The 41,734-nt window shown below is 58.8% G+C and carries 30 protein-coding genes and 1 pseudogene; 12 read left to right on the top strand and 19 right to left on the bottom strand.

What is annotated here, in order from left to right; genetic code table 11:
• Positions 1-65 precede the first annotated feature (65 nt).
• A complete protein-coding gene (locus ACE03M_RS07815) occupies positions 66-491 on the bottom strand; it encodes a hypothetical protein (protein ID WP_235349679.1) in 426 nt (141 codons plus the stop codon).
• Between the two features lie 169 nt (positions 492-660).
• On the opposite strand from ACE03M_RS07815, the gene ACE03M_RS07810 reads away from it, so the two are divergent.
• Positions 661-2,031, top strand: coding sequence for a cation:dicarboxylate symporter family transporter (locus ACE03M_RS07810; RefSeq protein ID WP_485933415.1), 1,371 nt, complete (start codon positions 661-663; stop codon positions 2,029-2,031).
• 114 nt (positions 2,032-2,145) lie between these two features.
• Here the strand turns inward: ACE03M_RS07810 and ACE03M_RS07805 are convergent, their stop codons facing one another.
• The 7 genes from ACE03M_RS07805 to ACE03M_RS07775 all read right to left on the bottom strand — a co-directional run bounded on the left by ACE03M_RS07805 (position 2,146) and on the right by ACE03M_RS07775 (position 9,666).
• Positions 2,146-2,847, bottom strand: a complete 702-nt coding sequence (locus ACE03M_RS07805; RefSeq protein ID WP_096162396.1) for an IclR family transcriptional regulator — start codon at positions 2,845-2,847, stop codon at positions 2,146-2,148.
• A gap of 73 nt (positions 2,848-2,920) precedes the next feature.
• Positions 2,921-3,775: a substrate-binding periplasmic protein gene (locus ACE03M_RS07800; RefSeq protein WP_143923661.1), complete on the bottom strand. Its 855-nt coding sequence runs from the start codon at positions 3,773-3,775 to the stop codon at positions 2,921-2,923.
• Positions 3,776-3,824: 49 nt separating this feature from the next.
• Entirely contained in the window at positions 3,825-4,553 is a 729-nt protein-coding gene (locus ACE03M_RS07795) for an amino acid ABC transporter permease (RefSeq protein ID WP_143923662.1), read from the bottom strand.
• Positions 4,550-5,194: an amino acid ABC transporter permease gene (locus ACE03M_RS07790; RefSeq protein WP_143923663.1), complete on the bottom strand. Its 645-nt coding sequence runs from the start codon at positions 5,192-5,194 to the stop codon at positions 4,550-4,552. The genes ACE03M_RS07795 and ACE03M_RS07790 overlap by 4 nt, the downstream gene beginning before the upstream one ends.
• A 1-nt stretch (position 5,195) precedes the next feature.
• On the bottom strand, positions 5,196-6,008 hold the full coding sequence (locus tag ACE03M_RS07785; RefSeq protein ID WP_260848215.1) for an amino acid ABC transporter ATP-binding protein: 813 nt from the start codon (positions 6,006-6,008) through the stop codon (positions 5,196-5,198).
• Between the two features lie 12 nt (positions 6,009-6,020).
• Complete coding sequence (locus ACE03M_RS07780; protein ID WP_186293166.1) at positions 6,021-7,007, bottom strand: dipeptidase; 987 nt, start codon at positions 7,005-7,007, stop codon at positions 6,021-6,023.
• 55 nt (positions 7,008-7,062) lie between these two features.
• Entirely contained in the window at positions 7,063-9,666 is a 2,604-nt protein-coding gene (locus tag ACE03M_RS07775) for a hypothetical protein (protein WP_186293167.1), read from the bottom strand.
• Between the two features lie 439 nt (positions 9,667-10,105).
• Here ACE03M_RS07775 and ACE03M_RS07770 point away from each other — a divergent pair, with 439 nt between their 5' ends.
• Both ACE03M_RS07770 and ACE03M_RS07765 read left to right on the top strand, forming a co-directional pair.
• Positions 10,106-11,281: a YbfB/YjiJ family MFS transporter gene (locus ACE03M_RS07770; RefSeq protein WP_260848217.1), complete on the top strand. Its 1,176-nt coding sequence runs from the start codon at positions 10,106-10,108 to the stop codon at positions 11,279-11,281.
• Between the two features lie 112 nt (positions 11,282-11,393).
• Positions 11,394-12,305 (top strand): LCP family protein, encoded by a 912-nt coding sequence (locus ACE03M_RS07765; protein ID WP_485933413.1) that lies wholly within the window; start codon positions 11,394-11,396, stop codon positions 12,303-12,305.
• Positions 12,306-12,307: 2 nt separating this feature from the next.
• Here the strand turns inward: ACE03M_RS07765 and ACE03M_RS07760 are convergent, their stop codons facing one another.
• Together ACE03M_RS07760 and ACE03M_RS07755 are read right to left on the bottom strand one after the other, a co-directional pair.
• A complete protein-coding gene (locus ACE03M_RS07760; RefSeq protein ID WP_485933411.1) occupies positions 12,308-13,789 on the bottom strand; it encodes a hypothetical protein in 1,482 nt (493 codons plus the stop codon).
• A 203-nt stretch (positions 13,790-13,992) separates the two neighbouring features.
• Complete coding sequence (locus tag ACE03M_RS07755) at positions 13,993-14,769, bottom strand: acyltransferase (protein ID WP_485933409.1); 777 nt, start codon at positions 14,767-14,769, stop codon at positions 13,993-13,995.
• Between the two features lie 347 nt (positions 14,770-15,116).
• Between ACE03M_RS07755 and ACE03M_RS07750 the strand changes: the two genes are divergently transcribed.
• Both ACE03M_RS07750 and ACE03M_RS07745 read left to right on the top strand, forming a co-directional pair.
• Positions 15,117-17,093, top strand: coding sequence for a CDP-glycerol glycerophosphotransferase family protein (locus ACE03M_RS07750; RefSeq protein WP_485933408.1), 1,977 nt, complete (start codon positions 15,117-15,119; stop codon positions 17,091-17,093).
• A 71-nt stretch (positions 17,094-17,164) separates the two neighbouring features.
• Positions 17,165-18,958, top strand: a complete 1,794-nt coding sequence (locus ACE03M_RS07745) for a hypothetical protein (RefSeq protein WP_485933407.1) — start codon at positions 17,165-17,167, stop codon at positions 18,956-18,958.
• A 588-nt stretch (positions 18,959-19,546) separates the two neighbouring features.
• Here ACE03M_RS07745 and ACE03M_RS07740 read toward each other — a convergent pair.
• The 7 genes from ACE03M_RS07740 to ACE03M_RS07710 all read right to left on the bottom strand — a co-directional run bounded on the left by ACE03M_RS07740 (position 19,547) and on the right by ACE03M_RS07710 (position 28,656).
• Positions 19,547-20,416 carry a DUF6270 domain-containing protein gene (locus ACE03M_RS07740; protein ID WP_485933405.1) on the bottom strand — a complete coding sequence of 290 codons (870 nt, stop codon included), beginning with the start codon at positions 20,414-20,416 and terminating at the stop codon, positions 19,547-19,549.
• Complete coding sequence (locus ACE03M_RS07735; RefSeq protein ID WP_485933404.1) at positions 20,413-21,723, bottom strand: ABC transporter ATP-binding protein; 1,311 nt, start codon at positions 21,721-21,723, stop codon at positions 20,413-20,415. The genes ACE03M_RS07740 and ACE03M_RS07735 overlap by 4 nt, the downstream gene beginning before the upstream one ends.
• A complete protein-coding gene (locus ACE03M_RS07730) occupies positions 21,710-22,504 on the bottom strand; it encodes an ABC transporter permease (protein ID WP_485933403.1) in 795 nt (264 codons plus the stop codon). The genes ACE03M_RS07735 and ACE03M_RS07730 overlap by 14 nt, the downstream gene beginning before the upstream one ends.
• Positions 22,505-22,587: 83 nt before the next feature.
• Positions 22,588-24,327: a glycosyltransferase family 4 protein gene (locus ACE03M_RS07725; protein WP_485933401.1), complete on the bottom strand. Its 1,740-nt coding sequence runs from the start codon at positions 24,325-24,327 to the stop codon at positions 22,588-22,590.
• Positions 24,324-25,685, bottom strand: coding sequence for a glycosyltransferase family 4 protein (locus ACE03M_RS07720; RefSeq protein ID WP_485933399.1), 1,362 nt, complete (start codon positions 25,683-25,685; stop codon positions 24,324-24,326). Before ACE03M_RS07720 ends, ACE03M_RS07725 begins: the two co-directional genes overlap by 4 nt.
• A complete protein-coding gene (locus ACE03M_RS07715) occupies positions 25,682-26,719 on the bottom strand; it encodes an MraY family glycosyltransferase (protein WP_485933397.1) in 1,038 nt (345 codons plus the stop codon). Before ACE03M_RS07715 ends, ACE03M_RS07720 begins: the two co-directional genes overlap by 4 nt.
• A complete protein-coding gene (locus ACE03M_RS07710) occupies positions 26,719-28,656 on the bottom strand; it encodes a polysaccharide biosynthesis protein (RefSeq protein ID WP_485933395.1) in 1,938 nt (645 codons plus the stop codon). Before ACE03M_RS07710 ends, ACE03M_RS07715 begins: the two co-directional genes overlap by 1 nt.
• A gap of 231 nt (positions 28,657-28,887) precedes the next feature.
• On the opposite strand from ACE03M_RS07710, the gene ACE03M_RS07705 reads away from it, so the two are divergent.
• From ACE03M_RS07705 to ACE03M_RS07685, 5 genes are all read left to right on the top strand, one after another.
• A complete protein-coding gene (locus ACE03M_RS07705) occupies positions 28,888-30,780 on the top strand; it encodes a glycosyltransferase family protein (protein WP_485933393.1) in 1,893 nt (630 codons plus the stop codon).
• Between the two features lie 149 nt (positions 30,781-30,929).
• Positions 30,930-31,265 carry a hypothetical protein gene (locus ACE03M_RS07700; RefSeq protein WP_143923680.1) on the top strand — a complete coding sequence of 112 codons (336 nt, stop codon included), beginning with the start codon at positions 30,930-30,932 and terminating at the stop codon, positions 31,263-31,265.
• Positions 31,262-33,916, top strand: coding sequence for a glycosyltransferase (locus ACE03M_RS07695; protein ID WP_485933391.1), 2,655 nt, complete (start codon positions 31,262-31,264; stop codon positions 33,914-33,916). The genes ACE03M_RS07700 and ACE03M_RS07695 overlap by 4 nt, the downstream gene beginning before the upstream one ends.
• 127 nt (positions 33,917-34,043) lie before the next feature.
• A complete protein-coding gene (locus ACE03M_RS07690) occupies positions 34,044-34,778 on the top strand; it encodes a hypothetical protein (protein WP_143923682.1) in 735 nt (244 codons plus the stop codon).
• Positions 34,771-36,705 (top strand): hypothetical protein, encoded by a 1,935-nt coding sequence (locus tag ACE03M_RS07685; protein WP_485933390.1) that lies wholly within the window; start codon positions 34,771-34,773, stop codon positions 36,703-36,705. The genes ACE03M_RS07690 and ACE03M_RS07685 overlap by 8 nt, the downstream gene beginning before the upstream one ends.
• Here ACE03M_RS07685 and ACE03M_RS07680 read toward each other — a convergent pair.
• Together ACE03M_RS07680 and wecB are read right to left on the bottom strand one after the other, a co-directional pair.
• Positions 36,702-37,805, bottom strand: a pseudogene (locus ACE03M_RS07680) (glycosyltransferase); the annotation flags it as partial. The gene ACE03M_RS07685 and the pseudogene ACE03M_RS07680 sit on opposite strands and share 4 nt — an antisense overlap.
• Positions 37,806-37,887: 82 nt before the next feature.
• On the bottom strand, positions 37,888-39,051 hold the full coding sequence (gene wecB, locus ACE03M_RS07675) for a non-hydrolyzing UDP-N-acetylglucosamine 2-epimerase (protein ID WP_485933388.1): 1,164 nt from the start codon (positions 39,049-39,051) through the stop codon (positions 37,888-37,890).
• Positions 39,052-39,290: 239 nt separating this feature from the next.
• Between wecB and wecC the strand changes: the two genes are divergently transcribed.
• Complete coding sequence (wecC, locus tag ACE03M_RS07670; protein ID WP_485933387.1) at positions 39,291-40,550, top strand: UDP-N-acetyl-D-mannosamine dehydrogenase; 1,260 nt, start codon at positions 39,291-39,293, stop codon at positions 40,548-40,550.
• 51 nt (positions 40,551-40,601) lie between these two features.
• A partial coding sequence (locus tag ACE03M_RS07665; protein WP_485933385.1) for a PucR family transcriptional regulator occupies positions 40,602-41,734 on the top strand: 1,133 nt, incomplete at its 3' end.

Genomic DNA, 41,734 nt, shown 5'->3' with positions numbered 1-41,734 from the left:
GGGTGCAACTGCGTTGCCTGCGCCCTGGCCCGGCGGCTCTCGGTGACTCATGGCCTCGATGAGAATTACTTCTTGAGCTTCTTCTTTTTCTTGTCTCCGGTCGTGAACATCAGAGCCAGCCCGATCGCGGCCAGCCAGGTGTCCTTGGCCACGGCGGTGCCGGACTCGGAGGGGCGGATGCCGTCATCCTGGGTCATGGAGTCGATCGCGAAGTAGTTCGCAACGAGCCCGGCGGAGAACGTCGTCAGAGCGGCACCGGCGATACGGGTGGGCACGAAGGGCAGCAGCAGTGCGGCACCGACGGCGATCTCACCGTAGGACAGAAACTTCCCGAATTGGGCCGGCGTCATCTCTTCAACAAACGGGACACCATTGGCAGCCATCTGCTGCAGGCCGGCGGCGGATTCCTCATCGAGGCCGAGCTTGCCGATGCCGGAGTTGAGGATGAACGCACCGGGAACGGCGCGCAGAAGTGCTGTATCGAGTCTCATGAGCATTCCCTTCGTTTCGTCATGTCGTACAGCCCCACAATAGTCGACGATGTGATCGCGGCCATGAACACTATGAACGCAACCGAGACAGCCGTCACAGTCTCTGGAATGCTCATGGAGAAATTCTTCGCGGCCCGATGTCGCGAGCACCACCACTCAAGGAGGAGACATGGCAACGTTGCCATCAGACAACACCGTCGCCGAGGCGGATCCCACCCCGCCGCAGCGCAAGAAGGACCGTACGCACTGGCTCTACATCATGGTCATCATCGCCGTGTTCGCCGGTGCCGCCATCGGACTCATCGCCCCCGAAGCCGGTAAGGCGCTCGAACCGCTGGGCAAGGCCTTCATCGCACTCATCAAGATGATCATCGCCCCGATCATCTTCTGCACCATCGTCCTCGGCGTCGGCTCCGTGGCCAAGGCGGCCACCGTGGGCAAGGTCGGCGGCATCGCTTTGATCTACTTCCTCATCATGGCCACCTTCGCCCTGGTCATCGGCCTCGTCGTCGGCAACCTCATCCACCCGGGTGAGGGCCTCAAGCTCGAACCCTACGAGGCGGCCGCCGGCGGTGAATCCAACGGGACCGTTGACTTCCTCATGAGCCTCATCCCCGGTGACATCGCGGTCCTGCCGACCCTGGTGCTCGCACTCCTCGTCGGATTCGCCCTGCAGTCCATGGGCAAGGCCGGCGAACCCGTCCTCAAGGGCATCGGCCACATCCAGGCCGTCGTCTTCAAGCTCATGATGATGATCATGTGGGCCGCTCCCGTCGGTGCCTTCGGTGCCATCGCCGCAGTCGTCGGCAAGACCGGTTGGGCCGCGATCGGTGCGATGGCGACCCTCATGGGTGCCTTCTACCTCACCTGTGCCCTGTTCATCGTCATCGTCCTGGGCTCCATCCTCAAGGTCGTCACCGGCCTCAACATCTTCCTGCTGCTGAAGTACCTGGCTAGAGAGTTCCTGCTCATCTTCTCCACTTCCTCGTCCGAGTCGGCTCTGCCGCGTCTGATTGCGAAGATGGAACACGCTGGAGTCTCGAAGCCTGTCGTCGGAATCACCGTGCCCACCGGGTATTCGTTCAACCTCGACGGCACCGCCATCTACCTGACCATGGCATCTCTGTTCGTCTCCAGCGCCATGGGCATGCCGATGAGCCTGGGCGAGCAGATCTCGCTGCTGGTGTTCATGATCATCGCCTCGAAGGGTGCCGCCGGCGTCTCCGGTGCGGGACTGGCAACTCTGGCCGCGGGCCTGCAGTCACACCGCCCCGAACTCCTCGACGGCATGGGCGTCATCGTCGGTATTGATAAGTTCATGTCCGAGTGCCGTGCCCTGACGAACTTCACCGGCAACGCCGTGGCCACCCTGCTCATCGGCAAGTGGACCCACGAGATCGACATCGACCAGGCTCGTGCGGCTCTCAATGGCTCCAGCCCGTTCGACGAGCAGTCGCTTGAGCCTGACGTTCACGGTTGGGCTGCAGCCACAACTGGTGACGAAGCGGGCGAGAAGGAGCGCGCCACCGTCAACGCCTGAGCCCTGTTTCTCTAATGCCGTCCCGACGCGGGTGCCAATACTCCACCAGCTTTTGGAGTAACAGCACCCGCGTCGTTTCATTTCCGTCCGCGCCGAGACAGCCGACCGAAGATGTCAAACGGGTGAAGTTTGCGTTGTGTCAATCGCATCTTCGACACTCGCCCGGGCGTCCAGGAGCTCTTTTCGTGCCACAGGGATGTCTAATCTTCCGTCGGGCGCGATCACGCTCAAGGCACCTAGGCACTCGCCCCTCGACATGATTGGTACGGCAACAACGTCGACGATGTCACCAAGCCATTCCGAATGGGATTGCGCGTACCCCTGTGCTCGAACCGCATCTAATCTGTCAGCCATCTCAGCAAAGCGGCTCGTATCCAAGTGGGCGTCAAAAGCTAAGAGCACCATCCCCGAAGCTGAGGTTCTGAGTTCCAGATGGGGCTCTGCCGTCATCGAGAATGGCCGTTTGGGCTCATTTCGTTCGATGATGATCGCTTCGTTGCCATTGAGCACCGCGTAGGAAATCGGCTCGTTGAGCGTCTCAACCAGATGTTCCATCGCTTGGCTTACTTGAGGAGGTACTCCCGAATATTCGATGGCAAAACGACCGAATACAGCGGCGCGTGGAGACAGCTGATAGTCTCGCTTCTCGTTCTGAACCAGCCAACCGACTTCGGCCAGCGTGGAGACGTACTGGTGGGTCGCGGCCCTTGACCACTCGAGCTTCCTTGCCAGCTGCGACACACTTGCCAAGCCGTCGGGGAACGTCAGAAACGTTTCCAATACCAATATCGTTTTGCTCACGGACTGCAGGCTCATGCCACCCCATTATTCCTATTATCTGAGCGGTATGCCCGGTAGCGAATGATCGCCAGGCATACCGCACTATGGCTCAAAGCAGATTCGGTTTGCCCGGGTGCATCACCTGTGGATCAAGATCATACTTCTCCGCAATCTCGTCGAGTTCACCTGACTCGCGCATGTCCTTGATCACGCTGTCAAGAGCTTCACCTAGCGCCTCATTGTCCTTTTTAACTGGGAAGTTGGTCTGTCCCGCGGCGCCAGTAGCTGGAACACGCTCATCGGGCTTCAACGGCGTGACGGTGAAGCCTTCGATCTCATGCTTCTTGAGATACTGCATGCCCGCTATGTAGCCCTGGACCGACCCTTCGATTCGTCCCGATGCGATGTCATCGAACACGGCGTCGTCATTCTGATAGATCTTGAGCTTACTCCCGAAGACCCCCTTCATGTCGTCTACTCCGATCAGGCCCTGTCCCACTCCGATCTCCAAACCTCTGAGACCGTCAACAGTGTCGATACCTTCCTTAGTGACGGAAGAGAATGGTGAGGTGACTACAGGGGCGGACAAACGTACTTTCTCCGCGCGTTCTGCCGTCCGATACCAGGATCCGAGCGTTGTATCCGCCCGTCCCGTAGCAACCGAGGTGATCATCGCCGGGGAGTCACCCTTGTTGATTGTCAAGGTCAGGCATTCAAGCTCGGCAAATTTGGTGAGCACGTCCCCCTCCAACCCGCTGAGCTCTCCCGCAGAATCCGACATTGAGAACGGAACGTATTCGTATTGGGCCACAGTCAGGACGCCCTCCGTAATAGTCTTGAGTCCCTCGTCGCGCGGGGTGCAGTCTTCACCCACAGATTCGGGGGCACCGGGAGGTGTTCCGCCACATCCGCTTAGGACAAGCATCGCGGCCGCTGCCATAGTAGCCATCAGGTTCTTTTTCATTGCGACTCCTTTGTCGTTCGGGTTTGTTGATATTGAGGATGCAGAGTTGTCAGGTGGCGGCAACAGGTAGCGAGGGCGATCCTGTGAGCAGGGACCTCACTGCCTTTCGTTTCGAACGCTTCTTCTGTCTCATCGACTTCTCTAGGTAGCCGCTGAGCACAGCGCCAGGAATCGTGATGCACAGATACAGCACCGCCGCGGCTGTGTACACAGACATGTACTCGAATGTCGCAGCTCCGATCACCCCAGCATGCTGCATGATTTCAGGCACCGTGATGACGGTTGCCAAAGATGTCGCTTGGAAGATGATGATCGTCAAGTTGACAAGCGGCGGAATCGAGATTCGAGCTGCTTGCGGAATTACGATGAAACGATAGGTGTCTGCAGCCGACATCGACAGAGAATTCGCCGCCTCAGCTTGTCCAGCTGGCACAGAGTTGAGTCCTGCACGAATCATTTCCGACGAGTACCCAGCAGCTGAGAACATCAGGGCTGCCAAGGCCGCTGGATGCGGGTCGAGCATCAGTCCAAGTTGGGGAAGCCCCTGATATACGAGGAAAAGTAGTACAAGGATTGGAACTCCTCGACCAAGTTCGACTATGACAAGAGCGGCGTAGTGGACGACTCTCGAAGGTGATTCAACACCCAGGGCGAGGAAGAACCCGAGTATATAGCCGCCCAGGCAGGAGAACAGAGTGAGAGATATGGCGACGCCAAGCCCCGGCAAAAGATCCGGAATGTACTGCGGCCAATCGTAGAGCCAAGAGAAATCACTCATGCGAGTGCATACCTCCTCGTAATGCGGGCATGGATATTGCGTGAGAATGCGGCGATCGGCAGACTCAGAGCGAGATAGATCAACCCGGCGGTGCCAAACATATATAGTCCATGCGCGTGATACTGAGTCATGATCCCCGCTCTGAATACGAGGTCAGCGACCCCGATCGTCGACACAAGCGCGGAATCCTTGAGCAGCCCGATAACCTGAGTCGCAACGGAAGGGCTGACTGCTCTGAACAGCTGCGGACCAATGATGAATCGGAGGGTTGAAAACTGGTCGAGGTTGAGTGCCCCTGCTGCTTCCCATTGCCCAGCCGGTACGGCTTGGATCCCTCCGCGATAGATTTCGGCCATATATGCCGTGGCGATGATCGAAAGTACCAACAGAGAAGCGGTCACCGGCGAAAGAGTTATGCCAAGTTGCCCTACGCCAAAAAAGGCTATGAAGAGCCACACGATCGTGGGTATACCTCGGACGACATGCACAATGGCGTGGTAGATTCCCCGGGCTGCACTGAATCGGCTCTGGGCCAGAGCAAGCATCGGCAGTCCCAGGACGATTCCGATCGCCGCCGAACCGAAGGTCATGACCACCGTCCAGCCAGTGCCCATCGCGATATATGCGATGATCTCCCCCATGTCAGCGCCCCAATACCGCTGATAGGAATTTGCTCGTGCGCTCCTGGTCAGGATCAGACATGATCTTTTCAGGGCTACTCTGCTCTATGACCGCACCATCGACCATGACCGCGATCTGGTTGGAGACCTGACGCGCGAATTCCATTTCATGAGTGACGACCAGCATCGTCATCTCGTCAGCGGCGAGCTTGCGCATCACCTGAAGAATCTCTGCACCAATCTCCGGGTCGAGACCGGATGTCGGTTCGTCGAAGAGCATCAGTTCTGGATCCATAGCTAACGCTCGCGCAATCGCGATCCTCTGCTGCTGTCCTCCGGAGCACTGAGCTGGATACGAGTCAGCTTTGGATGTGAGTCCGACTCTGCCGAGCTCTTCCATTGCCCTTTCCTCGGCTTCTGCTCGAGACCGTCGGTGAACCCGCATCTGAGGAAGTGCGACGTTCTTCAGCGCAGTGAAGTGAGGAAAGAGGTTGAAGGACTGAAATACCATCCCGGTAAATCGCCGCAATCCGGCGACCTGCGCTTTACTCGGCCGACCATTGTCGAAATCAATGCTCGTATCACCTATCCTCAGACTCCCGGCATCAGGAACCTCAAGGAGATTGAGACAGCGAATCAAACTCGATTTTCCCGCACCCGATGGCCCGATGATAGAGATCACCTCGCCTTTGGACACTTCCAAAGTAACGTTGTCAACGGCTCGGTGGTCCCCAAACTGCTTGCTTAGCGACCGAGCTGAGACAAATGGTCCACTCATGGCAGACAGCCCTTCTTGAATGTTCGTCGTGTGAGCTGACGGTTGTGTAACAGTCATGCTTCAGTCCCTTCACAGCTTCTTGAACGTGCGGCGGTAGAATTCCAACCAATTGCCGCCCATGATCTTCGCGACCTCTGCATCGACGAACCCGCGATCACGTAGGCATGTCTCCGCGTTCGGGAACTGAGAGGGATCATCGAACCAGCCCAGCCGAGGCTGCGGCCCCGCGTTGCCTTTCGAACCTGCCCCGTATTGAACCTCCCGCGCCCACCGGCCCTGGCGCATCCATTCAAGGTAGGCTTTGCCTCCAGTTTGATCGAAGTCGGTACCGATGCCGACATGGTCGATACCGATCCTGTCGACCGTCCAGGCCACAAGCTCCGACCACCTCTCTGCGGTCGTATATTCGCCGACTATGTTCCGATACACGGAGAGCCCGATGACTCCACCATTGTCTTTGAGCGCATCAAGCACTTCGCTCGGTTTGTTTCGCGGATGCGGAGCCAGCTCAGCAGGATTTGAATGAGTGATGGCCACAGGTTCCGCAGAATGACGGATTGCATCTATGGTCGTGGTGTTCCCAACGTGAGAAAGATCGACGACCATCCCACATCGGTTCATTTCACGGACTACGTACTTCCCGTATCGAGAAAGCCCCGAGTCGTGGGGTTCATAGCAGGATCCACCAATGTCGGATTGGATATTATAAGTGAGCTGCCCTACGCGGGTGCCCATTCTGGCGAAGAGTTCCACATACCCGAGCCGTCCTTGGAGGAAGGCCACATTCTGGAATCCGAGAAGAATCGCGCATCGCCCTGACTGTGCGATCCGTTCGATGTCATCGGCTGTGTAGGCGATTTCGACGAGATCTGAATTGTCCTCTGCCATATGCTGCCAGCGAACGATCTGATCCATCGATTCGGTTGCGTCCTCCCAAAAGCCCACCGTGACAGTGACACAGCCGACTCCTCCGGCTGCAATCTCTTCCAGGGCCGGGCGGTGTTCCAGTCTCTCCTTCTCCAGCGGAGTGCAGAGCAGGCTGTCTACATACAACATTGTGTGTCCTTCGTTTCGATTCTCGGTGGGCTGTAGTGCGGCGCTGCAAATACGGTCAATTGAAAGCGGTGAATTCGGCGATATTCCGGTTGTCGAGCTCGTCGGGATCTGTGAGTAAGTGAAGTTCTTCACTGGTGAATTGCTTAGTAATACGCTCTCCCGGTCGGATGACATCCAGGACGGTGCCTCCGGTATGCTGCCGCGAGATCGGGGTATCGACGTCGAGCCCTGCATTGCCTCGGTAGTAGATCTTCCAGAATGTCTCTGCGCCAATCGTCTGCCCATTGACAAAGAAGTCGTTCATTGCGGAACGGTACTCGCGCTCGAGCTGCTGCGGCTCGCGGCTGAGTCGAACTGTGCCGACAATGCCGGCAGCTGTCTGTTCGATCTGGAGATCGACCCCATATCGCTTCAACTCAAGTCGAAGCCCCGGGAGCACCTCGTCGGCTTCGGCATTGTCGATGACGAAGGATCGGCCCAATGTGTTTGCGTTAGCCCCCAGCAGATTGACGAGTACATGTCCGGTGACCAGCAGACTCTGTCGGTGATTGTCGATAGCGAGGATGTCATCTCTCATTCCGAAGCTTGGAGCCTGCCACATGATTGCGCTGCCGTTCTCCGAGGCGATATCGCGGATGAGGAGTTCCCCGAAAGTCGACGCCGCACGCAAGTCGGCGACAAGAGCCGTGATGAAGAACTCTCGGGCCCCGTGCCACGATCCGTTAGGCAGGTTGAGCGCCTGATAAGCACGCCCTGCCATGAGTCTCATTTCACGATATTTGCAGTTGATCGTGGTGGTCGCATGATCGGATGGTGGCGAGATAGGTGACTCGGTCGGGGTGAGGACGGCCGTCCCTAGTTGGGGCGATTGCCCGGCACCCGCAGCGGAGTGGTCACCGGATGCCGCATATGGCGCGGCCGGAGTTTGTGCGACTGGCGCCTGCGCCAGCCTGATCTCAGGCTTCGAATAGGACCACCACCAGGTCGAAGCGTCGGCGTCGCCGATCTCATCTCGGTACGGCGCGCCCTCGAAGATGATCCCTCGCACGTCCCGCCCCATGTGGTCCTCGGTGCGGTCTAGACCGTGGATGAACGAATTGACGAATCGGATCACCCATACAGGCACGAAGTCCGTGTCGTGAGGATCTACATGGGCCGTAGCGTATGGCATGTCGGCAAGAGCCACGACCAGGCGGGCTATGTATTCGAGGTCGGGACGCTTCGCGATGAGAGCGCCCACGGTCGCCGTCGACGTACAATCGACCTCGTCGATAGCTGCAATGAGTTCGCGCACCTCGTCGGGATAGCTCTGGATGAGTTCATGTGCATCCGGGACTTCTTCGCGTGGACCGGAACGCGGCTCCTCAGCAGCTCGGGACTGATACCAGACTCGGTCGCGATTTTCCTCGTCGTTGAGCGGAAGATCGCGCGCCCAACTAAAGGCTCCTGCAGCCATCTCCCGAACCTCCTGCAGAGTAGTCTGCGGAGGCATGTCGAGCTGTTCGTCGAAAGCTAGACGCGATTGCACAACATCGTCGCAGTAGTCCGGATCGAGCTCGATGACCAGTGCCCCGAACGAGTGCAAAGCTTCCTTGCTTACCTGATTCTCGATCTCGCGATGAATCTCCCCGAGAACTGTACGCCCACATGTGGTGGTGATGTCCCCGCGCATTCCCGCCCGGACTTTCGCGCGGATACGACGCAGATCAGCCACGATCTCCATGTTGCTCGTGAAGAACCTGTAGGAGGTGTTGAGAAAGGACCGGTACCGGATCGTTCTGCTGAGGTGGGATTCGAGTACAGCGAGCCTCTCTGCCGTACTCGAACTCGGGTCGTTCAGGATGTGATCGAGTACATCGAGGTAGGCAGAGATATAGGAATTGACGAGCACCGGACGGTTATAGAAGAGCATTGCCAGCCCCAGAGCAGAACCGTTGCCCACGCCCAAGAGTCGCTTGACATCCCTGTTGAACTTCACAGCTGTATCCGGTGAGTCGAGTCTGGCGAGTTCCTCGACGACATCGACGGAAAGCTCGCGCATGAGGTAGGCCGACAACATCTGCGCGTGATACGAAACTGCTAATGGATGACCGTCGGGAATCGCTCTGAACGGCATCGTCCCAAAGGTCCCGTTTCCGTCCAACCCGGTATTGCGCATGAGATATCCGACTCTGTGGAGCTCTTTGGCGTCGGGTTGCCTGCCCTCGGCCAGGGCTGCTCGCGCGTCTCGAAAAATCCGTAGGCTCTGATTCGATCGGAACCATACGAGCGTATTCGGAGTCGCGCGACCCTCGTAGAGCCGAGGGATCTCTTCGCGGGTAGCACGCACCTGCTCCGCCGTAGCCACACCGTCAAGTAGGGCGCCAACCATGTCCCAACTCGTGCCGATAATGCGCCCCGTTCTGTTCTTGTTGTGCGGCTCCTGCAGAAACGCCACAAACGTCAAGGATCCTTCGGGGGTAGTGATCGCATACCGTAGTTGCCCGTTTCCCCTGGCATCGAGTTCGAAAACCTCTTTTTCGATCTTCCACTTCTCGCGGATCATCTTGGCCATGAAGCTGCGCGATGCGGAGAGACGCGTCGGCTGCATGGCACCGAGATTGCGGGGGTCCATCATTGTGTGCGGATCGACGAATTGCGTCGAGGGAACTTGTGCCACGGTGCACTATCCTTTGTTCTGTAAAATATTGCTTGACGCCTATATATCTTGTATTGACGTAATTTGACAGTAGCAAAGGACTCCACAGCTTGACTAGAGGCGATCACAATCTTTTTTCAGTTGGCGAGTTGAAAGAAGGCAAGTAGTCGCTGTCCGCCAGACTGCAGCCGCATCGCTTCGAACCTCTCGTTGGCACGGGCGCCAAAGTTCGCATCGACAAATTGAAGTTCGAGTTCTCGGCTCAACAGCTTCAACCCGTTCGACGGGCTCTCACTTAATTCCGGTGTACACGAATCCGAGGCCATTCCGACTCCGGTGCCGATAGTCCCCCAGCTTTTGGAGTATCAGCACCCGCATCGTCTCGTCCTCACCCTCGCCGAGGCGACCGCCCCGTTTTCGTGACATCATTCCCGGGGACGAGCGAACAGGAGGCATTGCCGTGGGACCTAGTGCAGGCAACACCGTCAACCACACTGCCATCCGCGGCACCCTCGGCCTGGCTCTGGCGATGGGAATGGGTAGGTTCTTCTACACACCCGTCCTGCCCCTCATGGTCGCTGCCCTGCACTGGAGCTCGGCTCCAGGTGCCTGGATCGCGACCGCGAACTATGTGGGATACTTCTTCGGCTGCCTGGTCATCGCCCGTGGATGGGTGGACCCAGACCGCGTCACCTACAGGGTCGCTCTCGTCGCCTCCACTCTTTGCCTGTTCGCCGTGCCGGTGAGCGAAAGTCTTGCGTGGCAAGGTGTGGTACGCACTCTCGCTGGAGTTGCCTCAGGTCTCATCTTCGTCTCCATCACCGGGCGCATCCCATTCGTGGCCCGCCGACCCCTGGATTCTGGTGTCATCTATGCCGGTGTGGGTACCGGCATTCTCATCTCCGGCGCCATCGTCCTCGCCGCCAGCAGTTTCCTCGACTGGCACGAACTCTGGCTAGTCTGCGCAGTCATCAGCGCCGCGTTCACCCTCATCGCCTGGAACTGGCCGCTGCCAGCCCGCAATGAGGACGCCAGCCAACCAGCCGAGGCCACTCCCCCACACGCGCAAACAGCAGACCCCACAGCAATCCCAAGCCGGCGCCGAGCCTTGGCCTCCCTGACCGCAGGCCACTTCTTCCAAGGTGCTGGTTACATCATCATCGGCACCTACCTCGTCGTCCTGGCCGAACCCGTCTTCGGCGAAAGCGCGGCCGCATCGACCTGGATCGTCGCTGGAGCGGCAACCGCGGCCTCACCTCTGATCTGGTCGAACGTCGCAGCTCGCATCGGCACCCGCCGAGGGCTTGCCCTGTGCTATTCGCTGCAGGTCGGCGGGGCCGTCCTCGCCGTCTTCGCCTCCAACCCGATCCTGCTCTTCGTCTCCGCAATCCTCTTCGGCGGAACCTTCATCGGGGTGGTCATGATGGTCATCGGAGTGGGCACGCAGATGGGCATCTCGGCCGCGGCCGCGAAGCTGATGACCTGGTACAGCCTCGGCCAGATCGCCGGCCCCGCATTTGTGGCCATCGCGCTGAGCAAGACCATCATCGGCAGCTTCATCGCGGCCGCGATCGCTCTGGCACTGGGCATGGGACTGACCTTGTTCGGTGCGCTCAGCAGCACCACCGATAAATGACGCCGAGGTGGCAGAACAGTCCCGTACCCACCCAACGACACCTGTCGCGTCGTCCCCGCTATGATTGAAACTGCAGACTAAGTACTGATCACACCGAGGGAGACGCACCGCGATGGCGAAGCTGAAGAAGATGGTCTCGGCAGTAGGTTCCATCAAGGACCTGAACAGCGCCCGAGCCGAGTTCGACGAAGCCTCCCGAGTCCTGCTCGACGAGGCGATCTTCCCACCCGATGACATTCGTCCGGCGACAACTGATGCCCGTACTCTTCTGCTTCGGATCACGCATGCTGCCGAGTCACAGAAGACCAGTAGCCAGGGTGACACTTTCGCGGCCATCCACATCCCTGCGGCGAATGACTTCGCGGTCGTGATGACGCTCAACCCTTCAGCGCAGATCGAATCGGGTCAGACCTTCGCCACGATTGCCGATGAAGGTGGCTGGCCAGTCATCGTCGCCATGGTCGAAGACGTCTTGGGTGTGCGCATCGATCACGTGGCCGAACTCGAAGCCTCTGCGCTGGGCGCTGTAATCAATGAGCTAGGCGGCCTGCCCGTCTACAGCCGAACCGCGTTCTCAGCCGGCGATGTGGAGTTCATCGAGGGCACCAACAACCTCAACGCCAGCTCAGTCGGTGCATTCGCCACCGCCGACCCGGTCGACGATGCCGGCCAAACACGCACCCGCAATCAGCGCGCCGCACTGCGCGCTCTCATCCAGGCGCTCAAGACAGGCGGCCTGGCTAAGGACCCCAATAAGGGGGCCACTGTGCTCGGTCATTTCGCCAGCGGCATCCATCACGATAAGACCCTGACGACGCTGGAGCTCGGCAAGATTGCCAACAGCCTTCGCCAGCTCGAATCAGATGACATCGCCGTCATCACCATCCCCACGACTTCCCGCCGCGCAGACGATGGCACCGTCATCATCGATTTCGATGCCGAGGCCGTGCCTGCACTCAAGGACGCACTGGCCGGCAACGACCTGCCGGACTTCTTCCGGTACCTGGTGTCACTGGGGTACTGAACCTACTTCTTACGCATGATGAACACCGTCACTGAGCTGCCCGCAATGTCGATGTTGAGCTCGTTATCGTCAGCAGCAGGACTCGCTGATGCACTCGCACTGCCGGAGTTCTTCGGCCCGCTGTAGGGGATCGTGTCCGGCAGCGGATTTGATGGAATCACCTTCGTCGCGCGCTTCGCATCGTTCGAGGGTCCGTATACCTGAGACGCCTTGTCCACTGAGAATCCCTTCGGCATCTTCAGCGACACTGGGTTGCCTCCGACCTCGGCAGCATCGTTGGCGTTGATAATCGTCGTTACGAGTGTCTTGCCATTATCCTTCGACACGGTATAGGCGCTCATGTTCCCACCACCCTTCACCGAGGTCTTGGTGAATGTTCCCCCGATGCTCGGAACGACGAGCCTGAGACCCAGCATGTTAGGCCGGGGAACGAAGGTATCGGATCGCTGCCCATGATCGGCCGGGTCGCAGACGAGCGACATCGGCGCTCCCCCATTGCAAGCACCGAGCATTGAGTGCATCGCCATCCGTTCCACCCCGAGTTGTGCAGCGTAGAGCGTGTAGTCAGCAGCCCACAGTGCCGAAGCATTGGTCAGCGAGGTGTCGTTCGTACCTGGACAGCTCGTGGGCCCGGTCTCCTCCAGCCAGAGAGGCAGACCCGCGTCTTCAGCTTTCTCTCTGCCGATGCCTAAGTTCTTTGTAGCCGACTTCTTCGCCAACGGATCTACGAGATTCTCTGCTTGAGGCCCCCGTCCAGGCACTTTTCTGGAGTCGCATTCGGGGAGCTGATACCAATGCTGGGACATAGCGCTCTTGTGCTTAACGTCGGAATCAACGAATGCCTCCATCCACACACCGTCGTAGACATCCGGACCGATAATGGGAGCATCCGGTCGTTTAGTGTGAATCGCCTTCGCATAGGCCTCGAGCTGCTCAACGTACTTCTCCTTGCTCCAGCTTTTGCCACGCACAGCGCCATTCGGCACATCTTTCACCGTGTACCCATTGGGCTCGTTCCCAATCGCGAGACCAACCAGGGAGTCACCGAGGATGTCGACCGCATGCGCCGCCATATCGGCTCCACGTTTCGGGTCGTATGATCCCAGCGGGATGCCGAGTGTCACGGTGGACCCAGTGGCAGCAACGAGCTTCTTCAGTCGTTTGAGGTCGTCGGGGGTGACAGCAACCTGCTCACCTTTCTCAGGCTCCTCCCCCGCCGAAGTCCAAAACATCCTGCGATCAAGGGCGTTTCCACCGAAGCGGAGCCCCGGCGAACCGAGGGACCTCAGGACCTCTTCCAGGTTCGAAGCTCCGGGGTCCAGTCGGGAGTCGGCAAGCGTCGTGGATTCGAACGAGATCCCAATGTTGCCGGCACGCAATTCCTTACCTGCAGGCTGAGTCGAGGGCGTGATGACCTGTCGCTGACCGGCGACGTCCGTGGGCATCTGCTGTTCGAACTCTGTCGCTGTGGGGCTAGGTTCCACGGAAGTTGCACCACCGCCTGTTGAGCTTCCAGAGTCAGAGGGACCTGAAGTGCATGCCGAAAGGACGAGGAGCGACGTCACGGAGACGGCCGCAACCGTCCTTCTAGTCAACATCGCTCTATGGGCCCCTTCTGGACGACGTGCAATTCCGGAGTCAGAAACTCAATGATCACCACGACACACGAACTGCAGTCGGCAACCGATCACTCTAACTTCACATACCCGAATTTGCGCATGATCCGAGCGATAACGCCGGGGCGATCCTGCACGACAACAGGTGCAGGATCGTTAACCTCCTGAGTAGGATTCCAGTATTCTTCGCTTCGCGTAACGTAGGATGCATCCGGCTTGTAGGGCGGTGCCACGAACGACAGATGTGGACGCTCCCACGCGATATTCCGCCGAACAACACGCGCCGGCGCACCCACTGCGACGCAGTTGTTCGGTATTGATCGTGTGACCACACCACGATGTCCGATCACTGACCCATCGCCCACTTCGGCACCCGCCAACACTACCGCTTGCCGGCCCAGCCACACATGACTGCCTATGGTGATGTCTTTTGCCGGGTTGACGCGCTTTCCCGTGGAAATATCGAAGATCGGATGCCCATCGTCCGCTCGGATTTCGTTGTCACTGGCAAGCATTACATCATTGCCCAATCGCACCGTGGCACCTTCAACCGCGCTGATGACGCAGGCAGTCGTCGAGGTTACGTCGGCTCCGATGACCACATTGGAGTCTTGACCTACTCTGATATTCAATGCGAACCCATGCTTCGAGTTTGGGCCTATGACCAAGGTGCCGTTGTCACAGTCGAAAATCACCAAGAGCTTCTTAAACTTGGCATCGGGGTGGACCGTGACACGATTGTTCCTCCCACGAATAGTCACGGCCACGTTCTTGTCAAAAACCGTGGGCGAATCGATTGTGTTACCCAGATCGTCACTGTAATCAGACAGCGCAGTCAGCTTCTTCACGCGAGCCAGTCTACCGAACACCTGCGCCACCAGCCCCTACACTGATGACAGGCAATAATTCTCGCGCCGCCGACACGCATGGCCAATTTCCGTAAACGCCATATTAGATAACTACCTCTGAAGTTAACACATTATCGATTGATTTCGTCGCTTAACTGAATTGGTCTTTAGTTACTTACCTAAACTTCTGCCTCCTGCGCGGTCGTTCATGTGGATATCAGTGACAGTTCAGCGATTGTTCATGTAACATACCTGATGGGTTCGACTGTCGACCCCAGTCCAATTTGGCCGTACTTGAGGGTTGCATGTCCGAGAACGAATCACTCCTGACCGTCGTTGTCGAGGCAGTGGACAAACTCGACAGGGAGTCAACGACGTATCGGCGGCTGATGTCTGCCCGACTGCACTGGGAGAACTTCTTCGAGATCAGAGTCGTCGACACCACGCTGTCAGCTGAGCGGATCGCCGAGCTTTGCAATGAGCGGCCGAGTAAGTACATCGTCTTCATCAGACAGAATCATCAGTTGTCTGCAACTTATCTCAACACGATCCTCAAGCACCTCAGCACTCGCACTGTGTATATGGCCGACCCTCACATCTACAGCAGCACAGTCCCAAAGGAGATCGGGAAACCAGCGAACGAACTTGTCTACGCCTATGACCGGGACACAGATGTCTATGGTGCGGTCTTCAATACCGGTCGATTGGCCGATGCGCTCAATGCGATCAACGATATCGACCGCACGTCCGTCTACTTGGCGTATCGCCTCTATTGGTCGATCAATGACATCACGCCGCTAGCGACCGGCTACTCAGTCGCATCAGTCACTAAGTCGGCCATAGGTCTGCCTCTGGGCCACGGGCCACGGAGGCTTTTGCCGCTCATCCCTTCTGGTTCGACGAAGATTCGACTTCAGATCCTTCGACTTCTCGTCTTATTCCTCAGGGGGTTGCGGGAGTCGGAATCCACCGAGGTGCCGCTCGATCATCTCCGCGATATTGTCAGCACTTATCAACTTGCCAAGTACCTGCGTTACTCAGAAGCCATGCACCCCTTCGAGTGCGCGTGGATCAAATGGTTGGATGAACCTGCGGCCACTCAGCACCTGTTCAAACAACTCTCCGACAGAGACGCCTACCTCGAGTTCAGCGAAGGTCCCAGTTCGGCAGAGGCCGACATCGATCTCCACCGCATTGCATTCAACGATCAGACGGTGACGGTCAGCAAGACCTATCGCCCACATTGCCCGGAGCAAGATTCGCCCGCAGTCTACAATTATTATTCCCGGCCGATCACCGAAAGATCAACGATCATCTTCTTCGATCGGCCGATGCAAGCGGATGACAATGCAGAGTATCTTTATGCGCATTTCACCGAGCGGCGCCCTGAATTCAGCAAAACCTACTTCGCGCTGAGCCCCAAATCGCCAGACTGGGACCGACTGAGTCAGCGCGGATTCAAACTCCTACCGATCTTCACCCCCGACTTCTACGAGCATTTCCTTCGTTCCGACCTCGTAGTGTCCTCGCAGATCTACAACCTCCGATACAAGAGCAAGACACTGGCCAACTCGCGGTTCGTCTATCTTCAGCACGGAGTGCAGCTCAATGACATGACGAACTGGGTGAACTCAAAGTATTTCGATATCTTCGTTGCTACTGGAGTGGTTGAAGCGGACTATCTGAGCAAAGTTGCACCAGTTGAGGTGATTAATTCCGGGCTCCCTCGACTCGAGACCCTGGAGCGGCAGACGTCAGATCGACGCAATCTCCTTTTCATGCCTACCTGGCGTTTTAATCTACTCCACGCCAGCCCGGACCAATTCAGAGACTCCCAGTACTACCGCGCGATCAACGATCTGCTCACTGACAAGACTTTGCTGGAGTTTCTCGAACATACCGACCGAGAGCTACACGTGAAGCTTCACCCGAACGTCGAAAACCGGGCAGATTTCTTCCGGTTCTCGGATCGGGTGGTCAAGTCCGACCTCAGTTACAGGAGCGCGATCTCGGCTGCCGAGTTTGTGTTCACGGACTACAGCTCGGCGGTGCTGGACGCGTCATTTGTCGGTACCCCTATCGCGTATTACCAATGGGACGAGGAGGACTTCTTCCTCGAGCAGCCCTACGAAAGCCGACTTGACTACAGAGAGGACGGTCTCGGCCCTGTGTTCACCGACCACGCTGAGGTCATCGCTCATCTGACTGAAGAGCACTTCTGCACTCCGGACGCAGAATTGGAGTCAAGGCGAGACCAGTTCTTCGCCGGAGTCGATACCAACCGAATCAATGACACAATCATCGACCGAATGCTGAGCCTGTGACAAACTCCCCGATCAATGCTGCCCGGCGTCGACTCATCGGCACTGCCAAACAGTTGGCATACTCCCCAACGATGCGCAATACCGCACGCAAGGCCATTACTTCTCAGGCCGCAGCGCCAGTACGGAAGGTGCTTGAGGAGAAGGGTCTCGAAGGGCACCTGCGACGGTTCACCTCTGAGAGCCTGCCTGAAGGGCAATACTTCGCGAAACTAACCATTGACGACTGGCAATCTTTCAACGGGCAGAGTTTCCGCCTCTATCAGGAGTCAAGAATCATCTACGGGAACGAAATAGAGCCGCCGGCTAAGGGGTTCCCGCTGGAGTACCGGAATATCATCGTCACCTCGCCGAAGGCATCTGATTTCACGCTTGATATTGACTCTCCCTACACTCTGCAGATCGGCAAGGGAGCGTTCACCACTCTGCAGCAGGTGTCCTACGACAAACAGTATGGCGTCGAGCAGCATGGCGATATCTTCTATTCAGTGCGCGGGAACACAACTGCACCCAAAAAGCTGTTCATCACGTTCCCGGGCTTCGGCCCTTCCACCTCTCGAGTCTCTTATGCGGTGAGCTACCTCAAGGGGATTACCGAATTGGACCTTTCCGACTCGTTGATGATCTGTTTCCAAGACCGGTACCTGACTGCGGGCTCCTACATGCTCATCGACAATGCGGGCCGTTCGCTGGTCGACCGAGTCAACGAGGTGATCAGAGGCTTCGTCGATAAACACGATATCGCCGAGAGCCAAATGCTCTTCTTCGGGGCGTCCAAGGGCGGCAGTATCGCAGTCCAGTATGCAGAGCCATACCCTGGGTCCCGATTGTTGATCGCAGTTCCCCAAATGCATTTGAAGTACTACCTCGACAAGCCATTCTTCAAGGACAACATCTACAATGAAACTGGCATGCATTCGGTACCGCAGCCAGAATCTTTGATCCGCCGGTACTTTGACCAGGGTCGGAACATCGACTATTTCTATACCAACTCTGACGAACAGAGCAATTTCTCTCTCATCGAGGCTGTAGCTGATGTTCCGGGGCTCACGAAATATCGGGTCGATGGAAAGCACGGAGAGGTCGCAAAAAAGGCTCTGCCAACCATGCTGGGGTTGATGCGCCAGTTCCTTGCTGGCGCGGCCACGGAACAGGAACTGACAGTCGAAGATGTTCGCGCTTTCGACTATAACGACTCCACAGGTGTTCAGGTCAGAATAGACGACGAGAGTTCTCCGTCTAGTGCCACCAATTGGTACTTGCAGAGCACGCTTGGGCGAACACAATTCCTGCTGTTGCTCTCAGATCATGAACTCCCTTTTGTCAAGTACACCAATCCGAACCAGCACATTCTCTCGGCCCTCGACAATGTAACCAGCGAATGGATGCTAGTCGCTCGCGAAGACGACGGCACAAACTGGGAAGGCCAGCTTCCAGAAAAATCTCTCATACAAACGACTCTTTCGCCGTCCCAGCCACGTTCGGTCGGCAAACTCCGGTTGGACAACTCCACTCCTATGGAACACTTCATCGTGTCTGACAACCACATCTCCAACTTTGTCTATTCATCCCGGCGGGGACATGGAAACACCGACGCGATCGACATCCACGTTGTGGATGACATTCGCACAATCGATCTCGCCGAGATCAGCATGGGCACTGATTCCAAGTTCGTCGCTGCGGTGGAGACTGACGAAATCGACGAACGCGTGGATCTCATGATCAATCGCCTATCGGTGATTTCCGGCTGCGCTGCCAGAAACGTTTCTGATGATCGCATTAGCCACGACGAAGAATCCCGGCAGCACAACTCTGTTTTAGGCAATCAAGGCACAGCTGAAACCCACCTGCTGCTCACCGGCGGCTGAGATATACGGCCGCAAGACTTGTCATGGCGGCCCCGCGCTTCGGGTCGTATGTGCCCAGCGGGATCTCAAGCGTCACTGTCGAACCGGTGAGGTCAACGAGCCCCTTCAGACACTTCAAATCGTTCGGGGTCACTGCGTCCTGCTCGGCCTACTCCCCCGTCGACGTCCAATGCGCTCTGCAGTCAAGGGTGTTTCCACCGATGCAGAGCGCCAGCGAATCGAGGGACCTCAGTACCTCGTCCAAGTTCGAAGCATCGGGATCTACCCGGGAGTCGGCGAGCGTCGTGGATTCGAATGAGGTCCCTATGTGCCGGCAAGGACCTTCTTACTTGCCTGCTGCTTCGGGCGCGCGATGGCCTACCTGCTGCACTGCGACGGGGTAGCAGGTAGCCGCTGCTTGAAGTGCAGACATCGGCCTGCGGCGCCGTTCCACGACGTGTGGAAGTCGGTCGAATTGAGGGTGGCTACAGCAACCCGGGCCAATGCCATTTGCTAACCAATCTGAATACACAGAGCCTCAAGTCGAATGCTCGATATTTGCGCAAGCACTAATGCAGTATAGACAAGAGGCCTCGACTCCGATCTTCGTCAATCTTTTGGGACCAGATGTTTAAGAACTGACAGCACAATTAGACGATAGTCTTCGTCCCGATAGTGGAAAGGCTGAGGCCCCCACTTGTGGCTTCGGTCGATACGTAGCTGCCTACTCGTCTTTGTTACGGTCATTGCGACCATGGCGTGCACAAGTTCACGATACCGAACATACTTAGCATTTGCGGCGGCAGCACGGTCGGCATACTCCTCAGCTTCAGTCGGCTTGACAGTGTGCAATCGATTCCAAGCGTCGCCGAAGCCGCGACCTCGGGCCAGGACTCTACCAGCGTCACGACTACCACGCTGAAGCTTGCGCCAATGACGACCAAGCTTCGCGATGCTGTCGTTTTGCGGGTGCTGAGCACCATCGACGGCGCCAGCCCATTCAATGTCAAGAAATACGATCTTTTCCCGCAGTCCCGCCTCTTCGAGTCCAGCAATGAGCTTGTCGAACCCGGTCTTCCAGGTCTCAAAATGCTCGTCAGTGCCGAATTCGACTAAACGCGCGCCGGCGCGACGCACGTTGCGGGCCGCGCCGCAGGATTCGATTTCGAGGGAATTCGTCATGGTGCTTCCGTCGGTAAACAGCCAAAAACCGCGCCGCTCGTCAACGAGGTCAATCAGTACGAGATCAATGTATTCGGCGTTCTCAACTATTCTTTCGACCCCATTGCCTTTCAGGTCGCTGAGGACCATCCGCCTTTGAAACGCGGAGTCGAGCCCGGTGACGTCAATACCCGCGGTGCCATGCGGTGATTCGATGCTTGTCACTGACTGGCGAGCGACGTAGGTAACGACCTCAGCATCTGGAATGAACTCGGCAGTATCGCGACTCACGCAAGAGCCGAAGATCGCAATTTTCATGTGTGTGAATCCTGAGCGATCGAGTCTGTTGTCTCTCGTAGTTTCTGTCGTTCTTGGTAACGCTCATCAGCAATCTTCCGAGCCCTCGTCTCTAGACGGCGGCCAGTTAAGTCATCTGAAGTCGCCACCGATGATGCCCTGTCCTTCGGATCCGCAGCGCGCAGGACGACTCGCTTTTTGCTGGGACGCAACCGCAGTGGTGGTGGCTCGTCGTGGATTCTCGGGGCGCTGACTGCCTCAGACGCCGGTTTAGGCAAGACCGGGAATTTGGCGGCAGGCAGCTGTTCGACGTCAATCTTTTCCGTCCATACCTGTGACTCGGCTGCAGCCAGCTGTGATGCTTCCGTCTCTTCAATTTCGTTGACATGAGTCTCTCGCTTGAAGTGGCGAGCATCTTTTGACGCCTGAACCTTTGAGCGACGGGCAGCATGACGTGGGATCGGGTCCTCGAGCAGTTCCGGCTCGAGAATATTGATCTCGTCAATGACCGCGTTTCTGACGACATCGTGAAGAAGCTTATCGGCGATGTCTTCCTTACCCTGGGCCACGTTCCATGCCCACCAGCGATATTTTTCCGCCACTGCCTCGGCAGGACCATCCATGAGGATCTCACCCTTGTGCATCCACACTGCACGCGTGCACAGTTCTTGGATCACTTTTGCCGCGTGGTTGACCAACAGCATTGTGCCGGCTTCGGCTAATAGTTCGTCCATGGCGCGTTCGCTTCGCTCGGCAAAGGTTGCATCGCCAGTAGACAGAGCTTCATCGACGAGCAGGATCTTGGGGCGGGCAGCTAAAGCGATCGCGAATCTCAGGCGTGCTCCCATGCCCGATGAGTATGTTCCCATTGGCCGATGAATGGCTGGTCCCAAGGCAGAGAGCTCAACGACGTAGTCGTAGGCCTCGGCAGCTTCGTCCGGAGAGAGTCCCATGGCAAGGCAACCCAGGCGAACATTCTCACTGCCGGACAGACCGGGTTGTAGCGCAGCGCTGACACCCAAAAGTAGCGGCTGGTAGCGCACCAGAATCCGCCCACGGTCAGGCTGCTCCACTCCCGCGATGTTGCGCAGAAAAGTTGACTTCCCGGAGCCGTTGGCACCGACGATTCCGACCATCTCGCCTTCGCGGGCAACGAGGTTGACACCGCGCAGAGCACGCACTGTTGTCTGATGCTGTCGGCCCAGGGCAGCTTGGCCCAATCGCCGCAGCCCTTTGGACTTGTGGCTTGGGTCGTTAGTGTTGACGGTGTATCGAACTTGCACGTTTTCCGCGATGATGTTCGGAGCGTTGAGGTCAGAGTCGGCCATAGCTCTCCTCCCCCCTCCAGAAGAATACGAACCCGACAATGAGTAAACCGAAGGCCCATACGATCCCCATCGCCCACATCCAAGCCGGCGAATCGACGCCATAAAGCAGGGAGTTCCTGGCCAGGGTCAGGTATGAATGCATTGGGTTGAACTGCATCGCCGCCAAAATTGCAGGGTGATTGTCCAACCGATCCTCAATGGAGAAGAACACCCCGGAACCGTAAAGCCAGAACCTGCTGATGATTGACATGAAATTGCTTAAGTCGGGGATCTTGTGACCTATTCTTGCGAGAAAACAGGCCAGGCCGACGTTGAAGATCGTCTGCAGAGCGATGATTGGAACAATGAGGAGCACTCGCCAGGTGATCACCTCGGCCGGTTCAATGACTGCGATGAGGAGGATCATGACGACGACGCTGGGGATGAAATCCAGGAAGTTGCGAACCACCGTTGAAATCGGCAAGGCTGCTCGCGGAAATTGGAATCCTTTGATCATCGAAGCACCGGAGCGAATCGAATTGGTTCCGCCAGTCATGCACTTGCCCGTGTACTGGAAGAAGAAGACACCGATTACTAAGTAGCCGATGAAGTTATCAATTCCTCGTGAGGATTCGAGGATGAATCCGAAAATGAACCAGAATGCCAATACCGACAGCAAGGGGTTGAGGAACAGCCAGCCGTAGCCGAGGAGGTTCTTCCTGGTCGAACTGCTCATCTTGGCCCGGGACTCAGCGATGATGAAGTGGCGCCGGTTCCACAGAGCTGTCAGGTAGCTGCGCAAGCTGGTTCGTTTACCGACGGGGACAAGTCCCTCGCTCGAAACAGAGGGGATCGTAGTCAATCCGAGCGGGTTGCTAGTCTCACTCACTTGGCACCCACTTCCATGAGACGAGAATAGACCTGACCGTATCGTTGGCCGATGTCCTTCCACCTCCGTGTTGCAAGGACGTGGTCACGTCCGTTCTGTCCAAGTCTGATTCTCGCACTTTCGTCACAGGCCAATTCTGACAGCACTCCAGCTAAGTCATTTGGGTCGCCTGTGGCGACTCGGAGTCCCGCTGACTCCGGTACGAGTTCGTTCAAGGCTGGCAGGTCACACGTCACGACGGGACGGCCCAGCCCCATTGCTTCGATAGGCTTGATCGGCGTCACGAGTTGGCACACCGGCTCGTTCTTCCGAGGAACCACAATAGCGTCGAGGCCAAGTTGGTACTCGATCGCTTCAGTCTGGGACACTCTTCCGGTGAATACGGCGTTGTCGCCAAGGACAGTGGCACGCTCGCGCAACTCGGGCAATGCAACTCCGTCACCAGCGATGAGAAGTCGAAGATCGGTGCCCTGACGGCGTGCCAGGATGACGGCATCGACCAGGTCGTCGAGACCTTCGTATCCAACGATGGAGGCTGCGGTTCCGACCCATATGCCGTCAGGCGGCAACCCGACCCTGGCTCGCACCTCGGCGGGGGCTCGTGATGTTTCTGCTTCTACGACCGCTTCGGAGACCGAGTTAGGTATGAGGGTGATCTTCTCAGCTGGGACCCCACCGTCGATGAGGTGGCCGCGCATAGTCTCTCCCAGAGTGATGACAGCATCAGCGGCCGTCGCGACCTCGATTTCCTTGGCCCGCATCAATATGAACCGCTGGCTATTGCGTCGCGCTGCGCGTTCCTCAATGCTGGCTCCGGCCGCGGCCCAAGTCTCTTCCAGAACTCCACGAACCTCATAGACCCACGGTGAGCCGATGCTCCGTGCAGCCGCTCCGGTGGCGAGCCCGTTGACGTAGTGCGTAGTTGTATGAAGGATCTGTGCGTTGCGCCTCTGCGCTTGGGCTGCGATCCAGCTGGCCTGATCGCTCAGACGAGCTGTGGGGGTGGGCAGCGGACTCAATGAGACTTGTCGCAGGTAGTCGATTCCGTCAACAGTCTCGACTGGTCCCGAGCTGAACCGCCCGATCGTCACCGGATAAGACGGGCGCGTCACAGCCGCCACATTGTGTCCTGCGTTCTGCAGGGTGGTAAGAACGGCATGCGAGCGGTAAGCATATCCAGAGCGCGTGTGGGGCAGAGAGTTCGTCAGCACGTGCAGAGACGACGGATGCGATTTCTCATCCGCAACGCAAGCAGGTCGGGCGATGATGTGCTCAGCCGCCGTTGGCCACCATTCAGGCTGAAGACATCGACGCTCATCGACGAGTCGGGCCCGTCGTCGAGCGCTGACGGGTAAGGCGTCGATTGCCTCGTCGATTCGCCCCTGGGACCACAGGATCCGCGAAGTCAGTGCTGCGGCATCCGGCAGTGAGACGGCGATGTTCTCCGCTTCACCCAGCAGACCGAGGTTGAGTGCGATCTCACCGAGCAGTCGCGAAGGCTCCTGCGATGTTGAGACGAGATCCTTGGCTTTTGATTCCTGGCCCAGTAGCCATGCGCAAGCGGCTTGGCCGGCGTCACTCGGCACTTTGCCGAATGCCCGGCCGACGAAACGCGAGGCGGGTCCGGGCAGTCGCCGGGCCAGCTGCATACCGAAGAACACACGATCACCGTTGATATGGGACGTCGTCGTCGAGGCCACATTGGCAAGCTGGCGGACAAGGAAGATCAGATTCATGCGACCGCCTGTGTGAGGATGCGCTCGTAGCTGTGGCCCATAGCCGCAGCCGAAGCATGCCGGATCACCCATTCGCGCGGCTCCCGCCCTGAAGGGGGATCGGTGCCGAATTCAGCACCGGCTTCAATGCGCTGTCGCATCCGAGTCATGGCCGCGGACACTGAAGTGACATCCCCGGGAATCGCCACTTCACCGGCGGCGGTGCTGGTGATGATGTCTGCGGCCTCGCCGGCGACGACGCCGAGGATCGGGATCTCTCGAGCCATCAGCGAATAGAGCTTCGAGGGCACCGTGCATTCGTAGGACTCGAGCGGGCCGAGACTGACGAGGCCGGCATCGGCCCAGTCCCAGTGGGCGGCGAGTTCCGCTCCTGCATGCTGAGAATGGAACTCGACTGGGACCCGGCATTCAGCTGCCACGGACTTGAGTTCGGCTGTATCAACACCGTCACCGACGATGCGCAGGCGCACTCCTTCGGTACGGGCCAGAGCACGGATCGAGGTGCCCAGGTCCTGGGAGCGTCCGACGGTGCCCACGTAGAGCAGATTAAGTCCGGTGAGTGAGGCAGAAGGGGTGCGGTTTGCGAAGTCGGCAACGTTCACAGTCTCCTCAGCCGGTGGGATCAGGGGAATCGCTCCAGTGGCGGTCAGGCCGGAGGCACCTTCGAGTTCTGCGGGTGAGACCCCACTGCGCACCACCTCGGCGGTTACGCCGCGCTGCTCCAGGCGGTGTTTGAAACCGTCCGTCGTGACGACGACGACCGCGGCACGACGTTGGGCACGGGTCAGAATATCCGGCAGGAGCCGATGCTCGAGAGAGCCAGTAAGGGCGCCCGGCAGGTATTTCCCGAGGGCACCGGTAACCAGGTTCATCTCCGAGATGAGATCCGGCCAGGCGTCGCGAACCTCAGCGACGTGCGGCACGTGCAGAATCCGGGACAAGGAATCTCCGGCAAGCAAGAACGGTAGTGCCGGGGTCGTGGAGACGATGACATCGGGCTTCATCCTGCCGCGCAGCCTGTCGATGACGGCGGATATGGCACCGGTGGCCGACACTGTCTGGTCGAGCATCTGTCGCGCCATAGACGAACCGCTGTGCAGATAGGGAACCCGCAGGATCCGTTCGCCATCGATTCCGGTGTCCCAGGTGCCACCGAGGCGCACTGCGACTCGACGGCGACCTCGACCAACCCGAGACCCGAAGAATCCGTCCCGATCAGGATAGGGGTAGTGCGGGTGCGGGGCGACGGTGATGACCTGATGACCGGCGGCGCGGAGGTGGTCGACAAGGATCCGCCACCGACGCTGCGGGGCACCGACCTCAGGATAGTAATAGTGACTGAGAAGCAGGATCTTCATGCATTGACCGCCTTTGCGGTCTCACGTCTATTCAGCCACATCGGCAATAGTGCGTAGAGGGCCAAAAGTCCTGCCCAGTAAACGTGAGACGGATAGGTTGCCGCAGTATTTCCTGCGATCAGGGTGGGTACGGCCAGAATACAGGCGAGGACGCTCAGTGAACCGTGGAAGAGCGAAACGCTTCCGTGCGACCAACCGGCCTGTTGGATCCGTTGATAGATGTGCTGGCGGTGAGGGAGGAGGATGTTCTCTCCCTTGAACAGGCGCAGCACGAGGGTGAGCCCGACATCGAAGAGGATGAAGATCATGGGTGCGATGATGACGACGATCGGCACACCGATCACGAACATCCACACCGCGATAGCGAAGACCGCTGCACCGATGCCGTAGCTTCCCGTATCACCCAAAAAGGCCTTTGCACGACCGAGGTTGAACGGCAGGAATCCGGCCGCCGCTCCGGCCAGCGCCAGGGAGAGAAGCGCGACGTCATTCTCATCGATATAGTAGCCGACAAAGGCGAACCAGGCGCCCGTGACGATTGACCAGGTGGTGACATAGCCGTTGAGTCCGTCGACGAAGTTCACTGCGTTGACCAACGTGACGCCGATGAGGGCGAAGACGAAGACGTGAGCGATGCCCTGTGTGGAGAACAGAGCGATGCAGGCGCTGAAGACCACAGCGAGGATGACCTGTCCGAGCAGACGGCCGACCGGTTGCAGCGAATCAAGGTCGTCGCTCATTCCGACAGCGGAATAGCACCAGGTCAGCACCAGGAATCCGATGGGCAGCATGAGACTGCCGAAGCCGAAGACGCCATGCTCGGTGACATTCCAGACCATCGCCATGACTGTCGCTACGGTGATTCCACACCCGATGGCGACTCCCCCGCCGCGCACGGTCGCCTGAGTATGGGACGAACGGTGGGAGGGCACGTCGACGACACCCGCCCGTCGCAGCAGCGGAAAGGCGATGAGAGCACTGACCGTCGTGACGACGGCGGCCACGACGAAGATCACCAGCGATTGCAGATCCATCAGCTGGTGGCCCCGACGTCTTCGGCTATATCACCTGAGCCAGTGATCTCCGGACTCTTGCGCGCCAGGGTCTGACCAACGACCCGGTCGAGGTCTTCTTCGAGCTGTATTCGCCGAGTATAGACACCGGCATCTCGAGAGGCCTCGACGAGTCTTCTCAGCGCGTCGAGGTCGATCGGAGTGATCGGCACCTGAGTGATGAGCGGATGAGTCGGCCGGACATCTTCTTCGCCGGGGGATAGGAGCGCCTCGGTCAGCTTCTCCCCTGGACGCAGCCCGGTGTAGACGATGCGAGCATCGGAGCGCCCGCTGAGGGCAATGACACGATGGGCAAGATCGTTGATTTTGATCGGCTCACCCATATCGAGAACGAGCGTCTCACCGGGGCGGCCGATGGCGGCAGCCTGCAGGACGAGTTCGCAGGCTTCATCGGCCGTCATGAAGTAGCGGGTGACTTCTGGGTCTGTGACCGTGACCGGATCGCCGGCCGCGACCTGGGCGACGAACGTCTCCAACACCGATCCGCGGGAACCGAGCACATTGCCGAAGCGCACGGACATGTATTTCCGACCCGAAGCTGCAGCCACCGAGGCGACTGCGCGTTCGATCGAAAACTTCGTGCGGCCGAGCACCGAGGTGGCTCCAGCCGCCTTGTCCGTAGAGATGTGGACGAAGGATTCGACGCCGTTGGCCACCGCGGCGTCGAGCAGGTCGAGACTGGCACCGACGTTGGTGCGCACCGCCTGTTCGGGGAAGCGTTCGAGGAACGTCAGATGTTTCAGCGCCGCCGCGTGGAAGATGATGTCAGGTTTGACGTCAGCGACGAGCGCTTCGATGAAAGCGGTGTCCCGCAGGTCACCGAGCACGAGGTCTTCGCTGGTCAACAGCGCCGAGCCTTCGAGCCCGAGCTGGGTGGCGTGCAGACCCGACTCGTCTCGGTCGGTCATGACGAGTCGTGCCGGATCGAATCGGGCGACCTGTTTGCACAGCTGGGAACCGATCGATCCGCCAGCACCGGTGACGAGCACGACGCGGTCAGTGATCACAGACGAGATGTCCTCGACATTTGTCGTGATCGGCTGGCGACCGATGAGGTCTTCGAGACTGACGTCACGGAAATTGCGATGCCGCAGGTCGGCCACATCGGTTGAGTCTGGTTCCGGTCGGCTGTAATCGGATACAGCGAATCGCGGCATGATCTTGATCTCGACTGGCCTGGATTCGAGATTCGAAGCGATGGCTTGGAGTTCCTCAGGAGGCAGGTCGGTGATGGCGATAAGCACAACGCTGGCTCCGGTTCGGTCAACTTGGTCCGCAATGCTGGAGATGGGTCCGAGCACGCGGATTCCGTTGTAGCGCAGATGTCGTTTGCTCGGATCATCGTCAAGCATCCCGACAGCCGAGTATTCGCCGTGGGAGTCCTGGGCGATCATGTCGAGGGCCAGGGTTCCCTGGCTGCCAGCCCCGACGACGAGGGCCGGCCGAGAGGATCCGGAGGACGTCAACGTCCGATGGCGCAGATTGCGGCGAATCCAGTTCTCCAAGCTCTTAACCACGAGCATCATGGCTCCGGCCGCGATCGGCACGCTGGTGGGAATCAGCAGCCTGTCGGCGAAGACGAATTCGGCTACCCACATAATCCCGACGCCCAGGGCCACGGCTCCAGCAATCGCCGCGAACTGGTCGGTCGAGCCGTGGCGGTAGCGTCCACGATAGACAGCCAGCGGGCCGCAGATGAGGAAGACGACCAAGGCGATGGCCGCGCAGACGAACATGCCAGGGAAATTCACTCGGTCGAAGTAGAAGTCATATCGGACAAGAGTCATCGCGACGACAAGGAAGGCGAAGACAATTCCGTCGGTGACGGAGAGGATGAAGGCAAGAAGTCCCCTGGCCAAAGGGGTGCGTGAGTGCATGGGTCCGGAGTTGCTTCCCACAGTTCTCATTTCATTCGACTCACGCGCTCTGATTCGGAAGTCATCCTATCGATCAGACCCTGCCTCATTGGCCGCAGCCAGCGCTTTCCACCTCCCCGATTGTACTATTGAGGCTGACAGGATTCATACATGTTCAGCGGTGCCAACATTAAGGTTCAGTCTCGGGTTTTCCGTACAGTGCAAGCCGGCTTGACAGAGTGGAGCGCGAGTCTCCGATGAGAGGAATACCCTTTGGCCAAGACGCCGCTTCAGACATTGAGAACTGCGCTGTGGCATTGGCGGAAGGGCGGGCTGTCCCAGCTGTCGACATGGAACCGTCGACGCTCGATATCTCAGGGTGCGGCAGAGGCCTCACCGCAGATTGCCACCGGATCGCTGTCCGAGGAAGTCCTGGCCGAGCTGTTTCCTCCCATGCCGGTTCCCGATCGTAACCCCGTGTTTGCGGACACTCGCGTCGGAGTCATCCTCGACGAGTTCTCGGCTCAGAGCTTCGGCTTCGAGTGGTCGACCATGGAACTCACTCGCACCGATTGGTCGCACCAACTCGATGGCCTCGACTTCGTCTTCGTCGAATCGGCGTGGAACGGCAATGGCGGCGACTGGAAGTTCAAACTCAATGGTCCTTCCGGCCCAGGATCCGATGTCGTCGAACTGCTTACAGAATGCCGACGTCGAGGAGTGCCGACTGTGTTCTGGAACAAGGAGGATCCGCCGCATTTCGAAGATTTCCTTCCGCTTGCAAAGCTCGTCGACGTCGTGTTCACCAGCGATGTCCGACTCGTCCCTGACTACCGTGCATTGTTGGGCCACGACCGGGTCGCAGTGCTCCCCTTCGCAGCCCAGCCCGCTATCCACAACCCGTCCAGACCCGCCAGGAATTTCGCGGCCCGTGATATTGCCTTTGCCGGGATGTACTTCGCGCACAAATACCCCGAACGCCGGGAACAGATGGATCTACTTCTGGGTGCCGCCGAAAAGGTCTCGGGGCGGATGCAGCATGGGCTGGAGATCTTCTCCCGATTCCTCGGCGACGATGAGCGCTACCAGTTCCCGGGAGCTCTGGCCGATCGGGTAGTGGGCGGTCTCCCCTATTGGAACCTGCTCACCGCCTACAAACATTTCAAGGTGTTCCTCAATGTGAATTCGGTCGTCGACTCTCCCAGTATGTGCGCCCGTCGCATCTTCGAGATCTCGGCCGCCGGGACCCCCGTCGTGACGACTCCCAGCACGGCAACTCGAGAGTTCTTCCCGATCGAGGAAGTACCGCAGCCAGAGACCACTGAAGAGGCGGAATGGACTCTGCGCGCCTACGTCCGCAGCCCAGAGCTGCGTGACCGGTCGGTGCATCTGGCCCAGCGGCGGATCTGGGCTGAGCACACCTACTCTCACCGGGCGATGACCGTCATGGATTCACTAGGAGTTGAATACGAGCACCCCTTCCCCTCCACCGTGTCAGCGGTGGTGTCGACGAACCGTCCGGACCGCCTCGGCGAGGTACTGACCACCCACGCTGCTCAGAACCACAGCGACAAGGAGCTCGTCCTTGTCGCCCACGGATTCGACGCGCCCGCCGATCTTCGGTCACGAGCACAGAACCTCGGGATCGAGAACCTGCAGATCGTCGAGGTCGGAGACGACCAACCACTGGGAGTCTGTCTCAATCGGGGCATCGCTGCCGCCTCGGGAGATGTCATAGCGAAGATGGACGATGACGATGTCTACGGCGCCCACTACCTGAGCGACCAACTGGCCGCGCTGCGATATTCCGCCGCCGACCTTGTCGGAAAGCAGGCGCACTACCTGCACATGCGCGGCAGCGACATCGTCATCTGCCGGTTCCCGGAGCGGGAGCACAGGTTCACAGACCTTGTCATGGGCCCGACCCTGATGGCACGGAAGTCGACGCTTATGGCACATCAGTTCGCCGAGCGCACCCTGGGCGAGGACACAGACCTGCAGAAGCGGCTCATCACGGCTGGCGCCAGAATCTACTCGGCCGATCGATTCAACTTCGTCCAGATCCGGGGATCGCACTCGCACACATGGACTGTCGAGGACAACCTGTTGCTGGCCAATGGGGATGTCCACGCGTTCGGGTACGCGAAGGCGCACTACTGCTTCTGAGCACCTCGGGTTCGTTTCCAGAGGTGGCGGGGAACTCTTCATGAGTGGAGAGTGAACTGTTGATGAAACCGATACGATCGCATGGTCTCCGCCGGTAGCGTGGCTGTGAGCTGTGAAGAATCCGCAGTGGAACGCAATCTGGAGCCCACTTGAAAATCGCTAGCAACAACACCGAGGGTATCGATGTCGTCCGTCGCAATGTCGCCGCAATCATCGATGAAGCGTCGAAGTCAAACGTTGATCTCACGCAGGAACTCCTCACAGCCTACGATCGTGAGTCGAAGCTGCTCGGTGGCATCCGCAAGCGTGAGAAGGAAATCGCTCGGTTGAGGTCCGAAGTGGCGAGGCGGGACGCGAAGCTCGCCTCGGTGACGGAACGCCTTGAGCGCCTCCTCGAGTCGAAGGCCATGCGAGTCCAGCGGGCCTATTGGAGACTGCGACGTCCACACGGCAGCGGCGCTCGCTTCGAACGGGCTGTCAAGTGAAGGACTCAGAGGTCAAGCGCAGGCAGGATCAGATCGGTCAGCGAGTCCAAGAACTCAAGTCGTTGCGGACATCGCAGAAGGCCCTCCGCGACCACACGAACTCCGGCTACTTCCTCGACGGACTGCTAGGTCACCACCCGTACCTCGTTCAGGCAAGGACCAGGGCCGAGTATCTCGAGCGCTACGAATCGTTTGCAGGCCCGGTCGAGGACAAGATCTCCAGCCTCATCGCGGAGTCACAGAAACTGCCGGTCGTTACCGGGCAGCGCTGGGACACTCGACGTGATCTGCGAATCGGCATCATCGCCGACCGCTTCCTCTTCGACTCGCTCAAAGATGCCGCGCATTTCGTGCCGATCGACCCCGACGGCAGTGAGGAGCAGATGGAAGAGCTCGACCTCCTGCTCATCACCTCGGCCTGGCGCGGGCTTGACGACGAATGGTTCAACGTTGCTTTGTCCGGTTCGCCTGCTAGGTATTCGCTGGAGACGTCGATCGTGCCCCTGGCCCGGGAACGCGGAATCCCCATTGCGTTCTACTCGAAAGAGGATCCGCCGAACTACGCGCGATTCGCATCGCTGGCGACGCTTGCCGATCATGTGTTCACGAGCGCAATCGAATGTGTCCCCAGATACCGCAGCTACCTCGGCCCAGAAGTGCCTGTCTCCGTACTACCGTTCGCAGTCAATTATGTTCATCACAATCCGCTTGGGTGCATGCGCCATCAGGAACGAGAGTTCGTGTTCGCGGGTTCCTGGTTGGAACACAAGTATCCGGAGCGGAAATCAGCCGCCCTGCGGATCTTCGATGGGCTGCTCGAGGCCGGTGCCGATCTCACGATCGTCGACCGGAACCTGGAACTTGATGACGAGCGCTTCGCGAATCCCGAACGCTACCTCTTTCCAGAACGCTACCTTCCGCATCTGCACCGCCCGTTAGATCATGAAGTGCTGCTGGGTCTGCAGCGGCTGCTGCCGGTCAGCATCAACCTCAACTCGGTCACGGCCAGCCAGAGTATGTACGCCAACCGCGTCATCGAGCTCCAGGCGATGGGCACCTACATCGTGTCCAACTACAACGCTGGGATGAATTCGCTCCACCCACAGGTGTGCATTCCTGACAGTGTCCTCGACATGAAGCAGACCTACCAGGCACTGACCCGGTCGAGCATCCGGCAGGCACAGGTGGCGGGCATCCGACATGCCTTCACCGACAACACCGCGTTCGACCGGATCGATACGATCGCCGAGGCAATGGACCTGAGCAGTGGTGCACCCGAGCACACCGTCTACGTCACGGGACTCTCGGCTCACGAGTTCGAGGAGTTTCGCGCCACTCAGACCTATGCGGGTCAGGTGGAGAGCCTCGACACCGTGGGTGACAGCCATGCGGCAGGGCCCGACGGTGACGTCGTTCTTGATCTTGCGGGAAGCGCATGGGCCGGCCCGCACCTGGTCCAGGACGCCGTCAACGCCTTTCGGTATTCGGATGTCGACGAGGTTCTCATTCACCCGATTGATTCGGCTGACGACCTCTTTGAGTACGCCGATCGTGCGGAACGGTCCGGGTCCGAAGCCGACAACCGGCAGATTCGGGCCACGTGGGCACGGCAGGGGACCCGCCTCGGCGAGATTGAAGATGTGCCGCGTGCGGCATTGGCCATTGCCTCCGATCTCATTGCTGATCGTGTCGAATCCATCACGGTCTCGGCTGAGCCTGAGATCAGCATCGTCGTGCCCGTGTACAACAACGGCCCGCATTTGAAGTTCAAGTGCTTCGAATCCCTTCGCCGATCTTCGATCTTCGATCGTGCCGAGGTGCTCCTCATCGATGACGGATCGACCGATCTTGAGACCGTGGCGATCCTTAACGAACTCGATCGCGCCTATCCCAACGTTCGAGTGCACCGGTTCCCGCCCGGTGGCTCAGGGAGTGCCTCCCGCCCGCGGAACAAGGGCCTCGAGCTCACACGCACCCCGTATGTGACGTACCTTGACCCCGATAACGAACAGACGAACGACGGCTTCGCCGAGCTCCTCGCGATGGTCAAAGACAACGATTACCAGTTCGCCATCGGCAACATGGTGCGGTTCAAAGACAAACGCATCACAGTGAAGAACGCGCCCATCCTGCAACCCGTAGTCGGCGAGGACGGGGAACTGGGGGACAACGCACTCTCGCGGGTGAAGTTCCAGCCGATGAGCATCCAGGCCCTCGTCGCTGATACCCGATGGCTCAAAAGCCTGGGCATCTACCAGCCAGTGGGTGCTGTGGGACAGGATTCGTACTTCTTCCAGCAGATGCTCTTCCATGCCAATCGAATCGGCCTGACGAACACGGCCATCCACACCTACTACGCCGCGGTGACGAATTCCACGGTCAACGCCATCGGCCCCCGCTTCTATGAGAAATATCTGCCGCTGGAGGAGCACCGTGCCACCTGGCTGCGGGATGTGGGGCTGCTTGAGGACTACAACGCGAAACGACTCGAGCCCTTCGTCAAGGGGTGGTTCGTCAAGAAGCTCGACTTCGTCGCGCCCGAGGACCAAGCCGCATGTCGGGCGCTCATCCGTCATCTGACGCGGTTCTACGGAAAGTCCACATGGACGGATCCGGACCTCGCCACGTTCCACTCAACGGCACATGGCTGAGGCTGAAGAAGTCACAGCGCCTCCCATCGAAAAGCTCGGAACGCTCATGCCAGGCGACCCTGTGACACGTCGTCCCGGGTGTTTCCAACGCTTTGATTTCCTTGCTGGCACAGTCACAGTGCCAGCAATGCTGTGGAGTCACCCCGAATCCACCGGAGCCCTGCTGATTGCGTTCAATGGCGCTGTTCGCCGAAAGAAGGCGAAGAATCCGGCGGAGATCTTCCAACGCAGCACCTGGGTTCATGACATCGACTCTGATGTCCTCTTCCTTGCCGATCCGACCCTGCGTTCCGATAACCAGATCTCCATCGGTTGGGGGCAGGGCCAACCTGGCGCCTATGCGATTCCGGCGATGGCGCAGACCGCCTTCTCCGTGGCTGAGCACCTGGGGGTGGCCTCATCCAAGCGCGTCTACTACGGCAGCAGCGCTGGAGGCTTCCAGGCGCTGCAGGTCGCCGCCCGTGATTTCGGATCCTGCGCACTGGTGAACAATGCTCAGATAGATTGGACGCTCTACGCACGGCAGAACGTTCAGGCAATCTGCCAGACTTCCTATCATGGCCGATCAGCTGCGGAGGTCACGAAAGCCTACCCCGACAGAACATCGGCGGCTCGTGCCTTTGGAGAATTCGAGAATGTTCCACGGACCAAATACCTCCTCAACACCGCCAGCCAGAACGATGCGGCCAAACAGCTGCCGGCTCTCGTGACTGAACTGGGAGCAGGCACCGCGCCTACCGGGCAACGAGTGGACGTTTCTATGTATGCCGACCCTGCTGGAGGACATAATCCTCTGCCGAAGTCGAGAACCATCACAGAGATCAACCAGATGTTGAGTGAGGTGTCATCAGCTCATGAGTGACACGGACCAGACGCAGGTGTCGTTGGTCACGGCACTCGAACGTTCCAACGAGCTCATGGCCGAACCCAATGCCGACCTGAGCCTCGCCGTGCAGAAGATCTCTGGAGAGCTCCGCGATGTCTCGTGGTCTAGTCTTGCGTGCCGGGTCCTGTTCCGCTGTGCTGTTCTCGAAGGCTCATCGAACCGTGCGCGGTTTGTGTCACTTGTGCTCAGCGCCCGGGGTCATGTTGAGACTGCTCGCCTCCTCGCCGACCACGGAGCGTCGTCTGGAGCGAAACCCTGGCAGAGACGCCGCTTGGCCGAAATCTGTGATATCCCAGCGAGTGCTGATCCTGCCGCCTCGAGTCGCGGCCGATTCTGTCTCGAGGTCGTTGATGACGGTCAGGTACGAATGTGCGAGGGCCCTGTGTCCGAGGCGGGGGTGCTCGCCCCTGTTGACAATCACTGCGAACGCGAAGGAGCACCTTCCGTTCCCGACACCGGCTGGCTGCCGGACCTGATCACAGCGCTCGATCGCGAACCGATCGGCATCCACCACGACGTGCTCACAATCAAGATCGGCAATGGAGAACACGCTCTTCGTTCACTGCGTTCCGTGCTCCCTGCCATCCAGCTGCTGCCCGTCGTCCCGGTTTTGTTGGCGTCGTCCGCAACTGCTGTCCCCGACATCATTGAGAGCCTCATCTCTATACGTGCGGACAGTCTCAGCCCGGTCATTGCCGCACCCACTCACTCAGGAGAGTACGGACTGATCACTGCAGGAGGCGGCGAACTCCTCGACGCGGGTCCAACCGAGGACCTGGTGCTGGGAACGGTTGACGACGTGGTCAGTGTTGCTTCCGCAGTGGGCTTGCTCGATCTCTATGACTCACCGGTGCTGAACATTCAGCGAGCTGGGCTCGTCGAATCATTTCGCACTGAATCAGCCGCGTTATTGCCAGTCCAGAACTCCACTCGTGCATTCTCACGGGCCCTGCGTTTTCGCGGAACGTCTCGGACAACTTCACAGTTGAGAGCAAGGCTCATGGAACACCTCGTAGCTTCGGGATTCTCCGACGAGGCGCAAGCTCTCCTGAACACCGCTTTGCCGAGTGTCCGGGACCGTGTCCGCGGTGCATTGTCGATGCGGTCGGTGCCTGCTCAGGGACATAATGAGTTCGAGTCTGTCGACACTTTCGCTGGACCAGTCCCAGCAGAATCGAGCACCTACACCATCGCAGTCGGCGGCCTGCCGGTCGACCTGCGGTTCGACGACAGAGGCTTTGACACAACGGTCGTGTTCTTCCATCCAGCGATCACGAAGGCGGTCAAACGGTTTCCGTTGTTCTCGGGAGCGACGTTCTCCGAACATCTCAAGGCGAACCGCCTCTTCGTCAGCGACCCGTCCCTTTATGTCGACCAACGACTGAAGCTTGGTTGGTATGCCGGCAATAAGCACCAACCGAAGTTGCAGGATGATCTGGCTGCAATCATTTCCAAGTTCGTAGCGCCCGAGCAGCGTCTCATCTTCTTCGGTGCCTCCGGAGGCGGATTCGCCTCACTGTTCTATTCGACGAAGTTCCCTGGCTCCATCGCTGTCCCGGTCAATCCGCAGACAATGATCGGAGCGTATGTGCCTGCGATCGTCAATCGATATCTGAGCTATGCATGGGATGGATCGGCTCTCGACGAGATTCCGGTCTGCACTGATGTTCGTGGGCTCTATCAGAACCCGGTCGACAATGTGGTGGTCTATGTGCAGAACTCAGGCGATAGCGATCACATGGACAACCATTATGCGCCGTTCATGGATGCCCTGCCCAAGGACCATCGAGTATCTTCGCTGCTCGTCGACGCCGGTGAAGGACACGTTCCGCCGCCGCGTGATCAGCTAGGGCAGATTCTCGAAGAGGTCATCTGCGGGGCTTTCCCCGGAGAGCGTCCTTAGGCCACGTACAGAGGGTAGGAGAGCGTATTCACCGGGGTATCACCATTGAACTGTCGCAGTTCGATGCTCCACCGGGAGGCGCGAAAACCCTGCTCGATTGACCATGAGCCATCTTCGGCATCGCATACTGCTGTGCCCATCTGTTTGAAGTCTTTGTTCCCTCGTATCCAGAGCTCGATGCGGGTCCCCGGGGTACCGACACCGAGGAACACTCTGCGACCGGGCTTCATGCGTTTGTCCGGCAGTGGGGAGCGCACATAGAAGAACGGTTCGGAGTCACCGAAGATGTCGGAATTGATCCGAATGCACTTCTCCTTGACATCCTGTGCCCGCTTCTTCAGGTCAGAAAGCTCGTACTGCTGGGGCTGGGTGCGCCGCCAGGTCAGTCCCATCGTCGCGGGGGTCGACTCATGATCGCGCACACTGTTTTGGAACGCATCGAGGTCGATTCCGAATGGGTCGAGGTCCGACTGCTCGAGAGCACGCATCGAATCACCGAATCGAGCGATTCTGGAATCGTATTCCCCATCTCCCTGACGGTGGTAGAGATAGAGCCAGTCATCGATTTGAGATTCGACACTATGGGCCTGCCCGCCTCGTTGGACAGCCGTTCGCAACCACTTCCGATGTGAGGAAAGAATGAGGTTGCCGACCTCATCGGCAAAGCCAAAGAACGAGGAATTCGGAACATGGCTGGGATAGACGAGTTCACCACAGATTCCACGTGGCGCGTCAATGCCCAGTCCTCGAGGAGTAGTAGCAACCTGCGCGCCGTTGGGGTCCGGTTCGAATACCCCGAAGTGCGCGTCATGGAGCCGGGCAGAAATCGCGTCGTCGTCATCGAGTATCTGTACGTGCACGCGACAACGGGGGTGAGTCTCTGCCCGTATCGCCTCGCGGACTGCATCGCTGAGCCGAGAGTGATCAGGCACGAAGTGGAAGCGCACCCGTTCCGACAGACCGTGGGCATCGAATACGTCATGAATGTCGCCGAGGATGTTCCACGGAAGATCTGAATCGACCAGGATTGCCCAGATCAGGTCCCGATCCCCCATGTGCGCGACGCTGGGGGCGGTGATGCAGTTGAAGAGCCCGAGCCGGGTCCTCCACCAGGGTCGAAGATTCCGACACCCATACGGGTGACGAGGACTGTGCGCGCATCAACTGCCATCGTCTGGCCAGTCAGTCGGCGAATACGGCGGCTGGTGAGAACTCATCGACTCTCTCACCGACTCCGAGCAGTGCTTCGATCGCGGCTACGGAACGTGCTGCCCCACGCCCGTCACCGTAAGGGTTCACCGCTCTGGCCATGGAATCGTAGGCCACGGAATCATCGAAGAGTCGGGCCACCTCGGCAATGATGAGGTTCTTGTCGGTTCCGACCAGCTTCACGGAACCGGCATCGACGGCTTCGGGGCGTTCGGTGTTCTCGCGCATGACGAGGACCGGCTTACCGAGACTTGGAGCCTCCTCCTGAATGCCACCGGAGTCTGTGAGGACCACGTCGGATGCGGCCATGACCGTCGTGAACTCACCGTAGGACAGTGGCTCCGTGACGAGGACATTGTCGAACTTCTCGACCCGCGGAAGCACAGCTTCGCGCACAAGAGGGTTGCGGTGGGCGGGCAGAAGGATGAGAAGATCGGGCTGCGCCTGTGCAAGTTCGGCCAGGGCATCGCCGATGTTCTCCATTGCCGAACCGAGGTTCTCCCGGCGGTGGGTGGTGACCAGCAGCTTCGGCCGGTCGGCGGCCAGATAGTCTGCGACGATCGGGTCTATCGGTGCCACGTTCATGTCCACGGCGAGGTGGAGTGCGTCGATGACAGTATTGCCGGTGACGACGACGTCGGCGGGGCTGATGCCCTCGGTGAGGAGGTTGTCGCGCGAACGCGGGGTCGGTGCGAGGTGGAGCGCTGAGAGTTGGCTTGTCAGCTTACGATTCGCCTCTTCGGGGAACGGGCTGTGCAGATTGCCCGATCGCAGTCCGGCTTCGAGATGGATGACGGGGATGCCGCGGTTGAACGCCGCGATCGAGGCTCCCATCACGGTCGTCGTGTCGCCCTGGACGAGGACGGCATCCGGTGTGTTCTCTGCCAGCGCGGTGTCGAGTTCTGCAATGACGCGTGAGGCGATGCCGTTGAGGGTCTGGCCCTTCGACATGATGTTGAGATCCGTGTCGGGCACGATGCCGAAGAGGTCGTTGACCTGGTCGAGCATCTCCCGGTGCTGGGCGGTGACAAGGGTGAGGGAATGCAGGGAGCTGCTGGCTTCGATGGCGCGGATGAGGGGCGCCACCTTGATGGCTTCCGGCCTGGTGCCGAAGACAGTGAGGACTGTGGGGGTCAAAAGCACTCCTGGTCAAGAGAACTGGGGGCGCCGTAGGGTTCACGGACGAATAGTTTCCATTATCCCATCACGTTTGTCGCGCAATCTCGCAGTGATTATCGACCCTTTGCCGCTCGTTCACTCACTATTGTCCGGATCGCCACTCGAAGTGCCTTTCTGTCGACCATTCTGATGTAGTTGCCCATTCTGCGTTTCGGGTAGCATCAGAATCTGTTCAGCAACAGTTTGGAGCACCATCCATGAACGCCATCGCCCTCAACAACCGCCCTTCGGTCGCAGTGATCGGTCTCGGTTACATCGGTCTACCGACTGCCGCGGTCCTCGCCAGCTCTGGTGCGGATGTTGTGGGGGTGGATATCAACCAGGATGCCGTCGACGTCATCAACGCCGGCCAGGTGCCATTCGTCGAGCCCGATATGGCGACGACTGTTGCCGGTGTCGTCTCCCAGGGCTATCTCCAGGCGACGACGGTGACTCCGCACGCGGATAACTACATCGTTGCCGTCCCAACGCCGTTCACCGATGGCAAGAAGCCTGATCTGTCCTACATCGAAACCGCGGGCAAGCAGATCGCCCCGCTGCTCGAAGGCAATGAGCTCATCATCCTCGAATCGACTTCGCCTCCCGGTGCCACCGAGTTCCTCGCCGATACGATCTTCGCCGCTCGTCCGGACCTCACGCTCAAGCCTGGCAGCGCCCAGTCGATCTATTTCGCCCACTGCCCCGAACGCGTCCTGCCGGGGCGCATCATGATCGAGCTGCGCACCAACGACCGCATCGTCGGCTCTCTCAACGGTGAGGCCGGCGAACGAGCGCGTGCACTTTATGAGCTCTTCTGTGAGGGCGAGTTCCTCATGACAGATGCTCGGACGGCAGAGATGGCGAAGTTGACAGAGAATGCCTACCGCGACGTCAACATCGCCTTCGCCAATGAGCTGTCGATGATCGCCGATGGCCTCGACATCAACGTCTGGGAACTCATCCGACTGGCCAACCACCACCCTCGGGTGAACATTCTGCAGCCCGGTCCCGGAGTTGGTGGCCACTGCATCGCCGTCGACCCCTGGTTCATCGTGGCCACAGATCCTGAACGCTCCTCCCTGATCAGGACCGCCCGCGAGGTCAATGACGCCAAGCCGGGCTTCGTCCTCGACAAGCTGTTGCCCCAGGCAAAGCGCATTGCCGATGTGCAGATCGCAGCACTGGGGTTGGCATTCAAGCCAAATATCGACGATCTACGGGAGAGCCCTGCCCGGCAGATCGTGGGTCGTCTCGCAGACGAGCTCCCACAGGCGAACATCATGGCCGTCGAACCCAACATCGAGGAACTGCCTTCCGAATTGGATGCGCGTAAGAATGTGACGCTGACAGAGATGAACGAGGCCGTCCGTGCCGCCGATATCGTGCTGCTGCTCGTCGACCACAACGAGTTCGTCCGCCTGGACCGGACGCTGCTTGCCCAGAAGATCGTGCATGACACTCGGGGCGTGTGGAGCTGAGGGGGCACCCACACGTATAGCTCGGGGAGGCCGACACTGTAGATTCGGCTTATGTTCATTGCAGACCCGGTTCTTGAGGTCGTTGAAGACCTTGCTGAACGCATTCAACGCAGCGTCGCCGTCGACGATGCTGAACTCAACTACCTTTCGCACAGCACCCACCGTTTCGGTGACGAGGACCAGCTGCGACTGCGTTCCATCTCCGAGCGCCAGTTAATCGCACCAATCCGCGAGTACGTGATGTCGATGAACTTGGAGAAGGTGCGCGAACCGATCTGCATCCCGGCAACGCATGATCACGGATTCGACCGCGACAGACTCCTCGTGCCGATCCGCTCATCGCACAGACTGGTCGGGGTGATTTGGATCATCCACAAAGCGACGCTTTCCGAAGAGGATCACAACGCTTGCATTCAGGCGGCTGAGCATCTTTCGAAGCTCATGTCGACCTCCGACGACAAAATAAAAGAAGCTGACTTCGAACGTGTGCTGCACGATCTTGTCTCTGGGAGCGAAACGTCGCGGCATATGGCCACGGAGGCACTCCACTCACAGGATCTCTTCAATTCTGGACGTCCAGTCCTGGCGATCGCCACAGCGCGCGGCGACTCCGCCGAGCTGTCTGCCGAGGAACGACAGGGGTTGCGCCATGCTTGGGCTGACGCCGAACAGCGGTATCGCTCGCAGGTCTTCTCTGCGACTGGTCGCACGCATGGTTTCGGTCTACTTGAACTTTTGCCGGAGACATCACACGACGATGTAGTCCGCGCCTGCGAATCCATCAGGACACAGGCTTCGGCTCACCTGCCCGATCACTGTGGTGCCCTGCATTGGGGTGTCGGGGCTCAGCGGGAATTCGAAGGAGTCCGCTTCGCCTATCGTGAATCGCTCTCGGCCATTCGCATCGGAATCCGCCAGGGCAGGCCCCTCATTCTTTGGGAAGACCAGCCGCTGGATGCCTTTCTCGATTCTGCTGTGCCGGAAACGATACCGGCAGGGCAACTCCCCCCGCTACTTCGCGAGACGATCCGAACAATCAGTCCAGAAATACTCGACACTGTCTCCGCTTACCTCGACTTTGCGGGCGGTGCCGCGCGAGTGTCAGAAAAACAGCACCTCCACCGTGCAACGGTCTACTACCGGATTAAACAGTTCGAGAAGCAGTCCGGTCTCGACCTAAGGTC

This window comes from Brevibacterium sp. AGC70 (assembly GCF_057334195.1).
The sequence above is the reverse complement of the archived record's forward strand: the minus strand, read 5'-3'. Positions and strand labels throughout refer to the sequence as shown.

What these genes read in the sequence shown, in the direction of transcription:
- ACE03M_RS07690 (WP_143923682.1), top strand. Translation starts at nt 34,044, where the DNA reads ATGCTGTGGAGTCACCCCGAATCCACCGGAGCCCTGCTGATTGCGTTC.
- ACE03M_RS07790 (WP_143923663.1), bottom strand. Translation starts at nt 5,194, where the DNA reads ATGGGGGAGATCATCGCATATATCGCGATGGGCACTGGCTGGACGGTG.
- ACE03M_RS07745 (WP_485933407.1), top strand. Translation starts at nt 17,165, where the DNA reads ATGCGCAATACCGCACGCAAGGCCATTACTTCTCAGGCCGCAGCGCCA.
- ACE03M_RS07800 (WP_143923661.1), bottom strand. Translation starts at nt 3,775, where the DNA reads ATGAAAAAGAACCTGATGGCTACTATGGCAGCGGCCGCGATGCTTGTC.
- ACE03M_RS07735 (WP_485933404.1), bottom strand. Translation starts at nt 21,723, where the DNA reads ATGGCCGACTCTGACCTCAACGCTCCGAACATCATCGCGGAAAACGTG.
- wecC (WP_485933387.1), top strand. Translation starts at nt 39,291, where the DNA reads ATGAACGCCATCGCCCTCAACAACCGCCCTTCGGTCGCAGTGATCGGT.
- ACE03M_RS07780 (WP_186293166.1), bottom strand. Translation starts at nt 7,007, where the DNA reads ATGTTGTATGTAGACAGCCTGCTCTGCACTCCGCTGGAGAAGGAGAGA.
- ACE03M_RS07715 (WP_485933397.1), bottom strand. Translation starts at nt 26,719, where the DNA reads ATGGATCTGCAATCGCTGGTGATCTTCGTCGTGGCCGCCGTCGTCACG.
- ACE03M_RS07795 (WP_143923662.1), bottom strand. Translation starts at nt 4,553, where the DNA reads ATGAGTGATTTCTCTTGGCTCTACGATTGGCCGCAGTACATTCCGGAT.
- ACE03M_RS07720 (WP_485933399.1), bottom strand. Translation starts at nt 25,685, where the DNA reads ATGAAGATCCTGCTTCTCAGTCACTATTACTATCCTGAGGTCGGTGCC.
- ACE03M_RS07685 (WP_485933390.1), top strand. Translation starts at nt 34,771, where the DNA reads ATGAGTGACACGGACCAGACGCAGGTGTCGTTGGTCACGGCACTCGAA.
- ACE03M_RS07740 (WP_485933405.1), bottom strand. Translation starts at nt 20,416, where the DNA reads ATGAAAATTGCGATCTTCGGCTCTTGCGTGAGTCGCGATACTGCCGAG.
- ACE03M_RS07805 (WP_096162396.1), bottom strand. Translation starts at nt 2,847, where the DNA reads ATGAGCCTGCAGTCCGTGAGCAAAACGATATTGGTATTGGAAACGTTT.
- ACE03M_RS07815 (WP_235349679.1), bottom strand. Translation starts at nt 491, where the DNA reads ATGAGACTCGATACAGCACTTCTGCGCGCCGTTCCCGGTGCGTTCATC.
- ACE03M_RS07765 (WP_485933413.1), top strand. Translation starts at nt 11,394, where the DNA reads ATGGCGAAGCTGAAGAAGATGGTCTCGGCAGTAGGTTCCATCAAGGAC.
- ACE03M_RS07785 (WP_260848215.1), bottom strand. Translation starts at nt 6,008, where the DNA reads ATGACTGTTACACAACCGTCAGCTCACACGACGAACATTCAAGAAGGG.
- ACE03M_RS07810 (WP_485933415.1), top strand. Translation starts at nt 661, where the DNA reads ATGGCAACGTTGCCATCAGACAACACCGTCGCCGAGGCGGATCCCACC.
- ACE03M_RS07725 (WP_485933401.1), bottom strand. Translation starts at nt 24,327, where the DNA reads ATGAATCTGATCTTCCTTGTCCGCCAGCTTGCCAATGTGGCCTCGACG.